The organism is Acidiphilium acidophilum, from assembly GCF_033842475.1.
Lineage (GTDB): Bacteria > Pseudomonadota > Alphaproteobacteria > Acetobacterales > Acetobacteraceae > Acidiphilium > Acidiphilium acidophilum.
This window is the reverse complement of record NZ_JAWXYB010000018.1, coordinates 1-56,665: the sequence shown is the minus strand read 5'-3', so window position 1 is coordinate 56,665 and position 56,665 is coordinate 1. Positions and strand designations below refer to the sequence as shown.

Sequence of the window (56,665 nt, the reverse complement as noted above, 5' to 3'; positions counted from 1 at the left end):
ACGTCGCCCGGTACGCATCGCTCGAATGCGTCCAGATGATCCTGCCGTGGAGCACACCGGCACTCCGCTTGGTGGTGTAACCTGACGTCTGGAAATTCATTTTGGGTTGGGAGTTGGTGCCCTTGCCGGGGCATGCCCCGGCAAGGGCTGTTCATTCTGGTATTCCATGCAGTTGTTCACACCAACATGGAGACCGATGAATGGACGCCAAAAAGGATACGATTATCGAGGCACTTTTGGAACATCTGATCGAAAACGGCGCAGGCGATATCGCCACGGTATTTGCCAGGACCTTCGAACTCGCCATGCAGATCGAGCGCGAACGCTTCCTCCACGCCAGTCACTACGAGCGCAACCCCGATCGTCAGGGTTACGCCAATGGCTACAAGCCCAAGCGGATCGATACCCCGGCCGGGTCGATCACCGTCGATGTCCCCAAAACCGCCGGTCACGTGGGCGAACCCTTCTACCCACAGTCCCTCGAACGCGGCCGACGCTCGGTCCGCGCCGTCATGGTCGCCGTCGCCGAAATGTACATCAAAGGCGTCTCCACCCGCGACGTCGAGGCCGTCATGCGCGAATTCGGCATCGAAAGCCTCTCCTCCGCTCAGGTCAGCCGCGCCAGCAAGCTGCTCGATGACGAACTCGCCGCCTGGCGCACCCGACCCCTCGCCGAGATCCGCTACCTCATCCTCGACGCCAGATATGAAAAAATGCGCGATAATGGCGTCGTCCGCGATGCCGCCGTGCTCTCGGCCATCGGCATCGGACCCGATGAACGCCGCCGTGTCCTCGGCGTCTCGGTCGCCCTTTCCGAGGCCGAAGTCCATTGGCGTGCCTTCCTCGAAAGCCTCCATCAGCGTGGCCTGCGAGGCGTCGAATTCATCGTCTCCGATGACCATGCCGGATTGCACGCCGCACGCCGCGCCGTCTTCGGCGCCGCACACTGGCAACGATGCCAGTTCCACCTCGCCCAAAACGCCATCCACCACGCCCCCAACCACGCCATCCGCAAACGCATCGGCGCAGAACTCCGGACCGTCTGGAACGCAAATTCCCTCGCCGCTGCCCAGATCGCTCTCACAACCCTCGTCAATGCCTATCGCGACACCGCACCAAAGCTCGCCGATTGGCTCGAACGAAATATCCCCGAAGGCCTCACCGTCTTCACACTGCCAGAACCCCACCAGCGCCGGCTTCGCACTTCCAACCCCATGGAACGCGGCATCCAGCAGGAACTCAAACGCCGCACCACCAAAATCAGGGTCTTCCCCAACGAAGCCTCCCTCGAACGCCTCGTCAGCGCCGTCCTCGTCGAAATCGATGAAAAATGGGCCGCCGACACCAAGGGCTACATCAAGTGGGACTACCAGGATGCCTGACCCCCGCTCGCCCTATTTTCCAGACATCAGGTTGCTCAATCCTCCGCTTCTGCACATCGGAGATGAAGACCCGCATTATCGCCTCCGCCCTCGCAAAACGCTTCCCCGATCGCCCGATCCTGAACGTCACCGGGATCCGGCGTCAGGAAAGTGCGGCGCGGCGCGGCAGGCCGGTGGCAGCGCGCGATCCCCATCTGACCAGCGGAAAGCGTGAGGCCCAGATCTGGAACCCGATCATCGAATGGCCGGTCGAACAGGTCTGGCAAACCCTCGATGATGCCGGGCTCGAAATCCACGAAGCCTACCGGGTTTACGGCTCGAGCCGGGTTTCTTGCGCGTTCTGCATCATGAGCTCGATCGGTGACCTGCGGGCCGCTGCCTCCTGCCCGGATAACCACGAGATCTACCGCGCCATGGTCGATCTCGAAGCGCGCTCGACCTTCGGCTTTCAGGGGAATCGCTGGCTTGCGGACGTCGCGCCGGACCTGCTCGATGCCGAGATGCGGTCTGCCGTCGCGAGCGCCAAACGGGCGGCGATCGAGCGGATGTGGCTCGAGGCGCGACTGCCCCGGCACCTGCTCTACGTCAAAGGCTGGCCGACAGCGGTGCCCGGAATCGAAGACGCCGAACTGATCGCGGGGATCCGCCGCAGGATCAGCACTCTTCTCGCCATCGACGCGGCCTATCTGACCGGCCCCGCCGTGCGCGATCGCTACCGCGACCTGATGGCCGCGCAATCGCCCGATCAACCTCTGCACTGAAAGGATCACTGCTCATGACCGGCACCATGGACGAGGACAGCATCCTCGATGCGATCGATGCTGAAGGCGAAACCCCCACCTGCGTCAGCGCTACCCGGCCACGATCTTCCGCACTGGTGGGTGGCGGTCCACGCCACCGTCGACACCCGTTGCGACGGAGGCCCCTTCGCACAGATCGACACCGACGTGACGATCGAGGAGTTGCGCGAAGAGATCGCCGCAACCGAAGCGGCCCAATAGACGCAACGATCGGCTACCGCGTCCGTCCCGGTCGTTCAGGTGCGGTTCAGGTCTTGATCTTGCCCCGTTTAACGATCGGTTTCTTCGTCGGCTTGGGAGTAGCCGTTGGGGCTGTCTTGGACTCCGGCGCACTGACCGAGGATGGAGACGGCGATGCGTCTGGAACCGGGGCAGCTTCGAGGAGCGGTGATGCTGCAATGGATTTTTCCAATTCAGCCTGCAGCATTTTGATCTGAGCCAGGACATCTGTCAGGCTCTTGCGGTCGGCCTGGCTCTTCATCTGCAGGGTGCTGTTGGTTCTCTCGAGTTCTGCAACCCGATCCCGCAATTCCTGAACTGAAAGCTGCGGCTTTTCCGCAGCGGCGACCGTCTTTGCCGGCGGCGTTTTTTGCACTTTCGATGCGACCTTCACGGGAGGCTTGGCGACAACCGGTTTCACTTTTGCGGGTGCAACTTTTGCTTTCGGGGGGACCTGTTCCCTGCTTGATTGTTTCGATGATTTTTTGATGTTCTTGGGCATAGACAGTTCCTATCGGTGATCCTTCGCGATCTAACGCAAATCCTGAAAATTGAAAGAGAAAACGGAGGACAGCCGAACAGGAAAATCGGCTACCGCATCCGTCTTGTCCGGCAAGGCGTGGGTCCTCGCCATGCTCGCCTGCCCGGGGGCAGGCTGCGCGTGGCTCCGGTCCCGCGGGTCGGGCGAAGCGGCCCGCCCCGCGTCCTTGCCTGCCGTCGCCGGATCGCGGTCGCGCGATGGGTAGATTCGAGAAATCCAGACGAACGCGAAAGGATTTCGATCGGATCTCACCCCATCGAAGGAGATCCCTCCCATGTCAGCATCCCAGGAATCCCTGCCGGGCGAAGCGCCCGCGCAACCGATCGGCGCGGAGCCCGAACGCTACCGGTTCTTCAGCACCAAACTCCATCGCCTGGTCTCCTACCGCGAGGATGGCGCGGTCTATGTCCGCGAGGTCGGCGGGGATTGGGTCCGCACCCGCGCGTCCGCCGAGACCGATGCGATCCGGGCCGAACGCTTCGCACGGGCCGCGCTCGCGATCACGGCGCTGCCGGCCTGGGCGCGGGCGATCAGGGATCTGCCCTCGATGGTCGAGATCGAACGCTGGTCGACCGACAGCGTGGTCGAGGCCACCGATGGCGAGGAGGTCGAGCCCGACGGTCATTCGCCCGATGGCGCGCCGTCATGGCTGCTCGCCCTCGGCATGATCTGAGGAGGCACCAATGATCCCTCCCACACGCCGTAACGGCAATGCCGAATTCCTCGATGATCTGATCGCCCAGTCATGCGCGACCAAAGGCGGGCATCTGTGGATCAACCCCTCGCAATGGACGCTCTACGTCAGTTGGGGTCGCACCATCTCGGGCTACGACCTCGACGCCATGAAGGCCCGGGTGCTCGCAATCGGCGGTGCCGTCATCGATGTGCGTCACGCCGATCCCGATCAGGTGCTTCATCTCGCGTTCAGCGGGCCGATGATCGCGGTCGGCGAGGACCCCCGGTTCATCCTCTGCGATGCCCTGTCCTACGACAGCCTCGAGATCATCGCGGCACGTTATCGCAGCGCCGGTGCCGATATCCACAACATCCGTGATCCGCAGGAGGCTGGCGATGCAACGCTATCGCTCCCGGCGTGACCGCCTGATCAAGCAGCACGGTCGGGTGACCGACAAATACCGCCTGCATGCCTGGTGGCTACGCGGCATGCTCGACGAGGTGACCCGGACGGGTATGTCGCCACTCCATCCCGATCTTCAGGATGAATACGAGAACGGGGCCTGGTGCGCCCGGCACGGCTACGTCCGGATCACCGATATCAGCCGGTTCAAACGCCTGATCATCGAGACCGAACGCGGCCGCCCCTACCAGCGGGGCCGCTTCGCGCAGGAACACCCCGATCTGCTCGCCGCGATCGAACCGATGAGCGGCGGCACGCCCTTCGACTGAGGTCGTTCTCCGGCGGTTGGCGACCGCCGACCGCCGGACGCCTGATTCTCCCCTCAACCCACCGGAACGCCGCCCCCACGGGCGGCGTTCTTCGTTCGTTCCAAAGGATGACACATCATGCCCATCAACCCGTTCGATCAGAGCGGCCAGTTCAGCCTCGACCTGTTCGGCTCCACCGCGCTCACCCCGGCCGACCTCACCCCGGTGGGACTGATCCGCATCCCGATGAAGGAAGACCCGATCCATGATCATGACGCCCCGGAGGACGAGATGCCAGCAGGGCAGGGGGCTCATGCTGCCCTTGCGGCATTGCCTGCCACCGGATCGCGCGCCGCGAATTTTCGTCTGACCGGCGATCGCGGCCTTGCCGCCGGCTGGAAGAACCGCGCCCGCGACAATCTCGCCGCGATCCGCCTCGTGCGCGCGATCGAAGCCGCCGCGCGTCCGGCCACGCCGGAAGAGCAGGCGACGCTGATCAAGTTCTGCGCCTTCAGCAGCACCGAACTGGCCCAGAGCGTGTTCCGCCGCGCCGGCGAGGCGTTCCGCCCCGGGTGGGACGAGATCGGCACCGATCTGGAAACCCTGGTCAGCGGCTATGAGCGGGCCGGGCTGATGCGCGCGACCCAGTATGCCCACTACACCCCCGAATACCTCATCCGTGCGCTCTGGAACGCGGTGGAGCGCCTCGGCTATGAAGGCGGTCGCATCCTCGAACCCGGCTGCGGCACCGGCCTGTTCCTCGCTCTGGCCCCGGAGACCATCGCCGCGAACAGCCATTTCACGGGGATCGAGGCTGATCCGGTGACTGCGCGTATCACCCGGCTCCTGTTTCCGGAAAGCCAGATCCGGCAGGAGGATTTCACCAAGGCGAAGCTCGCCGGGGATCTCGATCTCGCGATCGGGAACCCGCCCTTCTCGGACCGGACCCAGCGGCTGATGGAGGTCACGCCGCCCGTCGCCCTCTCGCTGCACGATTACTTCATCGCCCGCGCGATCCATCATCTGCGCCCCGGCGGTCTCGCTGCCTTCGTGGTCAGCCGCTGGACCATGGACAAGACCGATGCGACCGCGCGCGAGATCATTGCCGCCCGTGCCGATCTGCTCGGCGCGGTGCGCCTGCCCGCCGGGGCGATGCGCGCCGATGCCGGCACCGACGTCGTGGTCGACCTGCTGCTGTTCCGCGCGCGCGGGGATGACGAGATCCCCGGCGCGGTGAACTGGATCGGCACCGGCGAAGCCCTGCCCGCATCGGACGGGGAACCCGCGATTGCGATCAACCGATATTTCCTCGACCGGCCCGGGCAGGTGCTCGGCACTCATGACCGGACCAGCAGCCCCTACGGGCTGATCTACACCTGCAAGGGCGATACCGGCCCCGCGCTGCAGGATGCTCTGCGCGAGGCGCTGGCGACCCTCCCTGCCGGCGTCCACACCCCCGATCCGGCGCGGTTCCGCAAACCCGACGAGATCGCTTCACCGGTCTACACCGGCACCGCGGCCGAGGGTGCGACGATCCGCGAAGGCAGCTATCTGGTGATCCGCAACCGGCTGCATCAGGTGATCGACGGCATCCCGACCGAGATCGCGGTCAAGCAGAAGAACTCCAGGCGCGATGGCATCCCGCTGCTCTCGGCGCAGATCATCGACGCGCTGATCCCGGTGCGCAACGCGGTGCGCGCGGTGCTGCGTGCCCAGGAGGCCAACCTGCCGTGGCAGGACGCCCAGAAGGATCTCCGCCTCGCCTATGGCCGGTTCGTCCGGAGCTACGGGCCGATCAACAAGACCGACATCGTGACGATCACCGACGAGGAGACCGGCAAGACCCGCGATATCGTCCGCCGCCCCAATCTCGCCCCCTTCGCCGACGATCCCGATGTCTGGCTGGTCGCCTCGATCGAGGAGTACGATACCGACACAAGGCGCGGGCAGCATGGCGCGATCTTCGACCGCCGCGTCATCGATCCGCCGGCGGATCCCGCGATCGAGACGGTCACGGATGCGCTGACCATGTGCCTGCACGATCGTGGTGCCCCCGACCCCGACCACATCGCCGAACTGATCGGCAGCACCGCCGAGGCGGTGATCGCCGACCTTGGACCCGCGATCTTCCTCAATCCGGAGACCGGACGCTGGGAGACCGCCGATGCCTACCTCTCCGGCCCGGTGCGGACCAAGCTGGTCACCGCCCGTGGCGCGGCACTGGATGACCCGCGCTTCGAGATCAACGTCACCGCGCTCGAAGCCGCCCAGCCGGTCGATCTGAAACCCTCCGAGATCACCGCGCGGCTCGGCGCGACCTGGATCCCGACCAGCATGATCGAACGCTTCTGCACGGACATCATCGGTGTCCTCACCAAGGTCCACCATGTCCGCGAGATCGGCAGCTGGTCGCTGAATACCAGCGCCTTCGCCGGGGTCGGGGCCTGCACCACCGAATGGGGCACCGGGCGCCGCCACGCCGGCGAGTTGCTCGATGACGCGCTGAACTCGCAGATCCCGCAGATCTGGGACATCTGGATGGAGAACGGGACCGAACGCCGCCAGCTCAACGTGATCGAGACCGAGGCGGCCAAGGAGAAGCTGACCAAAATCAAGACCGCGTTCCAGTCCTGGATCTGGACCGATGCGGAGCGCGCCGAACGGCTGTGCCGGATCTACAACGACCTGATGAACAATCTGGTGCCCCGGCATTTCGACGGGTCGCACCTGACCCTGCCCGGCGCATCCAGCGTGATCAGCTTCTATGCCCACCAGAAGCGCGCGATCTGGCGGATCATCGCCGATGGCGCGACCTATATCGCGCATGCGGTCGGGGCCGGCAAAACCTTCTCGATGGCGGCTGCGGTGATGGAGCAGAAGCGCCTCGGCCTGATCACCAAGGCGATGATGGTGGTCCCCGGCCATTGCCTCGCCCAGGCGAGCCGGGAATTCCTGCTGCTCTATCCGACCGCCCGCATCATGGTCGCCGACGAGACGAATTTTGCGAAGGCGAAGCGCCAGCGCTTCATCGCCCGCGCCGCGACGGGGGAATGGGATTGCATCATCATCACCCACTCCGCCTTCAAGTTCATCGCGGTCCCGGCCAGCTTCGAGCGTGGCATGCTTCAGGAGCAGATCGCCGCGATGGAGGACATCCTCGCCTCGGTGGACAGCGAGGACCGGATCAGCCGCAAGCGGATCGAGCGGATCAAGGAAGGCTTCGAAGCCCGGCTGGAAACCCTCGGCAGCGACAAGGACGATCTGCTGACGATCAGCGAGATGGGGATCGACCAGATCATCGTCGACGAAGCCCAGGAATTCCGCAAGCTCAGCTTCGCGACCAACATGGCGACCCTCAAGGGCGTCGATCCGAACGGGTCGCAGCGGGCCTGGGATCTGTTCGTCAAGACGCGGTTCATCGACCGGAAGAACCCCGGCCGGGCTCTGGTGATGGCCAGCGGCACGCCGATCACCAATACCATGGGTGAACTCTACACGCTGCAGCGCTTCTTCGCCGAGGACATCCTGACCCGGATGGGTTTGCAGCATTTCGATGGATGGGCGGCAAATTTCGGGGATGCCCGCACCGATCTCGAACTTCAGCCCTCCGGCCACTACAAGCCGGTCACCCGGTTCTCGGAATTCGTCAACGTGCCGGAGCTGATCGATATCTTCCGCAGCTTCGCCGATGTCGTCCAGAAGGCCGATCTGCGCGACTATCTGAAACTGCCCCGGATCGCCACCGGCAAGCGCCAGCTGGTCGCGGTCGAGCCGAGCGAGAACTTCCGGGCCTATCAACGCTTCCTCGATCACCGGATCAAGGAGATCGAGGCGCGCAAAGGCAAGCCGCAGAAGGGCGATGATATCCTGCTCTCGGTGATCACCGATGGCCGCCATGCCGCGATCGACCTGCGCCTGGTCACCCAGGGCGGGATGCCGGACCCTGGCAGCAAGCTGAACGCCATGATCGACAAGGTATTCGAGATCTGGCGCGACACGGCGGCACGGCAATATCTCGATGCCAGCGGTGAACCTTACCCCAACCGGGGCGCGGGTCAGATGATCTTCTCCGATCTCGGGACGCTGAACGTCGAGAAGACCCGTGGCTTCTCGGCCTATCGCTGGATCAGGGACCAGCTGGTCGCGCGCGGCGTGCCCGCCGGAGAGATCGCCTTCATGCAGGATTACCGCAAGGCGGCGGAGAAACAGCGGGTGGTCGCCGACTTCAACGCGGGCAAGGTGCGGGTCCTGATCGGATCGTCGCAGACGCTCGGGACCGGTGTGAACGGGCAGAAGCGGTTGGTCGCGTTGCACCATCTCGATGTGCCGTGGCTGCCCTCGGACATCGAGCAGCGCGAGGGACGGATCGAGCGGCAGGGCAACCAGAACGAGGAGATCGCGATCTACGCCTATGCGACGCAGACCAGCATGGACGCGACGATGTGGCAGAACAACGAGCGCAAGCAGCGCTTCATCGAAGCCTCGCTGTCGGGTGATCGCTCGATCCGGCGGCTGGAGGACGCCGGGAGCCAGTCCAACCAGTTCGCGATGGCCAAGGCGATCGCCTCGGGGGATCAGCGGCTGATGCAGAAGGCCGGTCTCGAAGCCGAATTGGCCCGGCTCCGGCGCCTGAGCGATGCCCATATCGACGGCCAGATCGCGATCCGCCGCACCCTGAACGAGGCGCGCTGGACCATTACCGACGCTACGAAGCGGATCGCCGGGCTCGATCAGGACATCGCGCGGCGGATCGACACGCGCGGGGAAGCCTTCGCCATGGTTCTCGGCGAGGAGCGGTTCACCGAGCGCAAGCAGGCCGGATCGGTGCTGATCCGCACGATCATGGAGAGTGCCTGGGGAGAGACCGACGCGATTGCCGGTGAAATCGGCGGGTTCAAAATCTCGCTGCGGATCACCCGGAACCGCAAGGGCGGGATCGACAGCGCCAAGGTGCTCCTGCACCTGACCGATCGCCCGCTGCTGGTCGAGATGCCCGAGGAGATGAACCCGCTCGGCGTGATCGCCCGGCTGGAAGGCGCGTTGGTCCGCCTGGAAACCGAGCGCCAGCGGGCGGAGGAGGATCTGCGCAACGCCGAATACCGGATCGGTGAATACGAATCCCGGATCGGTGCTCCGTTCGAGCTGCAGGGCGAACTCGATGCCAAGCTCGCGGAACTGGCCGCGATCGACAAGGCGCTGGCCGCGAGCGAGGACGAAGCGAGCGCGACGGGTGGGGCAGGGGAGGCGGCTCTCGAATTCCCGGTCCTGTTCCACCGCCACGGCAGCTTCGAGGACGATGCGACCGATGATGTCGGTACGCCCAATTCGGATGACGACAGCGATCCCGCAGAGGGTCGTTGAGCGGGTCGATCCGTCCTGTCCCCCGCCCCGCGTTCCCCGGTACCATAGATCGGGCGAGCCATCACAAGACCGGCGGCTCGCCCACCGGGCTCCACACGCTTCGAGACCCTGACCCCAATCCTGACCACGCCACCCGAAAGGAGATCGCCATGCTGCCGATCGCGCTGTCGCGCGCCATCCGCCTGCCGCTGCTCACCGCCGATCCGTTCACGGCCACCAAATGGGACACCGGCGCCGACAAGGCGAAATTCGCCAACCACCTGCTCCGGTTCATCGCGGAGGATTTTCCCGAACGTCTGTTCACCAAGGCGTTTTACCATCGCCTCTGCAACACGTTCGGGCATATCGCCCACACCAATCATACCGGCTTCCGGGATGAGTTCTTCCGCAGCCGCGCCACGAAGATCGAGTCCCTCGAACAGACGATCACCCACCCCTGCTACGGCGATCCGGGCTGGACCTACAGCGACGTCGAGCGGGCCATCATCCGGCGGCTGAAAGGGACAGCTATCCTCGACTGGCACCGCCGATTGCTTGCACAGGAACACGAGGCGCGAGACCGGGCGGAATACCAACGCCTCGCCCGGAAATTCGAGCCGGTGAACAATCCCGCGCCCCCGGAACGGCAAGGCGCGGCGCACGTCCCGGCGACCACCACGGCAACCACTACGATGGCAACCGGGCCATCCGCCCCGCCGCCCCAAGCTGTAGCGACCCAACCCGATCTCTTCGCCGGGTTCTGATCCGACCATCGCGGCTTATCGCAGCCACGCGTCGCAGAGTGCCGTGCCCGGCAGCGCTGCGCTCCATCGCCGCCTGCGCCGCCCGGTCCCGCGTCGGCGCCGTTCCGGCCCGCCGCAGGACAGGGCGGCTCGCCGGCAATGGTGCCGGTCCCGTCACCCTGCACGGCGGGAATCACTTCCAGAATGAACTGGTAGGGAAAGCTGCGATCAAACCAGCCCAACCGACCCCAACGCACAAAAGGAGCTACCGATGAACCTGAGACAGGTTGATCCCAAGACACTCGTGCCCAATCCCGCCAACCCGCGGCGGACCAAACCAGACGCCGCCTACGAGGACCAGCTTGCGGCCAATATCCGCGAAATCGGCCTGATCCAACCGCCGATCGCCCGTGAGATCGACGGCAGGCTGGTGATCAAGGCCGGTGATCGCCGCACCCGCGCCTGCATCGCGGCCGGTCTCGCCACCATCCCGGTGCTGGTGATCGATGGCGATGACGCCAATCACGACAGCATGCGCGCCTTCAGCGAGAATATCGTGCGCGCAGGGCTCGGCACGGTCGACATGTGGCGCGCCATCGAAGCCCTCTGCGGCGATGGCTGGAGCGAGGACGGCATCGCCACCGCGCTCTCGCTGCCGCCGCGGGTGATCAAACGCCTGAAACTCTGCGGCTCGATCCATCCCGCCATCCTCGACCAGATGGCCAAGGGGGATGAACCGAACGAGCGGGATCTGCGCACCATCGCCAGCGCCTCACGCGAGGATCAGGCGGAAGCCTGGAAGAAGCACAAGCCGAAGAAGACCGAACGCACCTCGTGGTGGGAGCTGGCCCGGGCGCTGACCAAAACCCGGTTCTATGCCCGCGATGCCGAGTTCGATGCCAAGATCGCCAAGGCCAACGGCATTCTCTGGGAAGAGGACTTGTTCGCTCAGGACGGTCAGGATAACCGCTTCACCACCCAGGCCGATGCGTACCTCAACGCCCAGCATGAATATCTCAGCAAGAAGCTGCCCAAGGGGCACGTCATCCTGCCGTTGAACGAGCAGGGTGAACCGAAACTGCCCGCCAAGGCGACCAGGATTTATGGCGACAAGCCGGGCAAGGGCGAGATCGCCGGGCGCTACGTCAACGAACGCACCGGCTGCGTCGAAACGGTGATCTACCGCCTCCCCGCGCCAAAGCCGGTTGCGAAATCGAAGGCGAAGGGCAAGCCAACGGCCACTGCCGTAGCCGGGGCAGGGGGCTCAACGGACGAAGCCGGAGATGCCGGTGATGCAGGCGAGATCGAGACTGCGGCTGAATTCGTGCAAACGAGTTCCCGCCCGCCGGTCACCAAGGAAGGGCTCAAGATGATCGGCGACTTCCAAACCGACGCCCTGCATGAGGCGCTGGATAAGGTCGAGATCGACGATCAGACCCTGATTGCCCTGCTCGTGCTCGCGTTCGCTGGCGACAATGTGCAAGTCCGCACCGGCGAGAAGATCGAACCTGGCCAAATCTACCGCCGACGCAGCACGATCGCCTATCCGCTGATATCCGGCGGTGTTCTGACCTTCGATCCTGACACGATCCGGACTGGAGCGCGGGCCATGCTCAAGCATGCGCTCTGCATGCGCGACGGCTTCGGGATGCAGTCAGGGCCGGTCGCACGGATCGCGGGCAACGAGATCGACGCGGACCGGTTCCTGCCGAGCATGGCGACGCAGGAATTTCTCTCCTGCCTGTCCAAGCCCGAGATCGAGCGGATCGGCAGCGCGAGCGGCGTGCTGCCCCGACCGACCGGAAAGGCCACCCGCGCCGCCGTGGTCGATCGGTTCAAGACCGAACGCTTCGTCTACCCCGCCGCAAACTTCGCCCTGTCACAGGAGGAATTGACCAAGCTGGCGGAGACGCAGGCACGCCTTGCCGCGGCGAATGACGACGAGAGCGATGTCGCGATCGACGACGAGGCCCCCGATGGCCCGACCGAGGCTGACGAGGACCCCGAAGACGAGCCGGCGTCCGATGAAGCACCCGAAGCCGGATCACCCAGCCAGTCGGAACAGATGGCGGCGGAATAACGCTGCCCTCTCACCATCAACAGGCCGGGCGGGACCCACCGCCCGGCCCATGGAGACACCCATGCTCAACCCCGACGAACAACGAGCCACCATACTCGCGAACGGCCAAAGCGATGCCACCAACCCCGCCTTCGACCCTCACCCCGTCGTCAAACTGTTCGACCCCCTTGGCGGCGGCGCATGGCTCAACTCTAAAAAAATGCGGGGTTAGCGGGAGTTAGGTATCATTACGAGGGAGGAAATATTGATGGAGAGCCCCCCATGCGACGCTCGCGAGCGACATGCCGAAGTCCTACCAAGCTCCTCAAGAATCCGCTCATTGCGATATCAACCGTAACCATCCGGTCTGAGCCGCCTGCCGCTACGGGAAGAAGCCGCTCATAATAGCGCTGCTATGAGCTGATTCATATGGGGGGAGCTTTGGCGGATGGAGATCATCACGGGGACTGAGCGGCGACGTCGCTGGCGGGATGAGGACAAGCTTCGGATTGTCGCAGAGGCTGAGGCGCCGGATGCGGTATTTGCTTTGGTGGCACGGCGGCACGATATTTCGCGAGGGCAGTTGTGGAAATGGCGCGGGCAGGTTCGGCGCGGTGAGTTGGCACGGGTGCCGGTAGAGCCGGAGTTCATTCCGGTGCGGATGATGGCGAGTGCGGCGCTGTCGATGCCGCGGGGGTCTGGCAAATCAGCTTCGGTGGATGAGACCGATGCAGATTCTGTGTCGCACAAGCGGGCAGCGCGATCCGAGATGGGGCGGATTGAGATCGTGCTGCCGGACGGCACCTGTGTTCGGGTTGATGACGGGGTTGGGATGGCCGCCTTGCGTCGTGTGATGACGGCGGTGCGGCGATGATCCCGGTTCCAGCCGGCGTACGGATCTGGCTGGCGTCGGGGCACACGGATATGCGTCGCGGGATGAGGGGTCTCGCGTTGCAGGTGCAGCAAGGCCTGGGCCGGGAGCCATTCTGCGGTGACGTTTTCTTCTTCCGGGGACGCAGCGGATCGTTGATCAAGGCGATCTGGCATGACGGTGTCGGGTTATCGCTATTTGCGAAGCGTTTGGACAAGGGCCGTTTTATCTGGCCACAGACGACGGATGGGGCTGTGTCACTTACGGCGGGTCAGGTCGGTTATCTTCTGGAGGCGATCGACTGGAGAAATCCGCAACAAACCTGGCGGCCACAATCTGCCGGGTAAGTGCAAAAAATCAGGGTAAAAACCTGCTGTTTGCTACGGATTTCTGTAGCGAAACCCAAGCGGTTTATGATTCTATCCGATGCATGGATATCGATTCGCTGGCCCTGCCGGACGACATTGCCGCGCTGAAAGAGATCGTTCGAGGAGCGATGTCGCGAGCTGATGCCGCCGAAGCGGATTCAGCCGCAGCGCGCGCCGCGCAGTCCGATACCGCCGCCTATGTCGAGCATCTGAAGCTGCAGATCGAGAAGCTCAAGCGCGCCCTCTACGGCCCCAGGGCGGAACGCACGGCCCGGCTGCTCGACCAGATGGAGCTGAAACTCGAAGAGCTCGAGACCAGTGCCACCGAGGACGAACTACATGCCGAGCAGGAAGCCGCGAAGGCCAAAACCACGACTGTCGCCGGCTTCACCCGCAAGCGCCCGTCGCGCCAGCCCTTCCCCGAGCACCTGCTCCGCGAGCGGGTTGTCCTGCCGGGGCCGACCCAGTGCTTCTGCTGCGGTGGCTCGCGCCTGGCCAAGCTCGGGGAGAGTGTCACCGAGACGTTGGAATCCACCCCGCGAACGTTCAAGGTAATCCAGCATGTGCGGGAGAAATTCACCTGCCGCGATTGTGAGAAGATCAGCCAGGAACCCGCACCCTTCCACACCATTCCGCGCGCCTTCGCCGGTCCCAGCCTGCTCGCGATGATCGCCTACGACAAGTTTGGCCTGCATCAGCCGCTGAACCGCCAATCCGAACGGTTCGGCCTGGAAGGCGTTGCGCTCAGCGTCTCGACCCTGGCCGATCTGATCGGCGCCACCTGTGTCGCGCTTAAGCCGGTGTATGCCTTCATCAAAACCATGGTGTTCACCGGCGGTCGGATCCACGGCGATGACACCACCGTGCCGGTGCTTGCGCAGGGTCAGACCGATATCGCCCGCGTCTGGGTTTATGTGCGCGACGATCGACCGTTTGGCGGATCGGGTCCACCCTGCGCGGTGTTCTATTATTCCCGCGACCGCGCCGGCATTCACCCGCAAAGTCATCTTGCCGAATACAGCGGGATATTCCAGGCGGATGCTTATGGCGGCTACAACAAATTGTACGTGCCGACCCGATCCCCTGGCCCGATCATCGAAGCGGCGTGTTGGGCGCACGGGCGACGAAAATTCTTCGAACTGGCCGACATCGCTCGAAACGCCAAACGCCGCGCGCAAGGCAAGACGCCTGCCTTCGTCGCCCCGATGGCGCTGGCCGCGGTGCAGCGGATCGACGCGCTGTTTGAAATCGAGCGGGGCATCAACGGCCAGTTGCCGGCTGAACGCCTGGCGGCGCGCCAACAGCTCAGCGCCCCGCTGGTCACCGAACTGGAAAGTTGGATGCGTGCCGAGCGGGCCAAACTCTCGCGGCACAACGATGTCGCAAAGGCGATGGACTACATGCTGAACCGTTGGTCGGCGTTCACGCGGTTCCTGACCGACGGGCGGATCTGCCTGACCAACAACGCGGCCGAACGCGCCCTGCGGACCCTGGCTCTGGGCAGAAAATCATGGTTATTCGCCGGTTCCGACCGGGGTGGGGAAAGGGCCGCCATGATGTACACCCTGATCACGACAGCATTATGCCGGGCGCGGCATAATGCCGTTTATGCCGTCCGCCGAACTATGCCGAATGGTTTCCGAAAAATGCACGGTTGTCGAGTTTCTCTCGGTTCTTCCGTGGCAGTTGATTCCGTTTCATTCGGCATAGTTTAGCCAGTCAGAGCGCTTCCAAGAAGGCGAGTAATCGGTCGTCGGGGCGGAAGCGCGTTTTCTTTCCGCTCTGGTATGGCGTGAGCTTTGCCAATGCGGCCTCCTTGAGGGCGATATGTGCATGCAGATAGGTCTGTGTCGTCTCGATCGATTCATGACCGAGCCAAAGCGCGATCACGGAGCAGTCGACGCCCGCCTGCAGCAACTCCATGGCCGCGCTGTGCCTCAACACGTGGGGCGACACCCGCTTCGACTTTAACGACGCACAATTTTCGGTGGCGACCTTCACATACTTCGCCAGTAGCGACTGGACGCTGTCGGCACTGAGTCGCCCACCGTGCATGTTGGGGAACAGAACAGTTCCTCCTTTCCGGGCAGGCTCCTTCAGCCATGCCTGGAGCGCACCTCGAGCAATGGTGGATAGCGGCGTGGCTCGCTCCTTCCGCCCCTTGCCGACGCACCGGACATGAGCGCCGGCGCCGAGGTGGACTGCCTCCCTGTCGAGACTGATCAACTCGGAGAGGCGCAAGCCCGTCTGGACTGCTAGAAGCAGCAAGGTGTGATCGCGGCGGCCGAGCCACGTCGTCCGATCGGTCGCGGCGAGAATGGCCTCAATCTCGGGACGTGTCAGGAAGTGCACCTGTCGCTTATCGTGGCGCTTGCTCGGTATCGCGAGCACGCGCTGGATCAGCGCGCTGTGTGCCGGCTCCTCGAACGATACGAATCGGAAGAAGGCCCTGATGGCTGTAAGGCGCAGGTTGCGAGTCTTGGGGCTGGCACCGCGCTTCATCTCAAGATCGATTAAGAATCCACCGATAAACGGTGCATCTAGGTCGCTGAGTGCCAAATCCGAAGGGGGCTTATGGAGCCGCATTTGTGCGAACCTGAACAGTAGCCGGAACGTATCCCGGTAGGATGCGATCGTGTTGGAGCTGACGTTACGCTGGCGTATGAGCCACTCGGTGAAGTAGCGCTCGATCAACGTGGCGATATTGCAGGGGGGCTTCATGGCGTCGCCTCCCATCGCCGATCGAGGCACCGCGCCGCTTCTTCCATCAACTCAGGGCAGGCCGAGAGATACCAGTATGTATCGCGTACACAGGTGTGGCCGAGGTAGGTGGAGAGTGCCGGAAGTTTCTGTTCGACGTTCTTGCCTTCGCGATGCCAATCGAGCAGCGTCCGGATAGCAAAGCGGTGCCGGAAGTCATGCACGCGTGGCCCGGTACGATCGCCAGGGCGCCGCAGCCCGATCTCATGGGACAGGCGCCAGAAGACGCGATGGACGTACTGGTGCAGCAGGCGGCCACCCTGTTCGGCGACGAAGAAGGTCGAACCGCAGCGCGGGCCGAGATGCGCATCGCGCCGGTTGGCGTAGCTGCGCAGCGCGGCGCTGGTCGTTGGATGCAATGGCAAGAGTCGTGATTTGCCGAACTTGGTCAGCCGGACCGTCAGCACCCCCTTGTCGAGGTCGACATCGTCACGCTCAATCCCCATCGCCTCAGAGAGACGCATACCGGTGACCGCGATCAGGCCGAACAGTGTATGGTAGGTCCATCGCCGCAGGCCCCTCTCTGGCGGCAAAGCCAGAGCCGCCGCCAGCAGATCATCGATTTGCGCGTCGCTGTAGATATGAGGCTTCGCACGCTTCCATCCCGGCAGGACGCCGGCTGGGGGTACCTCCGTTGTCGGATCGAAGTTGGAGACATGGCGCGCGAACCCGCGCACGTCGCTCAACCGCAAAGCCCAATACGCATGCCGATCAGGCGGCAGTGTCGCCCATTCCATCGCGAGCTTGGTAGTGATGGTTTTAGCCTTGCGCTTCTCCATGAATGCGACAAAGTCGCGGAGCCGCCGGGTTTGTTGCTCGTACTTATATCCAAGTCCCTTGCGCATACTTAGATATTTCTCGAGAGCGGATCTTAGGTCGATCATTGCGCGCCTCCCGGCCAGGGCCGACTCAATGTCCGCAGCGTTTCGATATCGACCTTCGCGTATATCCGGGTGGTGTCGTGGCTCTCGTGCCGCAGCAGCTGACCAATCTGGGACAAGGTTGCGCCGGACCGAAGCAGTTCGGTGGCGAGGCTGTGCCGGAAGATATGGGCACCGCGGTGTGCGCAGCCCTCAATTCCGACGCGATCAAGAGCCATTTTGGCGATCATCGTGATCGCACACCCAGAAGCAAAGCCGAGATGAGGCGCGAGCGTGCGAATAAACAATTGCCGACACGAGGCCTGTGGACGGCCATCGCGTAGATATGCAACGATGGCCGCGCCAACATCCGGCAAGATCGGCATTCGTGCGCGCTGTCGGCCCTTGGCACGAACGAGAATCTCGCCGGTACGCCAGTCGATATCATCCAAGGTGAGGGTCGCTACCTCGCCGGCGCGGAGGCCGAGCTTAGCCAGCATCATCAGAATGGCGTAGTCTCGCCGTCCCATAGGGGTTGCCCGGTCGCAACCGTCAAGCGCCCTCTGAACTTGGGTGGCGGTCAGAAAAGTGGGCAGTGCCGCGAATTTCCATCGTCGCATGGACGGCACACAATGGGCCAACGCGCGAGGGTTCAGCCCTTGATGGTGGAGGTAACGAAGGAAGACTCGCAGCGACGAGCACATCCCCTTCCCAGTTGCAGGGCTCCAATCCTGGGCGTGGCGCTCGATATAGCGGATCACTTCCACCTGACTGATCTTGCCTAGGTCGGCGTCGCCGGCGGGGCACACCTCGTGCAGGAACCTGCGGATAGGCGGGAGATGACGAACGATGGACTTCGGGGTCAGGCCGCGCTCTGTCCTCAGATAGGCAGCGAATTCACTAAAAATCCGATCTCGCGAGGTGGCAGGCGGCATCACCGCTGGCGCGATCGCACCTTCCTCGCGCAATACCGATAGCCATCGCTTCAGCGCGGATCGGTCGCCAGGCTGGATAGACTGCTTCCGAGCCCGATGCCGGAGATATTTTTCGGTCACTCGTTCATCGAGATCCGCCACCGTGCTGCGACGGCTTGCGATCCAACTCAACAGCCCCCCGACCACATTGAAAGATCGCCAGACGCCGTGTCGAACGAGCCCGTCTCTCACAATACGTGCTGCGTAGCGCTCGACAAGCTGGCCGTGCTGCCCGCCCTTGAGACGCTGGTACAGCCGGCTTCTAAGCAAATACTCTTCACAATTCATGTTCCTATTCTCCGCTGTTGAAAGCGGAGGCAGGGGACAAACTATGCCGAACCCATCAAGTCCAGGTCATCGCCATTTAGGGCAAAAATAAAACCATTCGGCATAGTTCGGCGGACGGCATAAACGGCAAAAATGAACGATGTCGATCCGCAGGCCTGGCTCGCCGACATCCTCGCGCGCATCGCCGGCCATCCGGTCCACCGGATCGAGGAACTGATGCCTTGGAACTGGATCGATCCGCAAAACCACAACCCAGTCGCACAGGTCGCCTGATCACCCCACTACAGCGATCCGTGAACGCCGAGCGGCTATCAGGACGCGGTCTTCGCCGGATGGATACTATCAACCGAAGTTTTCGATCCGATATCAATGGGCAGAGACGATGCACTGGCATATTGGGTATGAGTTCGTAGAGTACGCATCCTTGCCGAAAGAGCGAGTGGGCCATCCCGCTTTGAGGTATTGGATTTGAGGTGCGTATGCTGGGGGGCCCTACGAGCTGTTCAAGGCAGCGGCTGATTCATTACGCCAAGGGTCTGTCTTACCAGCTTGCCGCCAAGGGCATCCGGGTCAACGTCCTTTGGCGGGGCAACGCGTATTTCGAAAGTGGTGTCGGGGAGAAAATCGCGCGCGGCAATCCCGATAGATCAACATGACGCGAACCGAATTCGATCACAAAGTGTTGATCCTCTCGCTAGCGATTTAGTAAATTTTCTCGCCTAAAGCACCGTTTGATGTCGAAACATCGTCGGCGCGGAATTAGGTTTGTGCACCGGGTAGGAACCAATCTGGCCGATATCAGGGAGTATAGAAAAGCGTGACGACAGCGATATTTAGCTTCCCGGCCTCGGCCTACGTGATTGAGCAACCTGATGTCTGGAAAATAGGGCGAGCGGGGGTCAGGCATCCTGGTAGTCCCACTTGATGTAGCCCTTGGTGTCGGCGGCCCATTTTTCATCGATTTCGACGAGGACGGCGCTGACGAGGCGTTCGAGGGAGGCTTCGTTGGGGAAGACCCTGATTTTGGTGGTGCGGCGTTTGAGTTCCTGCTGGATGCCGCGTTCCATGGGGTTGGAAGTGCGAAGCCGGCGCTGGTGGGGTTCTGGCAGTGTGAAGACGGTGAGGCCTTCGGGGATATTTCGTTCGAGCCAATCGGCGAGCTTTGGTGCGGTGTCGCGATAGGCATTGACGAGGGTTGTGAGAGCGATCTGGGCAGCGGCGAGGGAATTTGCGTTCCAGACGGTCCGGAGTTCTGCGCCGATGCGTTTGCGGATGGCGTGGTTGGGGGCGTGGTGGATGGCGTTTTGGGCGAGGTGGAACTGGCATCGTTGCCAGTGTGCGGCGCCGAAGACGGCGCGGCGTGCGGCGTGCAATCCGGCATGGTCATCGGAGACGATGAATTCGACGCCTCGCAGGCCACGCTGATGGAGGCTTTCGAGGAAGGCACGCCAATGGACTTCGGCCTCGGAAAGGGCGACCGAGACGCCGAGGACACGGCGGCGTTCATCGGGTCCGATGCCGATGGCCGAGAGCACGGCGGCATCGCGGACGACGCCATTATCGCGCATTTTTTCATATCTGGCGTCGAGGATGAGGTAGCGGATCTCGGCGAGGGGTCGGGTGCGCCAGGCGGCGAGTTCGTCATCGAGCAGCTTGCTGGCGCGGCTGACCTGAGCGGAGGAGAGGCTTTCGATGCCGAATTCGCGCATGACGGCCTCGACGTCGCGGGTGGAGACGCCTTTGATGTACATTTCGGCGACGGCGACCATGACGGCGCGGACCGAGCGTCGGCCGCGTTCGAGGGACTGTGGGTAGAAGGGTTCGCCCACGTGACCGGCGGTTTTGGGGACATCGACGGTGATCGACCCGGCCGGGGTATCGATCCGCTTGGGCTTGTAGCCATTGGCGTAACCCTGACGATCGGGGTTGCGCTCGTAGTGACTGGCGTGGAGGAAGCGTTCGCGCTCGATCTGCATGGCGAGTTCGAAGGTCCTGGCAAATACCGTGGCGATATCGCCTGCGCCGTTTTCGATCAGATGTTCCAAAAGTGCCTCGATAATCGTATCCTTTTTGGCGTCCATTCATCGGTCTCCATGTTGGTGTGAACAACTGCATGGAATACCAGAATGAACAGCCCTTGCCGGGGCATGCCCCGGCAAGGGCACCAACTCCCAACCCAAAATGAATTTCCAGACGTCAGGTTACACCACCGGCCTACGTTCCTCTTGGCCTCGCCTTTTTTGGACTCGGCACCGGATACCTCATTTTCGGACCCCAGGAACTTTTTGGTTATCCGGCAAAGTCCGAAGCAACTGAAATCTCTAACGGTTGGTGGGGCTTTTGGATGCCCGGTATGCTTCAGTTCCTTTGTGGCACTTACATTCTTCTTGGCCTCACTTGGTTCCAGGTATTCAAAGGTCCTCCGCTCTACGCCGCAGGCATCGAGACCACTGTGTTTGGAATTCACTGGCTTGCTATGGGTCTCAGCCGTATCCGAGGGGGCTCGATCGTACCAAACGGATATATGTGTATTCCCTTTTTTCTCGTCTCGCTTCTTGGACTGATCGTTTTCTTCAATGCAGGAGATATGCCTGTGGCACTTCTGTTTGTGGGATTAATGACAGTCTACTTTTGTGAGTTTTTCTACTGTTTCGATTTTATGATGCCGCTTAGCCGAAAGGCTCTCGGTATCGCCCACATCGTCACGGGGCTACTGTTGATGTATCTCACCTACGGGATCGTTCTCAATCTCGCTCTGGGTTGGCACATCGACATTTAGCGAGAACTGGAGCGGCTGGGCGACAAACCTGCCGCCTGGCCGCTTCATTCTCGTCATCACATCTCGGAACGTTCAGTCGGCGCCTACGGATAGCGACTGACAGGTCACATTAAGCTGTATGTCAATTTGGCACCATGAAGCAACTGACCGGCTGAGCTGTATGCCCGAAGAATTACAGGGCTGTAATTCTGTTAGCCCATTGCCTCTGCTAGTACCGGGATCGACTTTGCCGCTGGCGTTTCTGCTAGTTCATCGTGATGACTCAGCGGTAACAACGCGTTGGTTTCAGGATAATATGCACCTATCGAACCACGCGGGATGTTATATTTTATGGCTGTAAGGTTCTCGACCACGCGTAAGGTTGCGTCAGTCGAGATTGTGCGTAACCGAATCTTGTCACCCGGCATGATTCCGCGCTCCATCATGTCCGCTTCATTCATCAGGACTACCATGCGAGTACCGGTGATGCCACGATACCGATCGTTATTGCTGTAGATGGTCGTGTTGTATTGATCGTGACTTCGCAACGTGGCGAGGCGAAGAACTTTGGGTTCATTGTTACGGGACTTTTCCTCCGCAACGCCCTTGAACACCAGAAAATTGGCACGTCCGGATTTGGTGTGCCATATCCGTTCACTCGCTGGATTGCGCAGTCGGAACCCGCCGGGTTGACGCACCCGGCGATTGAAATCGTGAAACAAATCGGGATAGACCGCCTCGATATCGTCGCGGATCCGGTCGTAATCCGCAACGTAGCCGTCCCAGTTGATATGGGTGTAACGGTCAGGGAAAATTGCTTTGGCCATGCCGCATACGATCGCGACCTCGGACATCAGATCCGGACTGACCGGTTCGAGCAGGCCGCCAGAGGCGTGCACAAAACTCATACTGTCCTCGACCGTGACCGATTGCAGCACGCCGTCTTGCTCGTCGAGTTCGCTGCGGGCACGGCAAGGCAGAATGAGCGCCTCCTTACCGTGGACCAGATGGCCGCGATTGAGCTTGGTATTAACCCCGACTGTCAGAGCGACGCTGCGCATCGCCGCGGCGGCCACCGGCGTATCGGGCACGGCGGCGACGAAATTGCCGCCCATCGCCAGGAACACCCGCACCTCGCCGCGGATCATCGCCTCGATGCTGGTGACCACGCCATGCCCGTGCGCGCGGGGCGGCTCGAACTTGAACACCTTGGCCAACTGATCGAGATAGGCTTCGGTCGGTTTTTCATCGATGCCGACTGTGCGGTCGCCCTGCACGTTGGAATGGCCGCGCACCGGTGAAATACCGGTACCGGGCCGACCGATATTGCCCCGCAACAGCAGCAGATTGACGCATTGCTGGATGTTTTCCGAGCCGTGGCGATGCTGGGTGATGCCCATGCCATACATCAGGATGACCGATTTGGCCTCGCAATAGATGTCCGCAACCTGTTGAAGCGTCGCGCGATCGAGGCCGGAGGTTTCGATGATATCAGCCCAGTCGGTCGCGTCGAGATCCGCGACAAAATCCTCGAACCCGTGGGTGTGGGCTGCGATGAAATCATGATCGAGCACACCGCTCCGCCCTTCGGCCTTGGCCGCGCGCTCGGCCTCGATCACAAGTTTCATCACGCCCTTCAGCGCTGCGGCATCGCCGCCGACCTTCACCTGGCAATAGAGATGCGCGATTTTCACGCCCTTGGACAGCATGTCCTGTGTGCTCTTGGGGTCGGCGAATTGTTCGAGCGCCCGCTCGCGCAGCGGGTTGAACACCACGATCCGCGCGCCGCGCTTGGCGGCATCGCGTAGCGTGCCCATCGCGCGCGGCGAATTGGTGCCGGGGTTCTGACCGATGTTCAAGATCATGTCGGCGTGTTCGAAATCCTCCAGCACCGAGGTGCCCTTGCCGATGCCGATCGAGAGCGGCAGGCCCCGACTGGTCGGCTCGTGGCACATGTTGGAGCAATCGGGGAAATTATTGGTGCCGACGAGGCGGCCGAGCAGCGCGAACAGAAACGCTGCCTCGTTCGAGGTGCGGCCGGAGACATAGAACTCGGCCTGATCCGGATGATCCATCGCGTGAATATGGCGCGCGATGGTCGCAAAAGCTTCGTTCCATGCGATGGGGACGTATTTATCAGTGGCAGCATCGTAACGCATTGGCTCGGTCAGCCGACCTTGTTCCTCAAGCCAAAGATCGGTCTCAGCCAGCAATTCGGTCACGGTATGGCGCTCGAAGAAGGCGCGCGTTACCCGTTTGTCTGTTACTTCCCAAGCGATTGCCTTGGCGCCGTTTTCGCAGAATTCGAAGGACGAAGTATGTTTCGGATCTGGCCAGGCGCAACCCGGACAATCGAACCCCTCAGGTTGGTTCGCGGCCAACAGCGCCTTGCTGCCGCGCGCCACAACGCTTTGCCGGCGTAAGGCTTTTGCGGTTGCAGCCAACGCGCCCCAGCCTCCAGCCGGAGCGTCATACGGGGCGAAAAACTCGTCTTGCTCTGCCATCAGTCGAGATCCTAACCTTATATCATTGGATATCGAAGATTTCCCCTCATGGCGCAAGCTCCTCCAGGATTTCTGAGGCCATAGGAGGTATACCCCGGTCAGGTCACAGGGCGCTTTCTGCCGCGAGATCCGCGATGCCGGAGATCAGGAATTTCTCGGATGTTTCAGCCCATGCCGCAACGAAACCAAGATCCCGAAGCCGATGGCCGCTCCGTAGCCGGACAAGTCGGCCATTGGCGATATCATCCCGAACGATGGCTGGCGGTATTGCGGCGATCCCGATCCCATCGAGCGCCATGCGAATGAGTGTTGCCATCGACGCACTTGCGAAAATTCGTGGCTGACCGCGGGTTCGTAAATAATGGTGAACAATATTTTCGATCATTTTACATAATTTTGATTCTGCCGCAGGAGTGTAGCCGCGATGAAGGGACCGGAGGATTTTGAAGGATAGTCGTAAAGCCGCGGCTTTCATTCTTGGTTGTGCTGAATCATTATGTGAATTGCTTATATGTGCTGCGCATCAGTCCAAAGTATACCTCAGATAACGCAGCCGGACATAATATACGATGGTTTCAATTAGCCACGAAGCTCGCGGCGGAGGATCTTGCCGGTGACTGTTTTCGGAAGATCCTCGATGATCTCCACCATTCTGGGATACTTGTATGCAGCCATGCGCTCCTTGCAAAAAAGGATGATGTCCGCAGGAGTCGTGGCCGCTCCGGGTTTAAGGCTGATCACCGCCTTCACCGTCTCGCCGCGGTAGGGATCCGCCACCCCAATTACTGCAGCTTCGCGCACTGCCGGGTGGGTATAGAGCACGTCCTCAACCTCGCGCGGCCAGACTTTGTAGCCTGCGGCGTTGATCATGTCCTTCTTGCGATCGACTAAGTAGAACCAACCTTCGGCATCCATGAACCCGACGTCGCCGGTGTGGAAACGGCTGTTGCGAATGGATTCGGCGGTCTTGTCCGGTTTATTCCAGTAGCCCGGCACCACCATTGGCCCCTGGGTCACGATTTCGCCGATCTCGCCGACGGGGAGCGGATTGCCCGCGTCGTCGCAGATCCACGAAATCGTGTTATAGACCGGTACACCGATGGCGAGCGCGCCTGAAGCTGGATCGACGGGGGCTTCGCGCGACAAGGGCACAACATGGGTCGGCGAATTGGTTTCGGTCAGACCGTAGCCGTTATGGATGTAGTGCCCAAAAGTTTTACGAAAGTCGACGACAACGCTGGGCGGGATCGGCGCGCCGCCCGAGTAGATCTTGGTCATTGACGCGAGTTTCGCGCGTGTGGCGCTCGGATGGTTCATCATTGCGATGAAGGCGGTGATAGCTCCGATCGTGAATTCAGCCCGGTGTTCCTCGATGGCATCGAGCATCACACCAGGCTCGAAGCGGTAGGTCAGAATCAAGGGGGCCGCGGTGATGAAAGCGGCAGCGACATGGCCGATCAGGCCGGTGATATGAAACAGCGGGGCGATCCCCAGAATCGGCGCACCTTCAGCCAGTTTGATCCAGTCCCGATAGGTTTGAGCATTGAATGCCACGTTGCCATGGGTGTTCATCGCCCCCTTCGGCACGCCAGTCGTGCCGGAGGTGTAAACAAGAAAGGCGATATCGCCCGCTTGGTAATGCGGCGTCACCGGGACTGGGCCGCCGGTGGTAATCGCGTCTCCGAAATCGATTGTATCGGCGATTTGCCGCTGCTGAGCATCGCCGAACAGGCGAGGATCATTTCGAGTTTGATAGCTCAGAACTGAGGTCGTGATCACGAGGGCGGGACGCAGGGTAGCATCGAGTGCGGCGATCACCGGTTCATAGCTAGAGTCGTGGCAGATCACTGCGTGGGGCGTGCAGTCCGCGAACAGGATGGCGATTTCTCGCATCCGGTTCATCGGATTGACCGCAACCGCGATGCCGCCGGCTTTCCAGGCGGCGATAATGGCAACGACAAATTGGGGCACGTTCTGTAGAAAAATTGCGAGCCGGTCTCCCGGCGCGAACCCATGAGCAGCTAAATAACCGGCGAGGGAATCACTTAGTTTGTCGAGTTCGTCGTAGGTGATCACGCCGTCGAAATACAGCAACGCCGCTCGCTCGCCAGAACGGGCGACGGCTGCTCGGAACATCGCAAGGACATCGGTGAAGTCGGGCGTGATGCTGGCGGGCTGATCCGCGTCGAACAGGCCGAGCCAAGGCTTCGTCTCGTAGGACGTCATTTGATTACCACAGGATTGACAGGTGCGCCGGTACCACCGGAGACTTTCAGCGGTGCCGCCGTGTAGAGAAACGTCCACTGGCCGTCTGTCATGCAGTCATCGGCCAGAGCGTCGAGGGCGGTAATTTCGGTGAAAGTGATTCCGAGATTTCGCATCAGCGCATTGTGCAGCGGCAGCACGACGCCGGAGATCGGATCGGCCGTAACCTCGTTGGCAATCGTGTCGGTGACCAAGTTGGGGATCTCCATTTCATGGAACCATTTCACCAACTCAGGCGAATAGGTCAGGCCGGGCTCGATGAAATTACTGTAGAATTCGGTCTTGTCGCGCTCATAGAACGAGCCGATCCAACCAGTGCGGATTAGCAGGATATCGTGTTTCTCGATGGCGGCACCCTGTCTGGCCGCTGCCGCGAGCAGATCCTCGTGGGTGAAGGTCTCGCCGCGATCAAGTACAGGCTTGTCGCGATGGCGAGCCATGTCGATTAATATGCCACGCCCGACAATGCCACGCTCAGCGATCGGCAAGACGCTGGCTTTGGTCATCTTGCCAGCGGTAGTGCGGGCATCGTAACCATTATAGAGTTGGTCGTCGCACCAGACATGACCCAGCGCGTCATATTGCGTCGAGCCCTGCAAATACATGATCAGCATATCGTCGGCATATTCGGCATGGCCAGGAAATGCCGGGCCTTTACCACACAGGTAATGGCCTTTGTCCATTACATTGACCCGTACTGGCTGCGCGCGGCCTGGCCAGACCGGATCGCCCTTGGGATGGCCGATCACTACCTGAAGCGTGAAGGTTTTGCCTTGCCGTACAGCTTGAACGCCACGGAGCACTTCGGCCTGTGTAAGAAAGTTAAGCGCACCAATTTCGTCGTCAGCGCCCCAACGTCCCCAATTCTTGGGATCGTTTTTCAGTAATTCGGACACCGGAATGTCCGCGCGCAATGTGCTGGCCATGATGGTTCCCTCCTAGTGTTTTTAATCGGTCTATCGCCGGATTCATAACGCTGCATCTGCAATCAGCCTGACGCAAGAGGCTCCAGGCACGGACGCTCTCATAGCGAACGGCCACGCTCCGCACCGCCAGGATCAACTCGACCTCCCGTAGGCTCAGGCTGAAGCAGTGATACAGCCAGACCGCGTGCTGGATCACCTCACCCGGATACCGGAAGCCGCGATAGGGATTTGATAAAGCCCTCATGCGCAGACTGCCATAGTCCGATCCGGCTGCCAACCTGACAGCACGATGGGACGGATCGCACCCGTGGTTGTCGGGCGGAAATGTCTCTGCCATAGCAACGCACCGACAGAACGAGCGGAGTCAAAGCTCAATGGGGAAATCTTAACATGCCAAGCATCGGATCAACGGAACAACCGCGCTCCGGCGCATCAGGTCCAACCCAGCGGCAGATTACCAAGGTGGCGATCGCCAGCATCGTCGGGTCCATCATCGAACAGTATGACTTTCTGGTCACCGGCGTCATCGCTGCCACGGTCTGGGGAGGGATTTTCTTTAAACTTCACGAGCTCGCTGCAGTGGCTGCGGCGATCGGGGTTTATGGCATCGGAATCATGATCCGCCCGGTTGGTGCCTATATTTTCGGTAACATCGCTGATCGTTCGGGTCGAAGGAACGCGATGGTCTATGCCCTTGTACTCATGGGCGTCAGTACCTTGCTCATCGGGTTGACGCCGACTTACGATTCCATCGGCGTCATCGCGCCGATCCTGCTGATCGTATTCCGCCTCGCCCAGGGAATCAGTTTCGGTGCCGAATTCGGGACTGCCTCGACCTGGGTGATCGAGCAGGCGGCGAATTCGAAATACCGGGGATTCTGGGGCGCCTGGGTCGGATTCGCTATCCCGATCGGCCTGCTGCTCGGCTTTGGTTCCGTCGTCTTCGTCAAATCCCTGATGAGCCCGGCAGATTTCATCGCATATGGCTGGCGGATCTTCTTTTTCATTGGCTTCGTGGTCGCCATAGTCGGCCTGATCATCCGGTTGCGGACCGAGGACAGTTTCCTGTTCGAAGGCCTCCGGACCAACCATCAGGTACTCGATTATCCGGCCAGGCGGGTCTGGCGCGAAATGCCGGGACGGATTTTGCGGATGTCGCTGGTGAATGCCATGTTCAGCGGCGCGTTTTTTCTCAGTTTCGTGTTTGGCACCAGCTACATGAAAGTGGTTGGGTTCACTGGTGGACAGGCCGAGGCGATCGGACTGCTGGCCGCCGCGTTTATGCTGGTCTTTATGATCATCGGTGCCTTTCTTGCCGATAAGGTCAGCCGGCGCGCGGTCCTGCTTACCGCTGCCATCACCTTTTTGATTTTTGCGATCCCCTATTTTTATCTCATCAATACCCACCACCTGCTCCTTGCGGCGATCGCCGAAATCATCGGCTTTGGATTCGTCTTCGGCTTCGGCTATGGCGCGATTCCGGCATTTTATACCGAGAATTTTCCCACTCGTTATCGCGCCTCCGGTGCCAGTGCGGCCTACCAGATCTCGCAAGTCTATGGCGGAGGTCTGATCCCGATCATGGCGGGGCTGATCCTGAAAAGTGTCGGAGTCAAGCATGCGTTCATCTATATCGGGCTTCTGGTGATGGTCTATGCGCTCGCCGCAATCTGGGCGATCCTCGCCACGCCGGACACCAAGGGTATCGACATTGCCTGATGACCTCCAACCCGGCGTGCTTGACCAAATCACCTGGGACGTTGCGGTGGTTGGCGGCGGCAATGCCGCGTTGTGCGCCGCCATCACTGCGCGCGAGGCCGGGGCGCACGTGGTTCTTCTCGAAGCGTCGCCTCGATCGTTTCGCGGCGGTAATTCGCGCCACACCCGAAATCTCCGCGCGATGCACGACCGTCCGGACGGGGTGCTGGTCGAGGCCTATGGCGAGGATGAGTACTGGGATGATCTGCTGCGGGTGACCGGCGGCCAGACTGACGAACATATGGCGCGCATGACCATCCGTGCTTCGGCCGGGGCGCCGGCATGGATGGCAGCGAGGGGCGTTGCGTTCCAGCCCTCGCTGAGCGGTACGCTTAGCCTTGGGCGCACCAACGCATTTTTCCTGGGCGGCGGGAAAGCGCTGGTAAACGCCTATTTTGCGACTGCGGAGAGGCTCGGGGTTCAAATACTTTATGATACCGAGGTCACTGCAGTGGCACTCAACGCCGGTCTCGTTCGTGAACTGACCTTGGTAAGCCGCGGATTTCCCGTCACCTTGCGTGCCCGCGCCGTGGTGGTGGCCAGCGGCGGGTTTCAGGCCAATACCAGTTGGATGCGCGAGTCCTGGGGAGAAGCAGCCGATAATTTCATCATTCGTGGCACCCCCTTCGCCAAGGGAACCGTGCTACGCGATCTGCTCGCACAGGATGTGGCTCAGGTCGGCGACCCAACCCAGTGCCACGCCGTTGCGATCGATGCCCGGGCCCCGAAATACGATGGCGGCATCGTCACCCGGCTCGACTGCGTGCCTTTCAGCATAGTCGTGGATTGTCATGGTCAGCGTTTTTATGATGAAGGCGAAGACGTCTGGCCGAAACGCTACGCCATCTGGGGCCGCCTGGTGGCGCAGCGGCCGGATCAGATCGCCTACGCCATCATCGATGCGAAAGCAGATCCCCTATTCATGCCGTCGGTGTTTCCCGCGATTCGAGCGGGGACGATCCGCGAGTTGGCTGAAAAACTCGGTCTCGATCCGGCAACACTGGAGGCGACCGTCGCGGGGTTCAACGCGGCGGTGGTACCGGGGTCGTTCGATGGCGCAAGGCTCGATGGCTGCCAGACCGAGGGGCTGGAGCCGCCTAAAACACACTGGGCCCGCACGATCGATACCCCACCGTTCAGTGGTTATCCGCTGCGACCGGGGATCACCTTCACCTATCTTGGTGTGAAGGTGAGCGAGCAGGCTCAGGTCCTTATGAATGACGGCCGCCCGGTCGCTAATTTGTGGGCGAGTGGCGAGATTATGGCGGGCAATATTCTGGGGCGCGGCTATCTGGCCGGCTTTGGAATGACGATCGGGACCGTTTTCGGCCGGATCGCGGGTGAACAGGCGGCACGATATGCACGAAACTGACGCGGCCATTCTTACCGAAGCCAACCGGGTGATGGAGATCTGCAACGCCTGCCGCTATTGCGAAGGCTATTGCGCGGTGTTTCCGGCCATGACGCTCCACCGCAGTTTCGCCGAAGCGGATCTGAACCACCTCGCCAACCTCTGTCACAACTGTAAAGCTTGTTACTATGCCTGTCAGTACGCGCCACCCCATCCGTTCGGGGTGAACGTGCCCCAGGCGTTTGCGCTGCTGCGCGATGAAACCTACCGGCGCTACGCTTGGCCTGCGCCGCTTGCGCGGCTGTTCGAGCGCAACGGCACCGTCGTATCGTTGGTTACCGCTCTTGTCGTGACGGCGGTTCTGCTGTTGACCGCTGGCCTCACGGCACCCGGCACGCTCGTTCATGCCGCCGTGGGTGCCCGTGCGTTCTACCGGGTAATTCCGTGGGCCGTGATGGCCGGGGTGGCGACCCTTGCTCTGGGATACGCGGTCCTAGCCATGACTATCGGTGCGGTGCGCTACTGGCGCCAGTGCGGTTCCGCCCAGGTAACGACCGCTGCTATCCTGCGCGGTGTTCATGATGCATTCACGCTCCGAAACCTCGGCGGAGGCGGCCAGGGCTGTAACGACAAGGACGAATCCTTCTCCACGACCCGGCGCTTGCTCCATCATGCCATGGCCTACGGGTTTCTCGCATGTTTTGCCGCGACTTGTACCGCCGCCTTCGCCGCCGATATCCTCGGCTGGCCAGCCCCCTATCCGTGGTTCAGCCTACCCGTTATTTTGGGGACGCTTGGCGGGCTCGGCCTGCTCGTGGGGACCAGCGGTTTGTTTGGCCTGAAATTGGTCACAGATCCCACGCCGTTGGCTCGCCGCCTCCTCGGCGGCGACATCGCGCTGCTGGTACTGCTTTGGCTCACTGCGGCGAGTGGCATGCTGGCGCTCGGATGGCGCCAGACATCAGCAATGCCCTTACTGCTAGCGATTCATCTGGGCCCTCAGGAATCCCCCCATTTTCCATAGGTCCAGGTATTGCGCCGATTCGCTGCGATTCTCTACCAAGCGTTGGAATGCATGGATGAGGGTGGATCATGGGAATTGCAGCATCGAAAAAGCGTGATGGTGGGCGGTTGAAGGACATCCGCGCATTCATTGACGAGTTGTATGCCCACGATCTCCACGCCAAACGCGTTGACTCCCTGTCTGCTGCGACACTGGGCGTGATGACCGGCGCGTCGCTCGCCGTCGCGATGATCGGTCAGGCGTTGGCACAGGCGCGCGGGCTGGTGACCAAGCACGCGATCAAGCAGGTTGATCGCATGCTCAGTAACGAGAGTATCGACGTCTGGGAAAGCTTCGCCCGTTGGGTACCGCATCTGGTGGGTTCGCAGACCGACATCGTCGTTGCCATGGACTGGACGGATTTCGACGGCGACGATCAGGCAACGTTGGCGCTCAACCTGGTGAGCAAGCATGGCCGGGCGATGCCTCTGTTGTGGCTGTCGATGTGGAAAGAGGAATTGAAAGATCAGCGCAACGCCATCGAGGATACTTGCCTGCGCCGCCTGTCGGAGGTTGTCCCGCCCGGCTGCCGCGTGACCATCCTGGCCGACCGCGGCTTCGGTGACCACAAGCTGTTCGCGTATCTTACGGAGCTTGGCTTTGCCTATATCATTCGCTTCCGCGGCAACATCCATGTCACCGATGCCGCAGGCGAGACGCGAACCGCGGCGGACTGGGTCGGCAAATCGGGCCGGGCGCGCAAACTGCGTGGTGCGCGCGTCACCGCCTCGCACGCCTATCAGGTCGGTGCCGTGGTGTGCGTACATGCGCGTGACATGAAGGAGCCGTGGTGCCTGGCGAGCAGTGACGCCGTGGCGTCTGCAGGGACATTGATCAAGCAATATTCCCGGCGCTGGACGATCGAACCCAGCTTCAGGGACGTCAAGGATTTGCGTTTTGGGATGGGGATGGCTGAGATCCGCATCGCCGAACCAGAGCGGCGCGATCGGCTGCTGCTCATCAGCGCGTTTGCGATGGCGCTGCTGACCATGCTCGGGACGGCAGGCGAGAGCCTGGGAATGGATCGACAGCTCAAGTCCAACACTTCGAAGACCCGCTCACACTCGTTGTTCCGTCAGGGGTGCATGCTCTATGAATTGATCCCGAACATGCCGAAGCACCGGCTACTGCCCCTGATGCGGCGGTTCACGGAAATGCTGCGCAGCAGCGGCATATTCGGCAATTCCATGCCGGCTACGTAATGAGGGGATGAGTGAGATCTGGGCCTGATCCTCGCCCTGTTTAGTCTGCTACCCTATAGTAAATTTGTACACGGCCTGTATCGAACTCTTGCATTGATCCGCGCCGCCGCTGATCGCGGATAGATCTCATTACGGATGCGCCAGAAGTTTCCATAATGTTTATTCTACGACATTTGATTATACTGGTACTATAGCGCGGAAACCGGAACGAAAAAAGAAATATTGGCGTCCGGATGGTCAAAAAAGTAGATGTCGTCATGTGCTTAAAGGCGAATATGACTGACACCACGCGGCCAGGTAACCGTTCACACCCCCCGGGTCAGACCGCTACCTGGGCAGGGATTGTGGGCAGCAGATTGTTAGCTCGTGCGGCGGTGATGAGGGCGCAGGCATAGGCCCATGGATCAGTGCCACGCTTGCGGCAGGTGTCAATGACGCTGAGCGCGGCGGCATAGAACCGGCTCCCTTCATCGGATCGCGTGCCAAAGCTGATGCGCCTCGAGATCACCGCGTGGCGGAGCGCACGTTCGGCATCATTGTTGGTGGGCGGTAAATCCCGATCGGCGACGAAGGCGACCACTGCGTCCCAGTCATTGAGGATTTCACCTGCCAGCCCGCGAACTTTCGCATCGATCTCATGGCGATTGCATTGACAGTTCCATTTGATGCTCGCGGTCAGGCGCTTGATGGCGGCGGGGTCGTCGCCGTCATGCACGCGCTCGATCAGGCGGCGCAGATCGCGGACCAGATCGCTGCCGAAGCCTGATCCCGCGCCGTAATGCCCCTCTGCCAGCGCGCGGGCCTTACGGATCAGGTGCGCCAGACATCTCTGGCGGCGTGGATGATCGCGATAGGCACCGTAACCGTCGGTGACGAGCCAACCCAGAAAGGCCTCGCCGATCAGCGCGGCCAATTCGCAGTGCTTGCGGCTGCCGATCCGATAGACGATCGTGGTTGCCGTCACCGCAACCCAGAGCCACAGCAGACTTGCCTTTTGATACCACGGGGTTTCGTCGAGATGGACGATGTCAGCCGCACGCACATCTTCGATCAATTGCTCGACCACGGGTTCGCTCGCCAGACCGAATTCGTGAATGCAGCGTTCGATGGTGGCAATCCCGAGCTCAACGCCCAGCCAGTCAGCCAGGAATTCAGCGATCTTGACGCGCGAGAGGCGGAAACGCAGCGACAGCGCCGCGATGAAGGTGGCGAGCATCGGGCCAACCAGGCAGCGCTCGCTCATCAGCAGGTCGCGCCGGCGCCCCTCGACATGTGAGCACAGTCCGGTTGCGGGGCGTGCGATGGTCTCGTGGCCCTTATGCCGATGTCGGCATAATTGTCATAATGCCGCGATCCGGATTATGCCGCATGGCCTCAGCTGGAGGCCGGATAGCCCGGCATTGGCCATGCGGCTGTTCGGCATAATCAGAGCGCTTCCAGGAACGCGAGGAGTTGATCGTCGGGCCGGAACCGGCCTGGCGGCGTGGCTGGGGCGGCGACGCGAGCGAGCGCCTTTTCTTTCATCCGCATGTCGGCATGGATGTAGATCTGGGTGGTCTCGATGTTTTCGTGACCAAGCCAGAGCGCGATCACCGCTTGATCGACGCCGTGGTGAAGCAGGTCCATCGCCGTGCTGTGGCGCAGCGTATGTGGCGTGACCCGCTTGGTGCCGATGCTCGGGCAGGCGCGCGACGCCGTGAGGCAATGTTTGCGGACCAGATGTTCAAGAGCGTCACGGCTCAGCCGTTCGCCCCGGATCGAGGGGAACAGCGGCTTGTCCGCATCTTTGTCGTTGCCAATCCACGCTGCCAGCAGCTTGGCTGTCTCGCGGCGAAGCGGGGTGGCGCGCTCCTTCCGGCCCTTACCCATGCAACGGATATGCGCGCCGGTCCCCAGCACGACATCGCCCTGCGTGAGACCGACCAGTTCGGAAGCCCGAAGGCCTGTCTGGATCGCGAGCAGCAGCAGAGCATGGTCGCGCCGCCCCGCCCATGTCGTACGATCCGGGGCCGCCAGCAACGCCGCCATTTCCTCGGCATCGAGGAACGTGACCGCACGCTTCACATAGCGCTTGTTGGGCATGGCGAGGATACGCTGGCAGTGCAGCAGCCAGGTCGGATCGGTCATCGCGACGAAGCGAAAGAACGATCGGATGGCGGCGAGCCGGGTGTTGCGGCTACGAGCGCTATTACCCCGCGCGGTCTCGGTGTGGGTGAGGAAGTCTGCGACCAGATCGGCGTCGATGTCTTCGACCGTCAGGTTGACCGGCGGCTTTTTGCGGCGGGCGCTCGCATATCTGAGCAGCAGCCGGAACGTATCGCGATAGCCGGCGACCGTATGTCGGCTCGCCTCCAGTTGCGTGCAAAGCCGGTCGGTGAAGAAGCGCTGGATCAGCGCGGGCAAGGTGACGGCGTTCATTGTGCCAACTCCCCGCCGCTCGCGGTGGCACGGGCTATCGCCAGATCGAGCAGTTCCGGGACCGCCTCCAGATACCAGTATGTTCCAGAGGGACTGCTATGACCCAGATAGGTCGTCAACCGGATCATCTCGCGCGCCGGATCCTTGCCGGTCCGGTACCAGTCGATCATCGTGCGCACGGCGAAGGTGTGGCGCAGATCGTGGATGCGTGGCCCTCGGCCATGCCGATGGTACTGCTGCTCGGATCGCAAGCCGATCTGCTGGCACGCCTGCGCGAAGTTGTAGCGGGCCGTGCAGTCGGTGAGCCGGGTCGCCTTGTCGGTTACGAACAGCGGCACCGCCGGATGACCGATTAGCCGATCGCGTTCGATGCGATAGTTGAGCAGTCGCTCGACGGTGCTGGGGTCGAGCGGCAGCAACCGCTCCTTGCCGTTCTTGCCCTGTCGGACGCGCAGCACACCATTATCGGCGTCGAGGTCGTTCCTATCGAGCGCGAGCGCCTCGCTGATGCGCAAGCCCGTGACCGCGATGAGCGCGAACAGCGTCGAGCAGGTCAGCCCGCGCAACCCGCAGATCGACGGCAGCGCCTTTGCGGCCGCGATAATCGAAGCGACCTCGGCATTGCTGTAGATATGCGGACGCGAGCGCATGACAGTGTCCGGCAACAGGCTCCGTGGTGGGGGTTCATGCGCCGGATCGAAGCTGCTCAGCCACTGCGCGAAGAGGCGCACGGCGGTAAGCCGCGCCGCTCGCGTCATGCCGTTGGCCTCGCCGAGCGTAGCGTGCCAACGCAGGAACAGCGCCGTGTCGATATGCGTCACACGCTCGCTGTCGGCGAACCGGGTGAAGCGGCGAAGGATGCGCTCGCTGGTGCTCAGGTCGTAGCCGAGGCGGCGCCGCACAGCCAGATAGCGGTCGAGTTGGGAGGTGAGGCTCATTGCGCGCCTCCCGCCCCGGGCCAAGGCATTGCCACTGACCGCAGCCCATCGATGTCGAGACGGGCATATATCATCGTTGATGTGCGTGAGCGGTGCCGCAGCACATCGCCCACCTCGTCGAGCGATGCACCCGAGTTCACTAACTGGGTGGCAAGGCTATGACGCAGCAGGTGCGATCCCACATAGGGCGTTACCGGCTTCTGGCCAGTCGCCTTCAGCGCATCCTTGAGAACGGCGTTGACGATCTGGCTGTCCTTGAACGGACGGTACGGCGCGCGATGGGTGACGAACATCGTGCGGCAGGACGCGGGTCCGCGTTCCTCGCGCAGATAGCGGCTGAGGGCCTCGCCAACCTCCGCGCTGATCGGCACGCGATCGTGGAGCTTCCCCTTGCCACGCACCAAGAGTTCGCCCGCGCGCCAGTTGATATCGTCCAGCTGGATCGCGATGACCTCGGCAGCGCGCAAGCCGAGCCGGGCCATGATGAGCAGCATCGCATAGTCCCGAGCGCCGTGCCGGGGGCTGTCGCGCACGCAGGCGAGCACCGCCTCGACGCCCTCGGGCGACAGATGGCGCGGCAGTCGTGCGCCCCAGCGCTTCGCCGCCCTAGGTACGCTCAGCGCCAGATTGGTCGCTGTCGCGCCGCTGCCGAACAGATATTGCAGGAAGATACGAACATGCGTTGCCACCGTTTTGTCGCGACGCGCGCCTGCCAACACATGCTCGATGAAGCTGATCACGTCGGCAGGCCGCAACCGCCCCGGATCAACTATCGCATCACCAAAGCGATGATCGAGGAACCGGTTGGCGAACCGCAGCGTGTGATAGATCGTCCGCGGACTCAGGCCGCGATGCTTGACCAGATAGGTCTCGAAGTTCGCCAGCAGGATAGCGCGCGCCTGCTGCGCCTCGGTCAACGGCACCGGCTGCGTGACGCCGATATCGAGCAGATGCTGCGCGAACCGTCGGGCCAACCTATACGGCCATACCGAGCCCGTCTTCTTGCGCGGCACCTTGCGTCCCAGATGCTCGGCCATGTCGAGCGTCAACGCCGAAGGACTGATGCCCTCGACATCCATCGCGTGCCCCACCTTCCGCAGGATCGATTGGTAGGTCTTGACCGTGCCGGCGGTGTAATTCTCCGCCGCAAAGCTCTCGGCGAACGAGTCCAGATACGGCTCGATGCAGGTCTGCAAATATTGAGGCATGATCGTCGTGCTCCATGGTTGTTGGAGCGACGAAGATTATGCCGAATGGGATTGGTGCGATCATACCGTCAACCGCGCCCTGCCGAGCAGATGCGGCATAATCCGGATCTCGGCATTATGGCCACAGTCGCAGCGTATCGCCAGATAGCAATGTTTCGTGGCTGCGACATGAAGGCTCATGTCGCCGCGGGTGAGTTCAAAGCTCAGATGAGCGCTGACTTGGCGGCTTTGCGAGACGGTGGAAGATCCGAAAACTGCACGGCATGCGTCGCACGCTGTCGGCGCATGCAGGAGTTCACCGCTGACTATAATCGGCAACCGGCGCCAAAACCCTTTCGTCCCTGGCCGTTTGCCGGCCGGCTTGGGTCCAGGGTTGCCGGCGGAAGCGTTGCCGCCCGGCGCGGAACCACCACCCCCATCGGTTTTGTCGTCCCGGTCGGAGCGCTCAGAACTTTGCCCGCTCTTGGTGTTACGCCGGTAGGGATTGTCGCTGGAAGGCGGACGGGAACTGGTTGTTGAATCCTCGCCGGCATGGTTTGCCAGCGCTCGCGCCAATTCATGTAAATCCCAGGTCAGTTCTTCAAGCTCGACGCGCGACATCGCAGATAAATCAGTACGTTTAATGTCTTTCAGGCCGGGGATTCTCTGACGGGGCATCAGAATCGTAGAGTCCGGTTCGGGTGGAAAAGCAAGCCCAGCCTTTCGACATTTTACCGGCCGTTGGCTAACGCTTCATTCGAGGCAAGAAAGGGGGGGTGTGAATGGTTACGCGGCCAGACCGGGTCGACGATTAAAACACGATTGTGAACTCCATTTGTGCCACAACAGCGTTCGGTTCGATTTTCGTGCGATCCTCCGGGTCTGGAATACCGCCGCCAGGATGCAGGATATATTGCAGATCGGGGGTCGTGGTCAGCCACGGCGCAATTCGTGCAGTGTAGTCCAGCTCAAAATCGGTCTCTGCACTTGGAAGCGGCTTATCCGCTCCGCCTAAAGCATTTTCAGCGCGAATCAAGCTGATTTTCCGCGCGCTGATCCGATCGTAGGAAATAGCAAAAGCGGCGGAATCATGCGATCGGCCGGGGAAGGTGCCGTTCAGAACGATGCCGCCCTGCACATCCAGTGAAATCAGATTGTGGCTTGGTGGGGCATAGGCGATACGCGAAAATAGGCGTAGCCGACGGCTGCCTCGTCCGTGCCAAAGAGTCTGGGTATCGCCAGCATAAATCACATAATCCCCATGGTCTGGTCGAGGCGTGCCTACATTGAGACCGATCGCGTTGAAAGCGAGGCTGTGTCCGGTTACACTATAGAGGAGATCGGGCCGACTCAATGTATCATAGAGACCACCGGCAAGAACCTCACCCTCGCCAAGTCCGGGCAGATGATAGGCATAATCCGCTTCGCCGATCATCAACGCGCCGGTATTGAGCGGAAAGATCAGGCCGTTGGAATCGCGAGCGGGGGGTGCCGGCCCTTCGAGTGGCTGTCCGAGCGGATCGCCGCTGAACAAGCCCCCGCGCAGCCGGAGTTGGCGTGTCGCCTGAAAGGCGATCATCACACCGGGGCCTTCATACGAATAGGCTGGTCCACCACCCGGCAAGTTGTTCGCCATGATGTTGCGGTAGGTGAAGTTGGAATTCACCAGCATCGACGCCGCCGGATTCTGATCGAAATTCTCATCGATACCGAATTTACCGATCTTGATATGGATTACATCGTGCGGTGCCCGCCAATTGAGGTAGGCATCTCCCAGTCGAGCGCCATCGGTAGCCTCCTCATATGACAGGCCGCTCAGGCTGTGGACGTAATAGGCGGTTGGTCCGTGACCTTGCACGATCCAGGCGGAGACATAGGCCGACAAGCCGTCGATGCCGGTGTAGCGTCCGAGGTGGACCCGCGCAGATAAGGTGAGCAAGCCAGCGAAGGCTTTTCCCTGTTTGGCACCGCCGCCAAGAACGTCCGATGGCACCGGTTGCTCAACCGCCCCGAGCTTCACCCCGTGCGCGGCAAGGAACGGTCGAATACCGCCCCAGTCTCCGAAAAGATGGTGGCGGGACCAAAGCGACGCCGTCTGGTTCGCGTAGGCAATTGGCGTCAAGCAGAGCAGAACTAATGCAACAGAACACCAAACCAAGCGGCGATTAGGATTGAGCAACCTGATGTCTGGAAAATAGGGCGAGCGGGGGTCAGGCATCCTGGTAGTCCCACTTGATGTAGCCCTTGGTGTCGGCGGCCCATTTTTCATCGATTTCGACGAGGACGGCGCTGACGAGGCGTTCGAGGGAGGCTTCGTTGGGGAAGACCCTGATTTTGGTGGTGCGGCGTTTGAGTTCCTGCTGGATGCCGCGTTCCATGGGGTTGGAAGTGCGAAGCCGGCGCTGGTGGGGTTCTGGCAGTGTGAAGACGGTGAGGCCTTCGGGGATATTTCGTTCGAGCCAATCGGCGAGCTTTGGTGCGGTGTCGCGATAGGCATTGACGAGGGTTGTGAGAGCGATCTGGGCAGCGGCGAGGGAATTTGCGTTCCAGACGGTCCGGAGTTCTGCGCCGATGCGTTTGCGGATGGCGTGGTTGGGGGCGTGGTGGATGGCGTTTTGGGCGAGGTGGAACTGGCATCGTTGCCAGTGTGCGGCGCCGAAGACGGCGCGGCGTGCGGCGTGCAATCCGGCATGGTCATCGGAGACGATGAATTCGACGCCTCGCAGGCCACGCTGATGGAGGCTTTCGAGGAAGGCACGCCAATGGACTTCGGCCTCGGAAAGGGCGACCGAGACGCCGAGGACACGGCGGCGTTCATCGGGTCCGATGCCGATGGCCGAGAGCACGGCGGCATCGCGGACGACGCCATTATCGCGCATTTTTTCATATCTGGCGTCGAGGATGAGGTAGCGGATCTCGGCGAGGGGTCGGGTGCGCCAGGCGGCGAGTTCGTCATCGAGCAGCTTGCTGGCGCGGCTGACCTGAGCGGAGGAGAGGCTTTCGATGCCGAATTCGCGCATGACGGCCTCGACGTCGCGGGTGGAGACGCCTTTGATGTACATTTCGGCGACGGCGACCATGACGGCGCGGACCGAGCGTCGGCCGCGTTCGAGGGACTGTGGGTAGAAGGGTTCGCCCACGTGACCGGCGGTTTTGGGGACATCGACGGTGATCGACCCGGCCGGGGTATCGATCCGCTTGGGCTTGTAGCCATTGGCGTAACCCTGACGATCGGGGTTGCGCTCGTAGTGACTGGCGTGGAGGAAGCGTTCGCGCTCGATCTGCATGGCGAGTTCGAAGGTCCTGGCAAATACCGTGGCGATATCGCCTGCGCCGTTTTCGATCAGATGTTCCAAAAGTGCCTCGATAATCGTATCCTTTTTGGCGTCCATTCATCGGTCTCCATGTTGGTGTGAACAACTGCATGGAATACCAGAATGAACAGCCCTTGCCGGGGCATGCCCCGGCAAGGGCACCAACTCCCAACCCAAAATGAATTTCCAGACGTCAGGTTACACCACCGCGATTAGGGCGTTGATGACGTTTCATCACAGATTGTCATGACTCTTGATCCAGAACTCGCGCAACCCGCTTCACGCAAAAGTCATAGTACTCAAGATCGACCATGCGAAAGTTCGAATTGCCAGCACTTTGAACCCGCGAGCCAGGTGAAAGGCCCTGGAAGGGCAGAACTGGCCCCAACCTTCCGTCACCGATTGTTGACCGATGCGTCCGAGGCTATTTTATGATTGCGTTCGGATATTTTGCCAGAAGAGCGACATACGTGGGAGAAATCTTTTGCTTTGGGAAGAAGGCTTTCCAGATAGACACTTTGAGTAACTGAGTCGGAGGGGGAGCAAAGACAAAATCACTTTTGGCGACGAATGCATGACAGGCATCACATGACGCGACCTTGCCATATGCGATCACTTTCCCGGTAGGTGAATAGGCAGCCATGACCCAGTTGCGGTTCGCTTTATCGTAACCCGTCAGTTTCAACATCGCTGTTATGCTGCCAAGTTCATGGTTTTTCTTGTAGTTGTTCTTAACCAGCAAGCTGCCATCTGGATATTTTGTCACATCGACGATTGAACCAGCCAATTTTATTTTTTCGGTAGCCACCTTGTTACTGAGGTCGGTCGTATAGAAATCGACCAAACGCGATCCGGGTTGCAAGGCATGGCTTCCCGGCATGATCGATTTGGCTTTCTCCAGTGCCGTAATCTGCTGCCAGAGCTGAGCGGGTTTTGGGGCGGCAACAGGTTGAGTATCTGCATGCCCGGTTGCCACCTGACCTACGATCGTCGCGGCACTGAGCAGTGCGACTTTGATAATTGTTGCCATTCTGGTTGCCATTGACCCACTCCTTCGTTCTCGTCTGGCGTAAGTTTGTCGTGCCGGACAAGCGCTGTTGAAAAAAACATGCGGGGAGGCACGACCATCGCTCCTCATATCCGTGACGGTAATGCGTTTTGGTTTTCCGCGATACCACCGCGATCGTAGGATCAACATTATTTCAATCATGACCGGTTCCGACGCGAACTGAGCACGGCGAATTCATGGATTGGGGGATGTCCCGAAGACGGCCAGAGGTGGGGGCGGCGCTGTCACGGTCTTGATGTGATGTCCCGATTGTCCAGTTTTGTGCGAGTCAGGCGTGCCATTGGGCGGCATATCCGGGCCCAGAGCGGGAAAGTGTCGGTTCAGGCGATCATCCCTGGGTCCATCAAAACGAAACAATCGAACAGCTTGAATGACAATGAACTGCGCCTGCGGCGCGGCGGTCGTCGACTGACGTCTGCCGACATCGCCCTCGTGTTGCTGCGGCCTGAACCGGGCCCGGTCAGCCGGTCAAGGCCGCTCGCCAAGGCTCGCGCCGCCCAAGAGCGGTTCGGGCGCGATAGGGCGCCCTCTTCCCTGACCGCCCGCCCGGCCCGGTTCCTGGGGACCGCACACGAGAGACGCTGCCGGCACAGGCCGCCAGCCGCCCGGCTGAAATGAAATGAAAATGGAGACTGACAATGGCTGGATATATGAACCGCGCTACCCTGATCGGAAACCTCGGACAGGATCCGGAAATCCGCAACATGCAGTCGGGTGAGCGGGTTGCGTCATTTACTCTCGCCACGACCGAAAGCTGGAAGGACAAGCGCTCGGGGGATCGGCAGGAGCGGACCGAATGGCACCGGGTCGTGGTGTGGAACGAGGGTCTGATCGGCGTGCTGGAGGACTACGTCCACAAGGGCGACAAGGTGATGGTCGAAGGCATGCTGAAGACCCGGAAATGGGTCGATCAGGCCGGCAACGAGCGCTACACGACCGAGATCGTCCTCAGCGGGTTCAACGGCCAGCTGATCATGCTCGGCTCGCCGAACGGTGCCGCGCGGGGTGAGGGCGAACCGGCATCGCGGACCCGCACCGGGACGCAGACCCAGACCCAGACCCGCACACAAGCCGCAGCCCCGAGCGATGGTGGCTACACCCCGAGCGGTGGCGATCTGGACGATGAGATCCCCTTCGGCCCCTGCGTTGATTGATGCCGCCCACGACGATCGGTGTCACCGCGCCGATCGTCGAACGCCCTCTCGCCGGCAACCCGGCCATCCCTGGAGCGTCCCTTGCCTCATCCCTTTGCCCCGGGTTTCGTGAGCGAAACCGAAATCCGCCACCTCGCCACTCTGCTGAACGTCAACGGATTCCCCGATCATCATGTCGTGCTGGGCTGGGGCGAGCACCGCCTGACCGCCGGCGATCTGCGCCGGCTCTGCACCACCGCCATGATCGGCGCACGCCTGATCGAGGGCAGCCCCGATTTCGCATTCGCCTACGGCTTCATGCCCCCCACGCGGCAGACCGCCGACGCCTCCTGATCGCCACCAGTGGCCGGGCATATCGCCCGGCCCGATCCTGCCTGAAAGGACACCTGCTATGGCCTGCACCATCACGCTATCGACCATCCCCGGCTGGACAACCGATCACGGGATCATCCTGGAACTCATGGGAACGTGCCTTGCCCGCAAAACGGTCACGGTCGTGAGTACCGTGAACGACATCAGGGCCGCCGTCGCGGATTTCGGGAAAGAGGTTCACGCGGCCAACCCCGAAGCCTCTTTCTATGTTTCGGTGAGTATCGCCAAAGGTTCCCGCAAGCCCAACGGCTACGACGCTGCCAACAACGCCAAGGCACTCGGCCAGCACGCCTATATGAAACCGGAGGAAACCAGGCCATGCCCCGCGCGGACCTGATCGCAGCCATCGAAGCCCTGTGGCGCGAGCATCGGGATGAAGGCTGGAACATCGCCTATGACATCGCGGCCGAAATCGGCCTCGATGCCTTCACGGATGACGCGCTGGAAGCCATCGCCGCCAGATGCCGGGCGACATTCGGCGAAAATCTGCCGGGTGGCCCGGCACCGGCTGGTCAGATGAGCCTGGCCATCTGACCGCTTCATCTCGATGAGCCTGCGTGATAGGAGAAGACCATGCCTGATTCACCTGTTGAAAACCGTCAGCCGCCGGACTACCCTCATGAGATGGAAACCCGGGTTGCCATCCTCGAGCACACGACCGCGGAACTGAAATTCGAAATCCGCGAAGTCAAAGCCATGGTTCGTGACCTGACCAACACGATCCTTGCCAAGTTCGATGCGACCGACAAGGCCATCGCGGATCTGCGGGTGGACAACCAAACTCTCCGGACCGAATTGCGCACTGAAATCCAGACTGTTCGCACCGAATTGCAAACCGGCCTCTATTCCAACCTGAAATGGACGGTCGGAACGATTTTAGGCTTTGGCACTCTCGGCATCGCCATCATCGGTCTGCTTATCAAGTTTCACTGAGACCCCGAGCCGAAGGTAAGTAGGCTCCGCCCAGACACCTCTCTCCCCATCTGCGCCCGATCGCCCGACAGGCCGTCCTGCCGGGCGCTTTCGCGCGCCCGAAAGGTCAACAGTCATGCTCCGCCAGTATTTCGCTTCGCCCTTCATGGGCGGAACCAACCCCCTGCGCGTCGGCACCATCGCCATCGGCAACACCTACTATTTGCAGGACGATGGCTGGTGGCGCGACCGCTATCGCGGCAAGCCCGTCTTCCGAAACCCGTGGATCGTCGAAGCCTTCCTCAACGGCGTCTGCGCCGCCAGCCGGAAAAACCCGACAACCGGCCGTTGGGACGATGTCTACCTCACCGGACGATCAGATCGGGCCGTGATCCGGTCGCTCCGGACGGGCCAACGCCGGACCGTCGCCGTCCGCACCCTCCATCTCGCGGACGAACAGGGCCACCACAAGACCTGGCCCGCCTACCCCGATCAGCCCGCTCCCCACCTGATCGAACGCTATCTCTCCCGCAACCGTAAGGCCTGCCTCGCGTCGACACGGAGGGCGGCATGAACCAGATGAGCCAGGTCATCGGGCCGGCCCGACCGGCCCTGATCACCGACCGCCTGCTGATCCTCGCCTGCTCGCAGCGGAAACACCGCAGCGGCCAACCGGAGCTTGCGATCGATTATTACGACGGACCGCTCTGGTAGACATTGCGCGCGGTCGATCCCGACAGAAGTCACAATGCGAAAATTTACTCATTATCTATCTAGAATGACCTTGCTGGTCGATGGATCGTCTGATCGACATTGCGAATTCCCTTTTCATGGCCACAATTCGATTCTGCTGAGCAGGAGCTAAACGAGTGAGCGGATTTACCAAAGAATGGCTGGATCTCCGCGAGCCGGTCGATGCTCAAGCGCGTGACAAGTCGTTGCTCCACGCCGCTAATGAGCTCTTGACAGGGCCTAATCCCCTTGTCGTTGATCTCGGCTGCGGAATAGGATCAACGGTGCGTGCGTTTGGGGCTGCCCGAGGAACAATCCGGTGGCGATTGCTCGATCACGATCCTGTTCTGATAGATCACGCTGCCCAGGAATTCCCTGATGCCCAGGTCATACGATCCGACCTCCGCGACATTACCGCACTGCCACTTGCTGGCGCAACGCTGGTTACCGCTTCAGCGCTCTTCGATCTTTGCTCAGGCGCGTTCATATCTGAATTAACGGAGCGAATAATCAGAATGGCAATGCCGCTCTATGCCGCACTGACCTTCAATGGCATCATTCTGTGGCAAGTACCGCATCCGCTCGATACCGAGGTAGTTACGCAATTCAACATTCATCAGCGCCGTGACAAGGGTTTCGGTCCAGCTGAAGGGGCTAATGCGGCATCGGTACTCGATGTCAGTTTCACGCGATCAGGATATCATGTGGTCTGCGCGCCCAGCAACTGGGTCTTGAATGCCGGTCATGCGAATCTACAGGCCGAATTTATCAAAGGCGTCTACCGCGCGGTCAAGGAGACGGGCACAATTGGTAGTGCTCAACTCCGTGAATGGCGAAACGATCGCCTTAGCGAGGTGACTAAGGATGGATGCTGCATCGTCGGGCACATCGACTGCCTCGCAGTACCGGTTTAACGAGATCGCGGAACCAATCGCGAAAGGGATTGGAAACGCCAAAGCCCAGACCTACCGCGATACCGACGGCATGAAATACTGGGACGCCATCGTCAGGATCGCGCAGATCTACCGAACCGATCTGCCCGATCCCCTCCGTCCCCACCGCCTCAACTGAACAGAACCCCGGCCCAGCACCGGGGTTTCCGATTCCGGAGCCCGCCATGATCATCGATCTCACCGCCATCGCCCAACGCTGGTTACACAGGAACACGACCTGGCGGCCCCAGCGCGAACCCTTCGATCCGCAGCGCTACAGCGTCACCCCGCTGCCCCACACCCGCATCGCCAAGGACTTCATCCTCACCCACCACTACTCCGGAACCTTCCCGGTCGCTCTCGCCTGCTACGGCCTGTTCGAGCGCACCGGATACCACGAGCAACGCCTGGTCGGCGTCATCGTCTTCTCGGTGCCGGTGCAGCCCAAGGCCGGAGCCGCCTATGGTGCCGCGACCACCCGCTTCTGCGATCTCGGCCGCTTTCTCCTCGCCGACCGCGTCGGCGGTAACGCCGAGACCTGGACCCTGCGCCGCGCCCTGAAACTCTTTGCCACCGAACACCAGGACGAACACCGCCGTCCGAAATACCCCCTGATCCTCGCCTACTCGGATCCGGTGCCCCGCACCGATGCGCGCGGCACCCTGCGCTTCAACGGCCATTTTGGCGGGATCTACCGGGAGAAATCCGCCCTCTATCTCGGCCGGGCCACCAAACGCCGGATCTGGCTCGCGCCCGACGGCACGAGCCTCTCCGACCGCGCCCTCTCCAAACTGCGCACCGGCGCCCATGGGGCCGCCTATACCTACGAGCAACTCCGCCGCCATGGTGCCCCGGTCCGGATGATCGGCGAACCCGACGCGGCTTACGTGACCCGGGCGTTGCAAGACGGACCATTTCGGCCCGTCCAGCACGGCGGCAATCACGTCTACGCCTTCACCCTGGGCTCCCATGCCACCCGCGCCGCGCTCGCCGCCACGCTCCGCAGGGGCGGCGCTTACCCGACCCACACCGACGCCATGCCCGCACCCGCCACATGACGACGATCGCCCGTTCTCAATCTCTCTCGAAAGGAGACAACCCGATGACAACCCTCAAGCCCCGCGACGAATTCAACTGCGAGGGATTCAAATGCGTGATCACCCGCACGAAAGGCAAGCGACCCTACGGGGTCGATCTCGAACGCCATGGCTTCGTATTCGACGAACGCGGCCGGTTCTGGTCGCGGATCGTTCTCGATACCCCGATCCTGCGGGTCGAGGAACGCCAGCATCGCGATCATCTCGAGCGGATCGAGCGCCATTACCCCGATACCGGATGATCAAGCCGCCGCGCGATCGTCGGTGCCACCCGCTTCGCCCGTTTCGGCATCGGACAATTCCTCCGCTCCGCCAGGATGGTCGCTTCCCGGGGACCCGCGCGCAATCGCAGCTTCGTTGCGCGCGCGCTTCGCCCGACGCGCCGTCAGGATTGCGGCAGCGGTTTTCCGGTCCTGCGCACTGACCTCCCCGGCAATCCCGCCGTCGAGGTCATAGCGGTGACCACCCCGCGCCAGCGCCGCAAGGTAGCTCGACGTCCTGGTAACCCGCACCATCACGAGATCGGCCTGATCTTCGGTCAGCCCGATCTCTACACAGCACACGACCACCTGCAAGAGCACATTGCAGAGACGCCGCAGGAATTCGGCAGATGGTTCCTCACCACAGTTTCGCCAGTGACCGGGTGGTCGTGTCGCCCTGATCGCGCCGACGCGCGAACGAGGGAGGAGAGAGCGCCGCCCTCCCCTCCCTGAAACGCATCCTTGGAAGTGGCAGGGCCGCTCGCTGCGCAGGGCGGAAGACGCCCCGCGCACGCGCAACCCGGCCCTTCACGCATGCATTTCACCCACCCCTCCGGCTGCTCGCCGCGAGGCGTCCGGAAACGGTGCGAGCCCCTTTTCCGGATCATCAACAAGGAATTACCTCCCATGTACCCCTCTCTTGAAACTGCTCCTGGCACCCATCGCTCCGGTTCCCGGCCGGGCTCCCGGCAGAGCAACCGTGACAACGATGCAAACGAGGTCGATCATCTGCGGCGGACCGTCTCCTGCGCGGTCATCCTCGAACGCGAAGGATGGCAGGTCGATGCCGCCGAGAGCTCACGACGCGCGGTGAAATACCGCCGCGGTGCCGGCGAGATCCTGATCGTCACCCATGACGACAAAGGCTGGTGGAACCCGCTCGGCGCGGAGAAAGGGGACTGCTTCAGCCTGATCCAGTTCCTCCACCCGGAATGCAATTTCGGGCATGTCCGCAAGACCCTGCGCGCAATCGCCGGCATCGCCCCGTCCCGACCGATTGCGAGCACTGGAACAACGTCGGATCCGGTCCCGGCCCGGTCCCCGCTCCTCCGGTGGCAGAGCAAGCCCGCGCTGCGCCCGACCACGAAAGCCTGGTCCTATCTCGCCGGCGAACGACGCTTGCCCGCCACCATCCTCACCGCCGCTGCCGCTCAGGATTGCGTCCGGGCAGGCGGGTTCGGCTGCGCCTGGTTCGCCCATCGCGACCACGACGGCCTGCTGACCGGGATCGAGGCGCGCGGGCCTGATTTTCGCGGGGTGCTTCGGGGTGGACAGAAAAGCCTGTTCCGGTTCCCACCTGGCGGGGCGATCGGGGATTACCGGCGGGTCGCGGTGACCGAAGCCCCGATCGACGCATTGAGCCTCGCCGCGCTCGAAGCCGGACGGACCGACACGATCTATGTCGCCACCACCGGTGGGCTGGGGCCAGGCACCGTCACGGCGCTGCGCCATCTGGTCGAGCATACGGCATCGCTCGGCGGCACTCTGGTCATCGCCACGGATGCCGATCAGGCCGGCGATCATCACGCCGCCCGGATCGAGACGGTCATCGCGCCGATTGTTGTGACCATCGAGCGGCTGCGAGCAGATGGCCAAGCGAAAGACTGGAACGATGTCCTCGTGCGATCAGGCACCAGCTGATCACCCGGTGACCATGCCTCGGACAGTCGCGTCCTCCTGGTTCGCCGCCCGGTCAGCCGTGGGTGCGGATGGAGATCATGCCATGGAGGAGAATAGCACAGGAACGCCGGAAGCGAGCCTGTGTGATGGGACGGCGTGGTTCGACCCGATCGAGACGGGCGTTCGGGGTCGTATCCGAGGGTTCATTGAAACCATGCTCGAGGAGGAGCTGACGGCGGCGCTCGGGCGGGGGCGATACCATCAGGATGACCGCGCTCACAACCGGCCACTGCCCGACCATTCGCTGCAGCGTGGAAAATGGATTGGTCCCTGACCCAACTTCGACACTTTGCCCTTCACGCGCGTGAAAAAGTCGCAGAATTCCGCGAGTTTTTGAACGGCCAGACAAAATGTGGTGCTAAACACGTGAGGTTGGCAGGAATAGGTTGATGATTTTTTCTTGACTCATGCCGATTCGGCATGGTGCTCTGCCTTATCGTAGGTCAGCAGCCATGTTCATCCGTGTCAAGAAGATCGGTCAGTACGAGTATCTCTACCTTGTCCAGAACGTCCGCGAGGGTGGTCGCCACGTTCAGAAGGTCATCAGCACGCTTGGTCGGCGCGACGATGTCGAAAACTCTGGCTTGCTCGATGGCCTGATCGCGTCGGCCGCCAGACATTCGCGGCGGTCGATCGTGCTGTCGCGGTTCTACCGGGGCGAATTGGCAGAACTGCGACGACGCAGTATCGGCCCCGATCTGGTGTTCGGCCGACTTTGGCAGGAAACGGGGTGTGCCGGGAGTCTACGCCAGCACCTCGCTGATCGGCATTTCGGCTTTGATGTCGAGCGCGCAGTCTATCTCACCGTCCTGCATCGGCTGATGGTATCGGGATCCGACCGCCGTGCCGCGTCATGGCGGGAAACCATCGAGGTGCCCGGCGCAGACGGGATCACCCTCGATCACGCCTACAAGGCGATGGCCTGGCTCGGTGAGCCGATCGCCCCGGTCACACCGGATGATGCCCGGGAGAGATACCAGGCGGAGGTGATCGAGGAGGCGCTGTACGCACATCGACGAGCGTTGTTCGGCGCGGCGGTCGTCGCATTCTTCGACACCACCTCGCTGTATTTCGAAGGGCGTGGTGGTGCGACACTCGGGCAACGCGGTCACTCGAAGGATTATCGCCCGCAACTCAATCAGGTCGTGCTGGGGATCGTGCTCGACGAGAACGATCGGCCGATCACCTCGTTCCTGTGGCCAGGCAACACGACCGATGTCACCACGCTGATCCCCGTGGTCGAACGGCTGCGATCGCGCTTCGGCATCAACCGCGCCTGCGTCGTCGCGGATCGCGGCATGATCAGCGCGGCGACGATCGCCCAACTCGAGGCGCAGGGTATCGACTACATCCTCGGGGCCCGCGAACGGTCCAGCAAGGAGATCCGCGAGACGGTTCTGAAGGATGACGGGGTCAGCGTGCCGCTGATCATCCCGCGTCAGAAAGGGGTAACCGAATTGGCCGTGAAGGAGGTGAAGATCGCCGGTCGCCGCTACATCGTCTGCCGCAATCCCGAGGAGGCGCGCAAAGATGCTGAAACACGCGCCAAGCTGCTGAGCGCTCTCAGCCGCAAATTATCCCAGGGTGACAAGGCCCTCGTCGGCAACAGCGGGTATCGGCGGTTCCTTGTCGCTCCCGACGGCGCCGGCTTTGCCATCGATCCGGCAAAGGTCGAGGCAGACGCTGCCTTCGACGGGCTGTTCGTGCTGAGAACCAACATGAAGCTCTCGCCGCTCGCGGTGGTCCTGCGTTATCGCCAGCTCCTCTCGGTCGAGCAAAGCTTCCTAGCCAGCAAGACCTTGATGGCTACCCGCCCGGTTTACCACCGCACCGACGCTGCGATCCGCGGGCATATTTTCTGCACGTTTCTCGCCCTCATTCTCCGGCATGAACTGCTTGCGCGTCTCGCGACCCGCAAAGACCCCATGCCAGAATGGCAGCAGATCATCGATGACCTCGCCGATCTCAGCGTCGTCGACGTCGAACAGGACGGTCGTAGAGCCCGGCTTCGAACCGCCCCACGCGCCAGCATCGATCCCGTCTGCCGTGCCGTCGGGTTGAGCCTGCCACCCGTATTCCAGGAGATGACATCATCCAAATCACGTGAACCCGCCACCTGAATTCCTGTGGTGCCTAAAACTCAAAACGGCCTCTATCCCGTTGTAATCCAACTTTATTTTTTTCGTCACTGTGGAAGTTGGGCCTGATGATCCGGGACCAATCCGTAAAGTGATCGATCTTAAACTGAGAGTTTGCCTTTGCCCTGGGTTCGCGGTCTATAGGCACATATAGGCTTTCGGGTTCGGCGTAACTCATTGATTCGGATAGAGAGCTGGCGCGGCCGTGGCTAGAAATAGCCGAAAAGCCTAGACACACGACTCGCGATATTGTGTATTAATAATCAGTATTATTCTTGTATGCTCTAGGCATGTATCTTCGAGTCACTGAGCGCCATAATCGAGATGGTTCGGCAGTCCGGTATTTTGCGCTTGCCGAGAATATCTGGAACGCTGATGCGAAGCGGTCAGAAACCCGGGTTGTCCATAGTTTCGGCCGCGCCGATCAAGTCGATCATGCCGCTCTCCAGCGGCTGGTCCGCAGCATCAACCGCATTCTGGGTGAGGGTGAGGGCGAGGCGCCGTCGAAAGATGCCACCAGTGCCGGGCCGGTCGATATCGAGGTCGATGCCGTCTTCGAACTCGGTATTCCGCTCGTCGCGCGTCACCTCTGGGACCAGCTCGGGATCGGACCGGCGATCCGTACCTGTACCGACAAAGCCGGTCTGACTGCCCCCCACGAGATCGCCCTGTTCGCGATGGCGGCTCATCGGCTCGACGATCCTGGCTCCAAACGCGGTTGCGCCGAACGCTGGCTTGCCGATACCGTCTGGATGCCCGAGGCCGCCGAACTTGCGGTCGATCATCTCTATCGCGCCCTCGACTTTCTGGCCGTATGGACCGAGGAGATCGAGCAATCTGTGTTTCTGCAGACCGCCGATTTGTTCCGGCTCGACGTCGATCTGATCTTCTACGACACCACCACGGCGTATTTCGAGATCGACGAGGCGGACGAGATCGAACAGGAATGGGCCGGGCGCCTGTTCGCCCCACTGCGCCGGCGGGGTCACAGCAAGGAAGGACGGGACAATCAGCCGCAGGTGATCATTGCCATGGCCGTCACCCGCGATGGCATGCCGGTGCGGTCCTGGGTACTGCCAGGGGATACTGCCGATGTCAGTACCGTCGCGAAGATCAAGGCGGATCTGCACGCCTGGCGGCTCGGTCGCTGCCTGTTCGTGGGCGATGCCGGCATGTATTCCGCCGATAATCTCGCTGCCCTCAGCAAGGGCCTTGGCCGCTATATCCTGGCGGTGCCGATGCGCAAATTACGCGAGGTTGAGGGGGATGTCCTGACGCGGCCGGGCCGATATCGGAAAGTCGCCGATAATCTCCAGGTCAAGGAGGTCTGGGTCGGCGACGGTGAGCGACGCAAGCGCTATGTGCTGTGCCTGAACCCTGAAGAAGCCGAGCGGCAACGCCATCATCGCGAGCAGGTTCTGACCAGCCTGACGGCAGAGCTTGCGGTCCTCGCCGAACGCGACAGCGAGCATCCCAAGGCCGCTTGTGCGCTGCTCACCTCGCGCCGCTATGGGCGCTATCTCACCGAAGATGCAGCAGGCCGGCCGCAACTCGACCAAGGAAAGGTCGCGGCCGCGGCGAAATTCGACGGTAAGTTCGTAGTGATCACCAACGACGAGACCCTCTCCGCCGAGGATGTGGCGCTTGGCTACAAAGGCGGCTGGATCATTGAATCCTGCTTTCGCCGAATGAAGCAGACCGGGCTTGAGGTTCGGCCGATGTTCCATTGGACGCCGCGCCGGATCGAGGCTCATGTGAAGCTCTGCGTGCTGGCACTGCAAATGCAACGAGCCGCGGAAATCGCCTGCGGACTGCCCTGGGCCCAGATTGCCCATACGTTGTCGGCTCTGAAAGCCGTTCGATATCAAGTTGAGGGTCGGGGTATTGTTCAGCGAACAAAAATCAGCCCCGGCGTCAGCGAAATCCTAAAAAGCTTAAAAATATCAATGCCAAAGCGGTTACTCACGATCAGCAAACCGCCAGAGACCCAGGTCGCAGCCTAGATACACGCCCAAAATTACCCTCTAAAAGTTCGTGGAAAATACGAGATGTTTAATCACGTGTGCCCCATGACCGCGAACCCAGGTTTGCCGGAATTACGGCGAATGATCAGGCCGAGCGTGATCAGAGCCGTGCCCAACAGGGCGAGTGAACCTGGCTCGGGAACATTTGTCATGGACGGCGGAACAGAGAACGTTGTTGAAATTCCGGTTGCTCCCTGGCTATTCGTTTGGCTGAGAGCAAAACTCACCTCTGATGATAGATTTGTGCCCAAGTTGCCAGTGCTATCACTGAAGAGGCCGAGCCCCTGAAGAATCAGACCACCATTTGCTGTGACATTTGAAAGGCTTGTGAGAGAAAACGTATATTGCCCAGTAGATCCAAATGTCAGGAAGTTCGTATAATTCAGCGTTTCTGAAGAACCGCTCTTGGGTACCGGTACTGTTGGCGGCGGTGAGAATCCGCGCATAAACGGCGCGGGAAGATATATCGGCTGATTTCGAAGGCGGCTTGATCCTGATGGAGCGGTGGTGATGTGCTGCCCTTCTGCTTTGATGGTTCCGCCGTGCTCGCGGCCGTCAAGGACGCTGCGCGCCGCGCAAGAGCGCGGTGGCCTCCGGCCATCCTTGACCGCCACTGCGCGCGACGGTGTTTTGGTATGCAGGTCGGGACGACAGGATGGCCGCTTTAGTCGAACCACAGGATGGTTGCTGAAGAGAAGCGCGGAGGCGGTGTACAATCGGCCTGGGGGGTCGTCACACCAAGGCGCGGAGGCGGTTGATCAGAAGACCTGAGGTGGTCCGCCGATTGGGGCGATATCCTCGAAATGATCAGCTTGGTGTTGCTCGCGCATCATGCGCTGAATCTGGCAATTATAACGGACCCAGATTTTTTCTTTCAGATCGTCGAGTAGCTCGAAGATCGCAAGGGCCTGATCTGGCGTCCAGTGGATCGGGATTTCGAGGATAATTGGTTGCAAGTGCGCCGGATTCTTTGCACGGCCCTTTCGGGATTTTGTCATGATTTTGCATTGCGGGCGCGGCGCTGGCCGGCGCGCTGATCCGCCCGTTCGCGCGCTTCCTTGAGGCGGTAGGACTCGCCGTCGAGCGCGATGATTTCGGCGTTATGGATCAGGCGATCAACCAGGGACACGACGCAGGCCGCGTTGGGGAAGACCTCGCGCCACTCAGCGAACGGTCGATTGGTGGTGACGATGGTACTCTTGTTCTGATACCGCCGTGAGATCAGCTCGAACATGAGATCGGCATGACGGTTGGAGTAGGCCAGGTAGCCGACCTCATCGATGACCAAGAGTTGAGGGCGGGCGTAGTGGCGGAGCCGACGGCGCAGAGCGGAATCACTATCGAGTGCGGCGAGGTCGCCGAGCATCTGGCCGGCGCTGGTGAACAGCACGGTATGCCCCGCGATCAACGTTTGGTGTGCAATATTCTGGGCCAACGTCGACTTGCCGATGCCATTTGGGCCGACGAAGACGATGTTGGAGGCGTCGGTGAGGAAGTCGAGCGCCATGAGGGCATCGATGGCGGCGCGATCGCATCGCTTTGGCCAGGACCAGTCGAAGTCGCAAAGCGGCTTGAAGCGGCCGATGTGGGCGGTCTTCAGCCGGCGCTCCAGGCTGCGGCAGGATCGCTCTTGTTCCTCCCAGGCAAGCAGCGGGGGTAACCAGGTTTGGGTTGCAACCTCGGGCCAATGTGCGATCAGGCCATGCAGGTGCAGTGCCTCGGCGCGGGCCCGCAGGGCTTCAGGTTCAGTTGTTGTCATCGGAACAATCCTTGATCTGGTCGTATGTTTCGAGGGCATGCGGTTTGACCGGTCGATCGCGGGCCTGAACATGGGCGGGCAGTCCGGCAGCGACCGGCGGCGCAGCGCCCCGTTCCTCGCGCCGCCGATCGAGAGCGAGGCGGACGGCATTGGGATGAGGAACGTTGCGAGTCAGCGCTTCGCAAATACTGGCTTGCAGTTCACCCGCCCCATAGCGATCGAGCAACCGCAGCAAGGTGGCGGTGATGGCGCCGAGATTTTCGCCGCGCTCGGCGGCGCGCATCAACAAGGTCTGACTGGCAGGTGCCGCCCGCACCAGACGATCGGTCGCGCGATGCTTGCGGGCCGAGCGTTTCTGATCGACCAGAGCCTGAACATGGGCCGGCTCCTCGATCTGCGCACCCTTGTCGTAACAGCGCGGATGGAGGGCAATCACTGCGCTACCATCGACGATTCGTACCTCTTGCGGATCGGCGAGGATGGTCAACCCGCGCCGGACATGATCGTGGGGAACCGAGTAATCGTTCAGGTCGAAGCGGACATAGGGCGTCTTGCCGACCCTGACCGCCACCTGCTCGAGCAGAGGTGCCGGGTTGTCGGGTAACGCGAGCAACCGCTTGGCTTCCTCGGCGAAGACCTCGCGGACGCTGCGCAGTGATTCCTCGGGGCAGCGGCGGTCGGCAGCCGGGCCGTTGCACCAAGCATCGGCTTGGGTATTGAGATCGGCAAGATCGGTGAAGCGGCGCGCGGCGAAAAAACTATCGCGGACGTAGCGGATCGCCCGCTCGACCCGCCCCTTCTCGTTGCCGCGGGCGATCGCCACGGGGCGCGGCTCATAGCGGTAATGCCCGGCAAAACCCAGCAAGGTGGGATGGAAGCGGATGGCATCACCGCGCCGTTCCAGAACCGCACTTTTAAGGTTGTCGTAGAGCAAAACACGAGGAACCCCGCCCCAGGCAGAAAAGGCCCCAACGTGGCCGCGCAGAAAGTTCTCCATCCGCGCGTCCGGATAGAAACGCAGGAATATCTGGCGCGAATAACTCAGCACCATGACGAAGGCCATCAGCGGTCGCCGCGCGCGCCCGATCTCGAGGTGGCCAAAATGGCCCCAATCCACCTGCGCTTGTTCGCCGGGCAGCGTCCGCAGGCGCAAATAGGCCTCGACTTTTGCCCGGGGTCGGTGGCAGGCGATGATGTGGCGGAAATGGTCAGGACTGCCGCGATAACCGCGCTCGCAGACCATCGCATAAAGCCTGCTCGCGGTCAGGCTGGGAAACGTCTCCAGGGTCTGGTGAATGAACGGCAGATAGGGATCGATCCGCGACGCGCGGGCCGGCGAACCAATCCTGGGAAGACCAGCTTGCCCCAGAACTCGGCGCACCACGCTATGATGAATATGCAATTGTTGGGCGATCGTGCCGATGGTCCATCTCTCGGCATGATAGTAGCGGAGGATCTGTGCCTCGATGTCAGCCGGTATCACCATGTCCAGATCTCCCGCGGGATGGCATCACATCTCGCACGGGACCGCGGCGGCGCAGGAAACCTTGGCGGACCAGCCCAGAGCATCGCTGCCCGCACCAGTGGCAGTGCGCAACGGATCGCTGGACGCAGACTGCCTGAGGCGTTGCGCCGCTCGCACTCGCTGGCGAGTTCGACGCCAGCAGATCACCAGATCGAGCTGGCAGTGAACCCTGATGCGTCACGTTTTTGCATCGAGCCCGATATCGGCGTGCCCGGGCTGCATGAGTAAATCGCCCACGTCGGCTGGTTTGGTAACGTTGAGCGGCGGCGCGTTGCGCCAAACAACGCGCCAGGAGGGCGCATTCTCCCGCACAATAAATCTGGCCGCGATCACAAGACCGACACACCACCACCTGCACGCGGCAGGCTGCACATAAAAACATCCGGGCCGATATCGGGGCCGTACCGTCACAGTCACAATTCCCCTGTAGACGCTGATTATGATTGCGGAAATACTGGCCTTGCATGCGTGCTCCGGCACCGTGCGGGGCACGGCGTCGAGCAGAACCGCCAAGTCGAGATCGGCGCCGTGCTTGCCCCTCAATAGCGGCAAACCTACCCCAGCACCTGACAGCGCGTCACCTCACCCACCGCGCCGTCCACACAACCACGAAATCCCTCGGGAGCCATCGAAACCAGTGCAGGAAGCGCAACCCGACTACCGGGTGCCGCACAAGGCAATTATTGCCGCTCCAAGCGCCCCGCGCCGTTTATGCGCGGATTCTCACCGCCGCCAA

At 61.5% G+C, this 56,665-nt stretch carries 54 protein-coding genes and 3 pseudogenes (1 of these 57 cut by a window edge); 34 read left to right on the top strand and 23 right to left on the bottom strand.

The window, feature by feature from the left end:
- From SIL87_RS02945 to SIL87_RS02930, 4 genes are all read left to right on the top strand, one after another.
- Window positions 1-80: the end of a hypothetical protein gene (locus SIL87_RS02945; protein ID WP_319612749.1), read on the top strand. It extends 442 nt beyond the left edge of the window; the window shows 80 of its 522 coding nt (coding positions 443-522); its start codon lies beyond the left edge, outside the window; the stop codon is at window positions 78-80.
- A 120-nt stretch (window positions 81-200) separates the two neighbouring features.
- The gene (locus SIL87_RS02940) at window positions 201-1,382 is read left to right on the top strand and encodes an IS256 family transposase (protein WP_319612316.1); all 1,182 of its coding nucleotides are present in this window, start codon (window positions 201-203) and stop codon (window positions 1,380-1,382) included.
- 62 nt (window positions 1,383-1,444) lie between these two features.
- Window positions 1,445-2,143, top strand: a complete 699-nt coding sequence (locus SIL87_RS02935; RefSeq protein ID WP_319612748.1) for a phosphoadenosine phosphosulfate reductase domain-containing protein — start codon at window positions 1,445-1,447, stop codon at window positions 2,141-2,143.
- Between the two features lie 48 nt (window positions 2,144-2,191).
- Complete coding sequence (locus SIL87_RS02930) at window positions 2,192-2,383, top strand: hypothetical protein (protein WP_319612747.1); 192 nt, start codon at window positions 2,192-2,194, stop codon at window positions 2,381-2,383.
- A 46-nt stretch (window positions 2,384-2,429) separates the two neighbouring features.
- Here the strand turns inward: SIL87_RS02930 and SIL87_RS02925 are convergent, their stop codons facing one another.
- Complete coding sequence (locus tag SIL87_RS02925) at window positions 2,430-2,903, bottom strand: hypothetical protein (protein WP_319612746.1); 474 nt, start codon at window positions 2,901-2,903, stop codon at window positions 2,430-2,432.
- Window positions 2,904-3,216: 313 nt separating this feature from the next.
- On the opposite strand from SIL87_RS02925, the gene SIL87_RS02920 reads away from it, so the two are divergent.
- The 10 genes and pseudogenes from SIL87_RS02920 to tnpC (SIL87_RS02875) form a co-directional block, all read left to right on the top strand.
- Window positions 3,217-3,615, top strand: coding sequence for a hypothetical protein (locus tag SIL87_RS02920; protein WP_319612745.1), 399 nt, complete (start codon window positions 3,217-3,219; stop codon window positions 3,613-3,615).
- 10 nt (window positions 3,616-3,625) lie between these two features.
- Window positions 3,626-4,039 (top strand): hypothetical protein, encoded by a 414-nt coding sequence (locus tag SIL87_RS02915; protein WP_319612744.1) that lies wholly within the window; start codon window positions 3,626-3,628, stop codon window positions 4,037-4,039.
- Complete coding sequence (locus SIL87_RS02910) at window positions 4,014-4,349, top strand: hypothetical protein (protein WP_319612743.1); 336 nt, start codon at window positions 4,014-4,016, stop codon at window positions 4,347-4,349. Before SIL87_RS02915 ends, SIL87_RS02910 begins: the two co-directional genes overlap by 26 nt.
- A gap of 117 nt (window positions 4,350-4,466) precedes the next feature.
- The gene (locus tag SIL87_RS02905) at window positions 4,467-9,689 is read left to right on the top strand and encodes a helicase-related protein (protein WP_319612742.1); all 5,223 of its coding nucleotides are present in this window, start codon (window positions 4,467-4,469) and stop codon (window positions 9,687-9,689) included.
- On the top strand, window positions 9,686-10,432 hold the full coding sequence (locus tag SIL87_RS02900) for a hypothetical protein (protein WP_319612741.1): 747 nt from the start codon (window positions 9,686-9,688) through the stop codon (window positions 10,430-10,432). The genes SIL87_RS02905 and SIL87_RS02900 overlap by 4 nt, the downstream gene beginning before the upstream one ends.
- Window positions 10,433-10,682: 250 nt before the next feature.
- Window positions 10,683-12,491, top strand: coding sequence for a ParB N-terminal domain-containing protein (locus SIL87_RS02895; protein ID WP_319612740.1), 1,809 nt, complete (start codon window positions 10,683-10,685; stop codon window positions 12,489-12,491).
- A 61-nt stretch (window positions 12,492-12,552) separates the two neighbouring features.
- Complete coding sequence (locus tag SIL87_RS02890; RefSeq protein ID WP_319612739.1) at window positions 12,553-12,702, top strand: DUF2958 domain-containing protein; 150 nt, start codon at window positions 12,553-12,555, stop codon at window positions 12,700-12,702.
- 216 nt (window positions 12,703-12,918) lie between these two features.
- On the top strand, window positions 12,919-13,344 hold the full coding sequence (gene tnpA, locus SIL87_RS02885; RefSeq protein WP_319612738.1) for an IS66-like element accessory protein TnpA: 426 nt from the start codon (window positions 12,919-12,921) through the stop codon (window positions 13,342-13,344).
- Window positions 13,341-13,688, top strand: a complete 348-nt coding sequence (gene tnpB, locus SIL87_RS02880; RefSeq protein WP_319612737.1) for an IS66 family insertion sequence element accessory protein TnpB — start codon at window positions 13,341-13,343, stop codon at window positions 13,686-13,688. Before tnpA ends, tnpB begins: the two co-directional genes overlap by 4 nt.
- 83 nt (window positions 13,689-13,771) lie before the next feature.
- Window positions 13,772-15,289: pseudogene (tnpC, locus tag SIL87_RS02875) on the top strand (IS66 family transposase); the annotation flags it as partial.
- Window positions 15,290-15,428: 139 nt separating this feature from the next.
- Here the strand turns inward: tnpC (SIL87_RS02875) and SIL87_RS02870 are convergent.
- The 3 genes from SIL87_RS02870 to SIL87_RS02860 all read right to left on the bottom strand — a co-directional run bounded on the left by SIL87_RS02870 (window position 15,429) and on the right by SIL87_RS02860 (window position 18,591).
- Window positions 15,429-16,430, bottom strand: coding sequence for a tyrosine-type recombinase/integrase (locus SIL87_RS02870; protein WP_319612624.1), 1,002 nt, complete (start codon window positions 16,428-16,430; stop codon window positions 15,429-15,431).
- Entirely contained in the window at window positions 16,427-17,248 is an 822-nt protein-coding gene (locus SIL87_RS02865; RefSeq protein ID WP_319612735.1) for a tyrosine-type recombinase/integrase, read from the bottom strand. The genes SIL87_RS02870 and SIL87_RS02865 overlap by 4 nt, the downstream gene beginning before the upstream one ends.
- A 101-nt stretch (window positions 17,249-17,349) precedes the next feature.
- A complete protein-coding gene (locus tag SIL87_RS02860; protein WP_319612622.1) occupies window positions 17,350-18,591 on the bottom strand; it encodes a site-specific integrase in 1,242 nt (413 codons plus the stop codon).
- Between the two features lie 123 nt (window positions 18,592-18,714).
- Between SIL87_RS02860 and SIL87_RS02855 the strand changes: the two are divergent.
- Window positions 18,715-18,864: pseudogene (locus SIL87_RS02855) on the top strand (transposase domain-containing protein); the annotation flags it as partial.
- Between the two features lie 626 nt (window positions 18,865-19,490).
- Here the strand turns inward: SIL87_RS02855 and SIL87_RS02850 are convergent.
- Entirely contained in the window at window positions 19,491-20,672 is a 1,182-nt protein-coding gene (locus SIL87_RS02850; RefSeq protein ID WP_319612316.1) for an IS256 family transposase, read from the bottom strand.
- A gap of 272 nt (window positions 20,673-20,944) precedes the next feature.
- On the opposite strand from SIL87_RS02850, the gene SIL87_RS02845 reads away from it, so the two are divergent.
- Entirely contained in the window at window positions 20,945-21,370 is a 426-nt protein-coding gene (locus SIL87_RS02845) for a hypothetical protein (protein WP_319612734.1), read from the top strand.
- 191 nt (window positions 21,371-21,561) lie between these two features.
- Here the strand turns inward: SIL87_RS02845 and SIL87_RS02840 are convergent, their stop codons facing one another.
- The 4 genes from SIL87_RS02840 to SIL87_RS02825 all read right to left on the bottom strand — a co-directional run bounded on the left by SIL87_RS02840 (window position 21,562) and on the right by SIL87_RS02825 (window position 27,044).
- Complete coding sequence (locus SIL87_RS02840; RefSeq protein ID WP_319612733.1) at window positions 21,562-23,853, bottom strand: FdhF/YdeP family oxidoreductase; 2,292 nt, start codon at window positions 23,851-23,853, stop codon at window positions 21,562-21,564.
- Window positions 23,854-23,956: 103 nt separating this feature from the next.
- Window positions 23,957-24,169: a LysR substrate-binding domain-containing protein gene (locus SIL87_RS02835; RefSeq protein WP_405055205.1), complete on the bottom strand. Its 213-nt coding sequence runs from the start codon at window positions 24,167-24,169 to the stop codon at window positions 23,957-23,959.
- Window positions 24,170-24,432: 263 nt separating this feature from the next.
- Window positions 24,433-26,079: an AMP-binding protein gene (locus SIL87_RS02830; protein WP_319612732.1), complete on the bottom strand. Its 1,647-nt coding sequence runs from the start codon at window positions 26,077-26,079 to the stop codon at window positions 24,433-24,435.
- Window positions 26,076-27,044: a cyclase family protein gene (locus SIL87_RS02825; protein ID WP_319612731.1), complete on the bottom strand. Its 969-nt coding sequence runs from the start codon at window positions 27,042-27,044 to the stop codon at window positions 26,076-26,078. Before SIL87_RS02825 ends, SIL87_RS02830 begins: the two co-directional genes overlap by 4 nt.
- 462 nt (window positions 27,045-27,506) lie before the next feature.
- Between SIL87_RS02825 and SIL87_RS02815 the strand changes: the two genes are divergently transcribed.
- From SIL87_RS02815 to SIL87_RS02800, 4 genes are all read left to right on the top strand, one after another.
- Window positions 27,507-28,763, top strand: coding sequence for an MFS transporter (locus SIL87_RS02815; RefSeq protein WP_319612730.1), 1,257 nt, complete (start codon window positions 27,507-27,509; stop codon window positions 28,761-28,763).
- Window positions 28,756-30,174 carry an FAD-dependent tricarballylate dehydrogenase TcuA gene (gene tcuA, locus SIL87_RS02810; RefSeq protein WP_319612729.1) on the top strand — a complete coding sequence of 473 codons (1,419 nt, stop codon included), beginning with the start codon at window positions 28,756-28,758 and terminating at the stop codon, window positions 30,172-30,174. Before SIL87_RS02815 ends, tcuA begins: the two co-directional genes overlap by 8 nt.
- Complete coding sequence (gene tcuB, locus SIL87_RS02805) at window positions 30,161-31,177, top strand: tricarballylate utilization 4Fe-4S protein TcuB (RefSeq protein ID WP_319612728.1); 1,017 nt, start codon at window positions 30,161-30,163, stop codon at window positions 31,175-31,177. The genes tcuA and tcuB overlap by 14 nt, the downstream gene beginning before the upstream one ends.
- A gap of 68 nt (window positions 31,178-31,245) precedes the next feature.
- Complete coding sequence (locus SIL87_RS02800; RefSeq protein WP_319612376.1) at window positions 31,246-32,418, top strand: IS4 family transposase; 1,173 nt, start codon at window positions 31,246-31,248, stop codon at window positions 32,416-32,418.
- Between the two features lie 319 nt (window positions 32,419-32,737).
- Here the strand turns inward: SIL87_RS02800 and tnpC (SIL87_RS02795) are convergent, their stop codons facing one another.
- The 8 genes from tnpC (SIL87_RS02795) to SIL87_RS02760 all read right to left on the bottom strand — a co-directional run bounded on the left by tnpC (SIL87_RS02795) (window position 32,738) and on the right by SIL87_RS02760 (window position 41,317).
- Window positions 32,738-33,661 carry an IS66 family transposase gene (gene tnpC / locus SIL87_RS02795; protein ID WP_319612727.1) on the bottom strand — a complete coding sequence of 308 codons (924 nt, stop codon included), beginning with the start codon at window positions 33,659-33,661 and terminating at the stop codon, window positions 32,738-32,740.
- A 182-nt stretch (window positions 33,662-33,843) separates the two neighbouring features.
- The gene (locus tag SIL87_RS02790; RefSeq protein ID WP_319612726.1) at window positions 33,844-34,836 is read right to left on the bottom strand and encodes a tyrosine-type recombinase/integrase; all 993 of its coding nucleotides are present in this window, start codon (window positions 34,834-34,836) and stop codon (window positions 33,844-33,846) included.
- Window positions 34,833-35,774 (bottom strand): tyrosine-type recombinase/integrase, encoded by a 942-nt coding sequence (locus SIL87_RS02785; RefSeq protein WP_319612725.1) that lies wholly within the window; start codon window positions 35,772-35,774, stop codon window positions 34,833-34,835. Before SIL87_RS02785 ends, SIL87_RS02790 begins: the two co-directional genes overlap by 4 nt.
- A complete protein-coding gene (locus tag SIL87_RS02780; protein WP_288006472.1) occupies window positions 35,771-36,982 on the bottom strand; it encodes a tyrosine-type recombinase/integrase in 1,212 nt (403 codons plus the stop codon). The genes SIL87_RS02785 and SIL87_RS02780 overlap by 4 nt, the downstream gene beginning before the upstream one ends.
- A gap of 60 nt (window positions 36,983-37,042) precedes the next feature.
- Window positions 37,043-37,582, bottom strand: coding sequence for a hypothetical protein (locus SIL87_RS02775; RefSeq protein ID WP_319612724.1), 540 nt, complete (start codon window positions 37,580-37,582; stop codon window positions 37,043-37,045).
- A 190-nt stretch (window positions 37,583-37,772) separates the two neighbouring features.
- On the bottom strand, window positions 37,773-39,179 hold the full coding sequence (locus tag SIL87_RS02770) for a carbohydrate porin (protein ID WP_319612723.1): 1,407 nt from the start codon (window positions 39,177-39,179) through the stop codon (window positions 37,773-37,775).
- Window positions 39,172-40,353: an IS256 family transposase gene (locus SIL87_RS02765; RefSeq protein WP_319612316.1), complete on the bottom strand. Its 1,182-nt coding sequence runs from the start codon at window positions 40,351-40,353 to the stop codon at window positions 39,172-39,174. Before SIL87_RS02765 ends, SIL87_RS02770 begins: the two co-directional genes overlap by 8 nt.
- 346 nt (window positions 40,354-40,699) lie before the next feature.
- Window positions 40,700-41,317 carry a cytochrome P460 family protein gene (locus tag SIL87_RS02760; protein ID WP_319612722.1) on the bottom strand — a complete coding sequence of 206 codons (618 nt, stop codon included), beginning with the start codon at window positions 41,315-41,317 and terminating at the stop codon, window positions 40,700-40,702.
- A 665-nt stretch (window positions 41,318-41,982) separates the two neighbouring features.
- Between SIL87_RS02760 and ssb the strand changes: the two genes are divergently transcribed.
- The 10 genes from ssb (at window position 41,983) to SIL87_RS02710 (ending at window position 46,785) form a co-directional block, all read left to right on the top strand.
- The gene (ssb, locus tag SIL87_RS02755; protein ID WP_319612721.1) at window positions 41,983-42,498 is read left to right on the top strand and encodes a single-stranded DNA-binding protein; all 516 of its coding nucleotides are present in this window, start codon (window positions 41,983-41,985) and stop codon (window positions 42,496-42,498) included.
- 81 nt (window positions 42,499-42,579) lie between these two features.
- A complete protein-coding gene (locus SIL87_RS02750) occupies window positions 42,580-42,831 on the top strand; it encodes a hypothetical protein (RefSeq protein WP_319612720.1) in 252 nt (83 codons plus the stop codon).
- 58 nt (window positions 42,832-42,889) lie between these two features.
- Window positions 42,890-43,207, top strand: a complete 318-nt coding sequence (locus SIL87_RS02745; RefSeq protein ID WP_319612719.1) for a hypothetical protein — start codon at window positions 42,890-42,892, stop codon at window positions 43,205-43,207.
- The gene (locus tag SIL87_RS02740) at window positions 43,189-43,404 is read left to right on the top strand and encodes a hypothetical protein (protein WP_319612718.1); all 216 of its coding nucleotides are present in this window, start codon (window positions 43,189-43,191) and stop codon (window positions 43,402-43,404) included. Before SIL87_RS02745 ends, SIL87_RS02740 begins: the two co-directional genes overlap by 19 nt.
- Before the next feature lie 39 nt (window positions 43,405-43,443).
- Complete coding sequence (locus tag SIL87_RS02735) at window positions 43,444-43,803, top strand: CCDC90 family protein (protein WP_319612717.1); 360 nt, start codon at window positions 43,444-43,446, stop codon at window positions 43,801-43,803.
- 115 nt (window positions 43,804-43,918) lie between these two features.
- Window positions 43,919-44,356 carry a hypothetical protein gene (locus tag SIL87_RS02730; protein WP_319612716.1) on the top strand — a complete coding sequence of 146 codons (438 nt, stop codon included), beginning with the start codon at window positions 43,919-43,921 and terminating at the stop codon, window positions 44,354-44,356.
- Window positions 44,353-44,496, top strand: coding sequence for a hypothetical protein (locus tag SIL87_RS02725; protein WP_319612715.1), 144 nt, complete (start codon window positions 44,353-44,355; stop codon window positions 44,494-44,496). Before SIL87_RS02730 ends, SIL87_RS02725 begins: the two co-directional genes overlap by 4 nt.
- A 155-nt stretch (window positions 44,497-44,651) precedes the next feature.
- Entirely contained in the window at window positions 44,652-45,428 is a 777-nt protein-coding gene (locus SIL87_RS02720; RefSeq protein WP_319612714.1) for a class I SAM-dependent methyltransferase, read from the top strand.
- A 203-nt stretch (window positions 45,429-45,631) separates the two neighbouring features.
- Entirely contained in the window at window positions 45,632-46,504 is an 873-nt protein-coding gene (locus tag SIL87_RS02715; protein WP_319612713.1) for a Mom family adenine methylcarbamoylation protein, read from the top strand.
- Window positions 46,505-46,548: 44 nt separating this feature from the next.
- Window positions 46,549-46,785, top strand: a complete 237-nt coding sequence (locus SIL87_RS02710; protein ID WP_319612712.1) for a hypothetical protein — start codon at window positions 46,549-46,551, stop codon at window positions 46,783-46,785.
- Here SIL87_RS02710 and SIL87_RS02705 read toward each other — a convergent pair whose 3' ends face one another.
- Entirely contained in the window at window positions 46,786-47,124 is a 339-nt protein-coding gene (locus SIL87_RS02705; RefSeq protein ID WP_319612711.1) for a ProQ/FINO family protein, read from the bottom strand. It abuts the gene before it with no gap.
- A 306-nt stretch (window positions 47,125-47,430) separates the two neighbouring features.
- On the opposite strand from SIL87_RS02705, the gene SIL87_RS02700 reads away from it, so the two are divergent.
- The 4 genes and pseudogenes from SIL87_RS02700 to SIL87_RS02685 all read left to right on the top strand — a co-directional run bounded on the left by SIL87_RS02700 (window position 47,431) and on the right by SIL87_RS02685 (window position 52,624).
- Window positions 47,431-48,444, top strand: coding sequence for a DUF3991 and TOPRIM domain-containing protein (locus SIL87_RS02700; protein ID WP_319612710.1), 1,014 nt, complete (start codon window positions 47,431-47,433; stop codon window positions 48,442-48,444).
- A gap of 82 nt (window positions 48,445-48,526) precedes the next feature.
- Window positions 48,527-48,700 (top strand): annotated as a pseudogene (locus SIL87_RS02695) (IS256 family transposase); the annotation flags it as partial.
- 235 nt (window positions 48,701-48,935) lie between these two features.
- The gene (locus tag SIL87_RS02690) at window positions 48,936-50,603 is read left to right on the top strand and encodes an IS1634 family transposase (RefSeq protein WP_319612707.1); all 1,668 of its coding nucleotides are present in this window, start codon (window positions 48,936-48,938) and stop codon (window positions 50,601-50,603) included.
- A gap of 308 nt (window positions 50,604-50,911) precedes the next feature.
- Window positions 50,912-52,624 carry an IS1634 family transposase gene (locus tag SIL87_RS02685; protein WP_319612706.1) on the top strand — a complete coding sequence of 571 codons (1,713 nt, stop codon included), beginning with the start codon at window positions 50,912-50,914 and terminating at the stop codon, window positions 52,622-52,624.
- A gap of 53 nt (window positions 52,625-52,677) precedes the next feature.
- On the opposite strand, the gene SIL87_RS02680 is transcribed toward SIL87_RS02685, so the two are convergent.
- The 5 genes from SIL87_RS02680 to SIL87_RS02660 form a co-directional block, all read right to left on the bottom strand.
- On the bottom strand, window positions 52,678-53,259 hold the full coding sequence (locus SIL87_RS02680) for a PEP-CTERM sorting domain-containing protein (protein WP_319612705.1): 582 nt from the start codon (window positions 53,257-53,259) through the stop codon (window positions 52,678-52,680).
- Between the two features lie 144 nt (window positions 53,260-53,403).
- Window positions 53,404-53,643 carry a hypothetical protein gene (locus SIL87_RS02675; RefSeq protein ID WP_319612704.1) on the bottom strand — a complete coding sequence of 80 codons (240 nt, stop codon included), beginning with the start codon at window positions 53,641-53,643 and terminating at the stop codon, window positions 53,404-53,406.
- Window positions 53,640-54,404, bottom strand: a complete 765-nt coding sequence (gene istB, locus SIL87_RS02670; RefSeq protein ID WP_319612703.1) for an IS21-like element helper ATPase IstB — start codon at window positions 54,402-54,404, stop codon at window positions 53,640-53,642. The genes SIL87_RS02675 and istB overlap by 4 nt, the downstream gene beginning before the upstream one ends.
- Entirely contained in the window at window positions 54,391-55,890 is a 1,500-nt protein-coding gene (gene istA / locus SIL87_RS02665) for an IS21 family transposase (protein ID WP_319612702.1), read from the bottom strand. Before istA ends, istB begins: the two co-directional genes overlap by 14 nt.
- A gap of 216 nt (window positions 55,891-56,106) precedes the next feature.
- Window positions 56,107-56,442 carry a hypothetical protein gene (locus SIL87_RS02660; RefSeq protein ID WP_319612377.1) on the bottom strand — a complete coding sequence of 112 codons (336 nt, stop codon included), beginning with the start codon at window positions 56,440-56,442 and terminating at the stop codon, window positions 56,107-56,109.
- Window positions 56,443-56,665: the final 223 nt, after the last annotated feature.

What these genes read in the sequence shown, in the direction of transcription:
- SIL87_RS02940 (WP_319612316.1), top strand. Translation starts at nt 201, where the DNA reads ATGGACGCCAAAAAGGATACGATTATCGAGGCACTTTTGGAACATCTG.
- SIL87_RS02935 (WP_319612748.1), top strand. Translation starts at nt 1,445, where the DNA reads ATGAAGACCCGCATTATCGCCTCCGCCCTCGCAAAACGCTTCCCCGAT.
- SIL87_RS02930 (WP_319612747.1), top strand. Translation starts at nt 2,192, where the DNA reads ATGCGATCGATGCTGAAGGCGAAACCCCCACCTGCGTCAGCGCTACCC.
- SIL87_RS02925 (WP_319612746.1), bottom strand. Translation starts at nt 2,903, where the DNA reads ATGCCCAAGAACATCAAAAAATCATCGAAACAATCAAGCAGGGAACAG.
- SIL87_RS02920 (WP_319612745.1), top strand. Translation starts at nt 3,217, where the DNA reads ATGTCAGCATCCCAGGAATCCCTGCCGGGCGAAGCGCCCGCGCAACCG.
- SIL87_RS02915 (WP_319612744.1), top strand. Translation starts at nt 3,626, where the DNA reads ATGATCCCTCCCACACGCCGTAACGGCAATGCCGAATTCCTCGATGAT.
- SIL87_RS02910 (WP_319612743.1), top strand. Translation starts at nt 4,014, where the DNA reads ATGCAACGCTATCGCTCCCGGCGTGACCGCCTGATCAAGCAGCACGGT.
- SIL87_RS02905 (WP_319612742.1), top strand. Translation starts at nt 4,467, where the DNA reads ATGCCCATCAACCCGTTCGATCAGAGCGGCCAGTTCAGCCTCGACCTG.
- SIL87_RS02895 (WP_319612740.1), top strand. Translation starts at nt 10,683, where the DNA reads ATGAACCTGAGACAGGTTGATCCCAAGACACTCGTGCCCAATCCCGCC.
- SIL87_RS02890 (WP_319612739.1), top strand. Translation starts at nt 12,553, where the DNA reads ATGCTCAACCCCGACGAACAACGAGCCACCATACTCGCGAACGGCCAA.
- tnpA (WP_319612738.1), top strand. Translation starts at nt 12,919, where the DNA reads ATGGAGATCATCACGGGGACTGAGCGGCGACGTCGCTGGCGGGATGAG.
- tnpB (WP_319612737.1), top strand. Translation starts at nt 13,341, where the DNA reads ATGATCCCGGTTCCAGCCGGCGTACGGATCTGGCTGGCGTCGGGGCAC.
- SIL87_RS02870 (WP_319612624.1), bottom strand. Translation starts at nt 16,430, where the DNA reads ATGAAGCCCCCCTGCAATATCGCCACGTTGATCGAGCGCTACTTCACC.
- SIL87_RS02865 (WP_319612735.1), bottom strand. Translation starts at nt 17,248, where the DNA reads ATGGAGAAGCGCAAGGCTAAAACCATCACTACCAAGCTCGCGATGGAA.
- SIL87_RS02860 (WP_319612622.1), bottom strand. Translation starts at nt 18,591, where the DNA reads ATGAATTGTGAAGAGTATTTGCTTAGAAGCCGGCTGTACCAGCGTCTC.
- SIL87_RS02850 (WP_319612316.1), bottom strand. Translation starts at nt 20,672, where the DNA reads ATGGACGCCAAAAAGGATACGATTATCGAGGCACTTTTGGAACATCTG.
- SIL87_RS02845 (WP_319612734.1), top strand. Translation starts at nt 20,945, where the DNA reads ATGCTTCAGTTCCTTTGTGGCACTTACATTCTTCTTGGCCTCACTTGG.
- SIL87_RS02840 (WP_319612733.1), bottom strand. Translation starts at nt 23,853, where the DNA reads ATGGCAGAGCAAGACGAGTTTTTCGCCCCGTATGACGCTCCGGCTGGA.
- SIL87_RS02835 (WP_405055205.1), bottom strand. Translation starts at nt 24,169, where the DNA reads ATGGCAACACTCATTCGCATGGCGCTCGATGGGATCGGGATCGCCGCA.
- SIL87_RS02830 (WP_319612732.1), bottom strand. Translation starts at nt 26,079, where the DNA reads ATGACGTCCTACGAGACGAAGCCTTGGCTCGGCCTGTTCGACGCGGAT.
- SIL87_RS02825 (WP_319612731.1), bottom strand. Translation starts at nt 27,044, where the DNA reads ATGGCCAGCACATTGCGCGCGGACATTCCGGTGTCCGAATTACTGAAA.
- tcuB (WP_319612728.1), top strand. Translation starts at nt 30,161, where the DNA reads ATGCACGAAACTGACGCGGCCATTCTTACCGAAGCCAACCGGGTGATG.
- SIL87_RS02800 (WP_319612376.1), top strand. Translation starts at nt 31,246, where the DNA reads ATGGGAATTGCAGCATCGAAAAAGCGTGATGGTGGGCGGTTGAAGGAC.
- tnpC (WP_319612727.1), bottom strand. Translation starts at nt 33,661, where the DNA reads ATGAGCGAGCGCTGCCTGGTTGGCCCGATGCTCGCCACCTTCATCGCG.
- SIL87_RS02790 (WP_319612726.1), bottom strand. Translation starts at nt 34,836, where the DNA reads ATGAACGCCGTCACCTTGCCCGCGCTGATCCAGCGCTTCTTCACCGAC.
- SIL87_RS02785 (WP_319612725.1), bottom strand. Translation starts at nt 35,774, where the DNA reads ATGAGCCTCACCTCCCAACTCGACCGCTATCTGGCTGTGCGGCGCCGC.
- SIL87_RS02780 (WP_288006472.1), bottom strand. Translation starts at nt 36,982, where the DNA reads ATGCCTCAATATTTGCAGACCTGCATCGAGCCGTATCTGGACTCGTTC.
- SIL87_RS02775 (WP_319612724.1), bottom strand. Translation starts at nt 37,582, where the DNA reads ATGTCGCGCGTCGAGCTTGAAGAACTGACCTGGGATTTACATGAATTG.
- SIL87_RS02770 (WP_319612723.1), bottom strand. Translation starts at nt 39,179, where the DNA reads ATGCCTGACCCCCGCTCGCCCTATTTTCCAGACATCAGGTTGCTCAAT.
- SIL87_RS02765 (WP_319612316.1), bottom strand. Translation starts at nt 40,353, where the DNA reads ATGGACGCCAAAAAGGATACGATTATCGAGGCACTTTTGGAACATCTG.
- SIL87_RS02760 (WP_319612722.1), bottom strand. Translation starts at nt 41,317, where the DNA reads ATGGCAACCAGAATGGCAACAATTATCAAAGTCGCACTGCTCAGTGCC.
- ssb (WP_319612721.1), top strand. Translation starts at nt 41,983, where the DNA reads ATGGCTGGATATATGAACCGCGCTACCCTGATCGGAAACCTCGGACAG.
- SIL87_RS02745 (WP_319612719.1), top strand. Translation starts at nt 42,890, where the DNA reads ATGGCCTGCACCATCACGCTATCGACCATCCCCGGCTGGACAACCGAT.
- SIL87_RS02740 (WP_319612718.1), top strand. Translation starts at nt 43,189, where the DNA reads ATGCCCCGCGCGGACCTGATCGCAGCCATCGAAGCCCTGTGGCGCGAG.
- SIL87_RS02735 (WP_319612717.1), top strand. Translation starts at nt 43,444, where the DNA reads ATGCCTGATTCACCTGTTGAAAACCGTCAGCCGCCGGACTACCCTCAT.
- SIL87_RS02730 (WP_319612716.1), top strand. Translation starts at nt 43,919, where the DNA reads ATGCTCCGCCAGTATTTCGCTTCGCCCTTCATGGGCGGAACCAACCCC.
- SIL87_RS02725 (WP_319612715.1), top strand. Translation starts at nt 44,353, where the DNA reads ATGAACCAGATGAGCCAGGTCATCGGGCCGGCCCGACCGGCCCTGATC.
- SIL87_RS02715 (WP_319612713.1), top strand. Translation starts at nt 45,632, where the DNA reads ATGATCATCGATCTCACCGCCATCGCCCAACGCTGGTTACACAGGAAC.
- SIL87_RS02710 (WP_319612712.1), top strand. Translation starts at nt 46,549, where the DNA reads ATGACAACCCTCAAGCCCCGCGACGAATTCAACTGCGAGGGATTCAAA.
- SIL87_RS02700 (WP_319612710.1), top strand. Translation starts at nt 47,431, where the DNA reads ATGTACCCCTCTCTTGAAACTGCTCCTGGCACCCATCGCTCCGGTTCC.
- SIL87_RS02690 (WP_319612707.1), top strand. Translation starts at nt 48,936, where the DNA reads ATGTTCATCCGTGTCAAGAAGATCGGTCAGTACGAGTATCTCTACCTT.
- SIL87_RS02685 (WP_319612706.1), top strand. Translation starts at nt 50,912, where the DNA reads ATGTATCTTCGAGTCACTGAGCGCCATAATCGAGATGGTTCGGCAGTC.
- SIL87_RS02675 (WP_319612704.1), bottom strand. Translation starts at nt 53,643, where the DNA reads ATGACAAAATCCCGAAAGGGCCGTGCAAAGAATCCGGCGCACTTGCAA.
- istB (WP_319612703.1), bottom strand. Translation starts at nt 54,404, where the DNA reads ATGACAACAACTGAACCTGAAGCCCTGCGGGCCCGCGCCGAGGCACTG.
- istA (WP_319612702.1), bottom strand. Translation starts at nt 55,890, where the DNA reads ATGGTGATACCGGCTGACATCGAGGCACAGATCCTCCGCTACTATCAT.